The organism is Achromobacter sp. JD-1, from assembly GCF_038594925.1.
Taxonomy (GTDB): domain Bacteria; phylum Pseudomonadota; class Gammaproteobacteria; order Burkholderiales; family Burkholderiaceae_B; genus Achromobacter; species Achromobacter spanius_C.
Window position 1 is genome coordinate 1 of sequence record NZ_JBCGCS010000001.1, and the last position, 57671, is coordinate 57671.

The 57671-nt window shown below is 63.8% G+C and carries 49 protein-coding genes and 1 tRNA gene (1 of these 50 running past the window's edge); 13 read left to right on the forward strand and 37 right to left on the reverse strand.

Going from position 1 to position 57671, the window contains the following annotated elements:
* Positions 1 to 53: 53 nt before the first annotated feature.
* The 17 genes from WBR68_RS00005 to WBR68_RS00085 form a co-directional block, all read right to left on the reverse strand.
* Complete coding sequence (locus WBR68_RS00005; RefSeq protein WP_127183538.1) at positions 54 to 677, reverse strand: TrbM/KikA/MpfK family conjugal transfer protein; 624 nt, start codon at positions 675 to 677, stop codon at positions 54 to 56.
* Positions 678 to 692: 15 nt separating this feature from the next.
* Entirely contained in the window at positions 693 to 1523 is an 831-nt protein-coding gene (locus WBR68_RS00010) for a hypothetical protein (protein ID WP_230605678.1), read from the reverse strand.
* A gap of 60 nt (positions 1524 to 1583) precedes the next feature.
* On the reverse strand, positions 1584 to 2861 hold the full coding sequence (locus tag WBR68_RS00015) for a type II secretion system protein (protein ID WP_230605680.1): 1278 nt from the start codon (positions 2859 to 2861) through the stop codon (positions 1584 to 1586).
* Between the two features lie 66 nt (positions 2862 to 2927).
* Positions 2928 to 3554: a prepilin-type cleavage/methylation domain-containing protein gene (locus WBR68_RS00020; RefSeq protein ID WP_230605682.1), complete on the reverse strand. Its 627-nt coding sequence runs from the start codon at positions 3552 to 3554 to the stop codon at positions 2928 to 2930.
* Positions 3555 to 3615: 61 nt separating this feature from the next.
* The gene (locus WBR68_RS00025; RefSeq protein WP_230605684.1) at positions 3616 to 4716 is read right to left on the reverse strand and encodes a hypothetical protein; all 1101 of its coding nucleotides are present in this window, start codon (positions 4714 to 4716) and stop codon (positions 3616 to 3618) included.
* Positions 4713 to 6506: an ATPase, T2SS/T4P/T4SS family gene (locus WBR68_RS00030; RefSeq protein ID WP_230605687.1), complete on the reverse strand. Its 1794-nt coding sequence runs from the start codon at positions 6504 to 6506 to the stop codon at positions 4713 to 4715. Before WBR68_RS00030 ends, WBR68_RS00025 begins: the two co-directional genes overlap by 4 nt.
* Positions 6503 to 7024: a hypothetical protein gene (locus WBR68_RS00035; RefSeq protein ID WP_230605691.1), complete on the reverse strand. Its 522-nt coding sequence runs from the start codon at positions 7022 to 7024 to the stop codon at positions 6503 to 6505. Before WBR68_RS00035 ends, WBR68_RS00030 begins: the two co-directional genes overlap by 4 nt.
* On the reverse strand, positions 7008 to 8366 hold the full coding sequence (locus WBR68_RS00040) for a hypothetical protein (RefSeq protein ID WP_230605694.1): 1359 nt from the start codon (positions 8364 to 8366) through the stop codon (positions 7008 to 7010). Before WBR68_RS00040 ends, WBR68_RS00035 begins: the two co-directional genes overlap by 17 nt.
* Position 8367: 1 nt before the next feature.
* Positions 8368 to 10056: a hypothetical protein gene (locus WBR68_RS00045; protein ID WP_230605697.1), complete on the reverse strand. Its 1689-nt coding sequence runs from the start codon at positions 10054 to 10056 to the stop codon at positions 8368 to 8370.
* A 24-nt stretch (positions 10057 to 10080) separates the two neighbouring features.
* A complete protein-coding gene (locus tag WBR68_RS00050) occupies positions 10081 to 10821 on the reverse strand; it encodes a toxin co-regulated pilus biosynthesis Q family protein (RefSeq protein WP_230605701.1) in 741 nt (246 codons plus the stop codon).
* Positions 10822 to 11427: 606 nt separating this feature from the next.
* The gene (locus WBR68_RS00055; RefSeq protein ID WP_230605704.1) at positions 11428 to 11754 is read right to left on the reverse strand and encodes a hypothetical protein; all 327 of its coding nucleotides are present in this window, start codon (positions 11752 to 11754) and stop codon (positions 11428 to 11430) included.
* Between the two features lie 1018 nt (positions 11755 to 12772).
* Positions 12773 to 15559, reverse strand: a complete 2787-nt coding sequence (locus tag WBR68_RS00060; protein ID WP_230605707.1) for an autotransporter family protein — start codon at positions 15557 to 15559, stop codon at positions 12773 to 12775.
* A 368-nt stretch (positions 15560 to 15927) separates the two neighbouring features.
* Positions 15928 to 18894, reverse strand: a complete 2967-nt coding sequence (locus WBR68_RS00065) for an autotransporter family protein (protein ID WP_230605710.1) — start codon at positions 18892 to 18894, stop codon at positions 15928 to 15930.
* Between the two features lie 333 nt (positions 18895 to 19227).
* Positions 19228 to 19515 (reverse strand): ClpX C4-type zinc finger protein, encoded by a 288-nt coding sequence (locus WBR68_RS00070; RefSeq protein ID WP_050447560.1) that lies wholly within the window; start codon positions 19513 to 19515, stop codon positions 19228 to 19230.
* Positions 19516 to 19662: 147 nt separating this feature from the next.
* Positions 19663 to 21273, reverse strand: a complete 1611-nt coding sequence (locus tag WBR68_RS00075; RefSeq protein WP_050447592.1) for a methyl-accepting chemotaxis protein — start codon at positions 21271 to 21273, stop codon at positions 19663 to 19665.
* 187 nt (positions 21274 to 21460) lie between these two features.
* A complete protein-coding gene (locus tag WBR68_RS00080) occupies positions 21461 to 22372 on the reverse strand; it encodes a LysR family transcriptional regulator (RefSeq protein ID WP_230605712.1) in 912 nt (303 codons plus the stop codon).
* A gap of 471 nt (positions 22373 to 22843) precedes the next feature.
* Positions 22844 to 23305, reverse strand: a complete 462-nt coding sequence (locus WBR68_RS00085) for a YkgJ family cysteine cluster protein (RefSeq protein WP_050447557.1) — start codon at positions 23303 to 23305, stop codon at positions 22844 to 22846.
* Between the two features lie 207 nt (positions 23306 to 23512).
* Between WBR68_RS00085 and WBR68_RS00090 the strand changes: the two genes are divergently transcribed.
* Complete coding sequence (locus WBR68_RS00090; RefSeq protein ID WP_230605714.1) at positions 23513 to 24118, forward strand: DNA-3-methyladenine glycosylase I; 606 nt, start codon at positions 23513 to 23515, stop codon at positions 24116 to 24118.
* Between the two features lie 15 nt (positions 24119 to 24133).
* Here the strand turns inward: WBR68_RS00090 and WBR68_RS00095 are convergent, their stop codons facing one another.
* Positions 24134 to 26059: an LTA synthase family protein gene (locus WBR68_RS00095; protein WP_050447554.1), complete on the reverse strand. Its 1926-nt coding sequence runs from the start codon at positions 26057 to 26059 to the stop codon at positions 24134 to 24136.
* Between the two features lie 261 nt (positions 26060 to 26320).
* Between WBR68_RS00095 and WBR68_RS00100 the strand changes: the two genes are divergently transcribed.
* Positions 26321 to 28396, forward strand: coding sequence for an AsmA family protein (locus tag WBR68_RS00100; RefSeq protein ID WP_230605716.1), 2076 nt, complete (start codon positions 26321 to 26323; stop codon positions 28394 to 28396).
* 56 nt (positions 28397 to 28452) lie between these two features.
* Here the strand turns inward: WBR68_RS00100 and WBR68_RS00105 are convergent, their stop codons facing one another.
* Positions 28453 to 30051, reverse strand: coding sequence for a sensor domain-containing diguanylate cyclase (locus WBR68_RS00105; RefSeq protein WP_230605718.1), 1599 nt, complete (start codon positions 30049 to 30051; stop codon positions 28453 to 28455).
* 11 nt (positions 30052 to 30062) lie between these two features.
* Positions 30063 to 30710: a TetR/AcrR family transcriptional regulator gene (locus tag WBR68_RS00110; RefSeq protein WP_050447551.1), complete on the reverse strand. Its 648-nt coding sequence runs from the start codon at positions 30708 to 30710 to the stop codon at positions 30063 to 30065.
* A 114-nt stretch (positions 30711 to 30824) separates the two neighbouring features.
* On the opposite strand from WBR68_RS00110, the gene WBR68_RS00115 reads away from it, so the two are divergent.
* Positions 30825 to 31571, forward strand: a complete 747-nt coding sequence (locus tag WBR68_RS00115) for a 3-oxoacyl-ACP reductase family protein (RefSeq protein WP_230605720.1) — start codon at positions 30825 to 30827, stop codon at positions 31569 to 31571.
* A gap of 174 nt (positions 31572 to 31745) precedes the next feature.
* A tRNA-Lys gene (locus WBR68_RS00120) sits at positions 31746 to 31821 on the forward strand.
* An 87-nt stretch (positions 31822 to 31908) separates the two neighbouring features.
* Here the strand turns inward: WBR68_RS00120 and WBR68_RS00125 are convergent.
* The 3 genes from WBR68_RS00125 to WBR68_RS00135 form a co-directional block, all read right to left on the reverse strand.
* Positions 31909 to 32688, reverse strand: coding sequence for a slipin family protein (locus tag WBR68_RS00125; protein ID WP_050447530.1), 780 nt, complete (start codon positions 32686 to 32688; stop codon positions 31909 to 31911).
* Positions 32689 to 32728: 40 nt separating this feature from the next.
* On the reverse strand, positions 32729 to 34213 hold the full coding sequence (locus tag WBR68_RS00130) for an NfeD family protein (protein ID WP_446697882.1): 1485 nt from the start codon (positions 34211 to 34213) through the stop codon (positions 32729 to 32731).
* Between the two features lie 268 nt (positions 34214 to 34481).
* Entirely contained in the window at positions 34482 to 34724 is a 243-nt protein-coding gene (locus WBR68_RS00135) for an OmpA family protein (protein ID WP_230605725.1), read from the reverse strand.
* A gap of 245 nt (positions 34725 to 34969) precedes the next feature.
* On the opposite strand from WBR68_RS00135, the gene WBR68_RS00140 reads away from it, so the two are divergent.
* The 4 genes from WBR68_RS00140 (at position 34970) to WBR68_RS00155 (ending at position 37010) form a co-directional block, all read left to right on the forward strand.
* Positions 34970 to 35275, forward strand: coding sequence for a hypothetical protein (locus WBR68_RS00140; RefSeq protein ID WP_050447527.1), 306 nt, complete (start codon positions 34970 to 34972; stop codon positions 35273 to 35275).
* A 12-nt stretch (positions 35276 to 35287) separates the two neighbouring features.
* Positions 35288 to 35896: a hypothetical protein gene (locus WBR68_RS00145; RefSeq protein WP_050447526.1), complete on the forward strand. Its 609-nt coding sequence runs from the start codon at positions 35288 to 35290 to the stop codon at positions 35894 to 35896.
* Positions 35897 to 36026: 130 nt separating this feature from the next.
* Positions 36027 to 36674: an OmpA family protein gene (locus WBR68_RS00150; protein WP_127183558.1), complete on the forward strand. Its 648-nt coding sequence runs from the start codon at positions 36027 to 36029 to the stop codon at positions 36672 to 36674.
* Between the two features lie 9 nt (positions 36675 to 36683).
* Positions 36684 to 37010 (forward strand): 4a-hydroxytetrahydrobiopterin dehydratase, encoded by a 327-nt coding sequence (locus tag WBR68_RS00155; protein ID WP_050447524.1) that lies wholly within the window; start codon positions 36684 to 36686, stop codon positions 37008 to 37010.
* Here the strand turns inward: WBR68_RS00155 and WBR68_RS00160 are convergent.
* The 6 genes from WBR68_RS00160 to WBR68_RS00185 all read right to left on the reverse strand — a co-directional run bounded on the left by WBR68_RS00160 (position 37007) and on the right by WBR68_RS00185 (position 42000).
* Positions 37007 to 37456 carry a MarR family winged helix-turn-helix transcriptional regulator gene (locus WBR68_RS00160; RefSeq protein ID WP_230605727.1) on the reverse strand — a complete coding sequence of 150 codons (450 nt, stop codon included), beginning with the start codon at positions 37454 to 37456 and terminating at the stop codon, positions 37007 to 37009. The two genes, WBR68_RS00155 and WBR68_RS00160, sit on opposite strands and share 4 nt — an antisense overlap.
* Positions 37453 to 37680, reverse strand: coding sequence for a hypothetical protein (locus WBR68_RS00165; RefSeq protein ID WP_230605728.1), 228 nt, complete (start codon positions 37678 to 37680; stop codon positions 37453 to 37455). The genes WBR68_RS00160 and WBR68_RS00165 overlap by 4 nt, the downstream gene beginning before the upstream one ends.
* A complete protein-coding gene (locus WBR68_RS00170; protein ID WP_230605730.1) occupies positions 37677 to 39302 on the reverse strand; it encodes an FAD-dependent monooxygenase in 1626 nt (541 codons plus the stop codon). Before WBR68_RS00170 ends, WBR68_RS00165 begins: the two co-directional genes overlap by 4 nt.
* A gap of 120 nt (positions 39303 to 39422) precedes the next feature.
* Positions 39423 to 40121, reverse strand: a complete 699-nt coding sequence (locus WBR68_RS00175) for a DUF6776 family protein (RefSeq protein WP_127183561.1) — start codon at positions 40119 to 40121, stop codon at positions 39423 to 39425.
* A gap of 152 nt (positions 40122 to 40273) precedes the next feature.
* A complete protein-coding gene (murU, locus tag WBR68_RS00180) occupies positions 40274 to 40960 on the reverse strand; it encodes an N-acetylmuramate alpha-1-phosphate uridylyltransferase MurU (protein WP_230605732.1) in 687 nt (228 codons plus the stop codon).
* Positions 40960 to 42000, reverse strand: a complete 1041-nt coding sequence (locus WBR68_RS00185; protein ID WP_230605735.1) for an aminoglycoside phosphotransferase family protein — start codon at positions 41998 to 42000, stop codon at positions 40960 to 40962. Before WBR68_RS00185 ends, murU begins: the two co-directional genes overlap by 1 nt.
* 168 nt (positions 42001 to 42168) lie before the next feature.
* Between WBR68_RS00185 and WBR68_RS00190 the strand changes: the two genes are divergently transcribed.
* The 3 genes from WBR68_RS00190 to rsmA are packed head-to-tail and all read left to right on the forward strand — an operon-like array spanning position 42169 to position 46928.
* Positions 42169 to 44568 (forward strand): LPS-assembly protein LptD, encoded by a 2400-nt coding sequence (locus WBR68_RS00190; RefSeq protein ID WP_050447515.1) that lies wholly within the window; start codon positions 42169 to 42171, stop codon positions 44566 to 44568.
* Positions 44565 to 46124 carry a peptidylprolyl isomerase gene (locus WBR68_RS00195; RefSeq protein ID WP_127183564.1) on the forward strand — a complete coding sequence of 520 codons (1560 nt, stop codon included), beginning with the start codon at positions 44565 to 44567 and terminating at the stop codon, positions 46122 to 46124. The genes WBR68_RS00190 and WBR68_RS00195 overlap by 4 nt, the downstream gene beginning before the upstream one ends.
* Positions 46125 to 46142: 18 nt before the next feature.
* Positions 46143 to 46928 carry a 16S rRNA (adenine(1518)-N(6)/adenine(1519)-N(6))-dimethyltransferase RsmA gene (gene rsmA / locus WBR68_RS00200; RefSeq protein WP_050447512.1) on the forward strand — a complete coding sequence of 262 codons (786 nt, stop codon included), beginning with the start codon at positions 46143 to 46145 and terminating at the stop codon, positions 46926 to 46928.
* 681 nt (positions 46929 to 47609) lie between these two features.
* On the opposite strand, the gene WBR68_RS00205 is transcribed toward rsmA, so the two are convergent.
* Entirely contained in the window at positions 47610 to 48752 is a 1143-nt protein-coding gene (locus WBR68_RS00205; protein ID WP_127183566.1) for a glycerate kinase, read from the reverse strand.
* Positions 48753 to 48857: 105 nt separating this feature from the next.
* Between WBR68_RS00205 and pyk the strand changes: the two genes are divergently transcribed.
* Entirely contained in the window at positions 48858 to 50300 is a 1443-nt protein-coding gene (gene pyk, locus WBR68_RS00210; protein ID WP_050447510.1) for a pyruvate kinase, read from the forward strand.
* Positions 50301 to 50351: 51 nt separating this feature from the next.
* Here the strand turns inward: pyk and WBR68_RS00215 are convergent, their stop codons facing one another.
* Positions 50352 to 51581, reverse strand: a complete 1230-nt coding sequence (locus WBR68_RS00215) for a nucleoside recognition domain-containing protein (RefSeq protein WP_230605739.1) — start codon at positions 51579 to 51581, stop codon at positions 50352 to 50354.
* Positions 51582 to 51729: 148 nt separating this feature from the next.
* Here WBR68_RS00215 and WBR68_RS00220 point away from each other — a divergent pair, with 148 nt between their 5' ends.
* Complete coding sequence (locus WBR68_RS00220) at positions 51730 to 54048, forward strand: acyl-CoA dehydrogenase (RefSeq protein WP_050447507.1); 2319 nt, start codon at positions 51730 to 51732, stop codon at positions 54046 to 54048.
* Here WBR68_RS00220 and def read toward each other — a convergent pair.
* The 6 genes from def to glyS form a co-directional block, all read right to left on the reverse strand.
* Entirely contained in the window at positions 54045 to 54578 is a 534-nt protein-coding gene (def, locus tag WBR68_RS00225; RefSeq protein WP_050447506.1) for a peptide deformylase, read from the reverse strand. The two genes, WBR68_RS00220 and def, sit on opposite strands and share 4 nt — an antisense overlap.
* 15 nt (positions 54579 to 54593) lie before the next feature.
* The gene (gene gloA, locus WBR68_RS00230) at positions 54594 to 54989 is read right to left on the reverse strand and encodes a lactoylglutathione lyase (protein ID WP_006217551.1); all 396 of its coding nucleotides are present in this window, start codon (positions 54987 to 54989) and stop codon (positions 54594 to 54596) included.
* A gap of 74 nt (positions 54990 to 55063) precedes the next feature.
* Positions 55064 to 56086: a M48 family metallopeptidase gene (locus WBR68_RS00235; RefSeq protein ID WP_230605742.1), complete on the reverse strand. Its 1023-nt coding sequence runs from the start codon at positions 56084 to 56086 to the stop codon at positions 55064 to 55066.
* Positions 56079 to 56801, reverse strand: coding sequence for a lysophospholipid acyltransferase family protein (locus WBR68_RS00240; protein WP_050447504.1), 723 nt, complete (start codon positions 56799 to 56801; stop codon positions 56079 to 56081). Before WBR68_RS00240 ends, WBR68_RS00235 begins: the two co-directional genes overlap by 8 nt.
* 4 nt (positions 56802 to 56805) lie before the next feature.
* Positions 56806 to 57345: a D-glycero-beta-D-manno-heptose 1,7-bisphosphate 7-phosphatase gene (gene gmhB / locus WBR68_RS00245; RefSeq protein ID WP_050447502.1), complete on the reverse strand. Its 540-nt coding sequence runs from the start codon at positions 57343 to 57345 to the stop codon at positions 56806 to 56808.
* On the reverse strand, positions 57342 to 57671 hold the 3' end of the coding sequence (glyS, locus tag WBR68_RS00250; RefSeq protein ID WP_230605744.1) for a glycine--tRNA ligase subunit beta. Its footprint extends 1809 nt past the window's final position; only the last 330 of its 2139 coding nucleotides appear in the window; its start codon lies beyond the right edge, outside the window; the stop codon is at positions 57342 to 57344. Before glyS ends, gmhB begins: the two co-directional genes overlap by 4 nt.

Below are 57671 nucleotides of genomic sequence, written 5' to 3' on the forward strand. Positions count from 1 at the left end.
CTGATGTGCACGTCGGGCGCACACTGCCTGGCGAGGGTAGGGAAGTCCATCGGTCAATTCCCCACCATGCCGAAGCCAGGCCCCTTGCCGTTCTGCTCGCGCTCTTTGCGTTCTGCAAGCGCCTTTTCGTACTTGGCAAGCTCGTGTTGGTAGTCCCGTGGCTCCGCCCAGTAACCGCCGTCGGCGGGCGTCCCAACGTAAAGCGGTAGACCATCGTCAAAGGCGGTGTATTCGTGCGACTCGTAAACGCTGCAATAGCCGGGGCGTTTGTTGCCGATGATGAGGCTGCCGTCGTCGTTGCCTCCGCGCCAAGTTCGAAGCGCGACATTCAGCGCAGCGGCGTCGCATCGGCCGGCACCTTGTGAAATGGCACGCACCAAATCGCTCATTTCCTTGGAGTCTTCAGAAGCGGGGCACAACGAAAGAAAGTCTCGTCGTGCTTCCAAGGTGTCGGATAGCTTCTTCATGCTGATGCCGAAGTACCGGGAAAGCGATGGCGCGCACTCGCTTGGACGTGTGCCGCTGGACAGACAAAGAATGGCTTCGCATGCCAAGCGCTTGTCGCCGTCCAGCACGTCACCGAGGTCAACGCTAGGCGATCCGGCTGAATAGACCGGCGTTGCCACAGGCGCTAACGTCACCGTCAGCAGCAGTATGAGGTGTCGAAGGGTTCGCATATGCGTTCTCCTGGCTTAGTTGCAGATGCCATAGTTGCCGACATCGATAAGCTGGCCGCGCAAGCGCGTCTCAGTCGTGACCGTGCATCCGCTGACCGATGTGATGTTGACCACCCGTGTCGCGCTCTGGCAGTTGTCGGCATCGCCGCCACTACTGCTATCGCAGCTGCCGAATAAGGTGGCGGTCCGATTTCCGTTGGAGAGCTGGCAGTAGCCCGACACACCCTTGGTCACGGACGCGCCGGGCGGCATCAGCTGGCCCGTCCATACGCGAGTGGTGTCCCCTGATGTCGTGCCCGATGCATGTATGCAGTTCAGTTCTGCAGTCGGGCGATAGATGGTGGCGCCAAACATCGTCCCGTAGTTGACTTGCATCTGCGCGGCGATCGTGCCGCCCAAACTGTTGTCGAGCGTCTCGCCTGTCTCGTTGCCACGGGCCTTTGCGATCACGACATCGAGGACACCGCCAGCGCGAGATGCCGTGCAACCGTCTTGCCAAGGTCCCCAGCCCTCGTAGGCGACATCGTTCGCGTTGGCTTGCAGAACGTAGTAGGTCCTGTAGCGGACCTGATTGCCGGTGTACCCGGCAGGGCACTGTGAATACTCGGCCTGCGTCTGGGCGATTCGGCATCCGCCGTAGGTTGTGTGCCACGAGTAGCCACCGACGCAGCCGCCAGGCGGTAGCGGCGCGCCTTGGTCGACACGGATGACCATCGTGTTCAGATCGGTCTGCAACTGTACGTCTGCCTGTTTCGCGGTAGATGCATGGCTGACCGTCGGCACGAGCAGCGCGAACAGCAGGGCGAGCAAAGCCCGGCCCTGTCCTCGCATGGAGGGAAGGAACATGGATATCTCCGATAGATTTGCCGCTCGATATGCGGCTTGGGGGAAGACCTGCTGGAGGAGCTAGTTCTTGCAGCCTTGAATCACCGAGGCGCGGGCACCCATGTCTGGGGGTGAAATCACGACGCGGTCACCGGCGATGCTGGCGCGCTGCGCCATGCGGACGTAGCTATTTCCTGAGTTCTGAAATGTGCCACTGAAGGAACCACCGACCGAAACGGCACCCGCTGCATTGACGTAGCCTGAGCCTTGGATGCTGCCGCCGATCGCGCCACCGATGTTGATGTCGCTGCCGCGTGCCGTGGCGTCGGTCGCCTGTAGAGCGACCTGCCGCCAGGGCGACAGTCCTGCCGGGCATGTGACAGCCGGGATTGCAGCGTCGTTGGGAAGATCGCCGTACGTGCCGGTGATGACGTGGCCGGTTTGGGCGAACCACACGCCACCGGTGCAAACGGCAAGCAGCTTGTTTGCGGTAGACGCGTATAACCCTTCCGGCGTGCACGCCGCGCCAGGTGCAACGGCCGTGTTGAGCAGTAGGCCCGTGTTGGTCTGAATCGCACCGGCCACCGTCAGGGTGTTGTTGAATGTGACCGGTCTTGTTTCTCCGTGGCGCACAAACTGGCCGAACGGAGTCGAATCCAGACTCGCAGCGATGACCGCATGCCCCGGTTGTGTGCCGAAATCAAACCAGGCACGAGGAATGTCCATCAGAGGGCCGCGGACGTTTGCCGACCCGCGCGCGTCGTGGCCACCGTAGCCTTCAGCAGCCACGACCACTTTGCTCAGGAGGGTTTGGTCGTAAACGCTACGGTTCACTGTCGGCGGTGTGCATTCGGCATTCTGCCGCAGGCTGCGCACTGCGCTGATGGGATGGCAGGCGTAGACGAAGGCGCTGGTACGGCATTCATCGCCTGGGCAGGCACCTTGGCGGACCAGGATGAACCGCGCCACGTCGCCCAAGGCAGGGTATCGCGGGATGGTCGCTGGCAGCAGTCCCAACGCCGTTAGGTCGGCCATTCCGCCCCGCGCGACTTGCGCGCCGGCCACGCTTGCCCAGGTCAAAGCCGGAGGCGGGGGATACGAGCCGGCGGGCAAGCCGGCGAGGTCTTCGCCGCGCAGCCAGGCCTCGTGCTTTAGCTGCAAGTCGACTACTGCGCCACGAATTTGCATCAGATACCGACCGGTGGCTTCGGCCGCGCTCTCGTCACCCTGGCGTCTGAGGTCTCGGGCGGCAAGTACGGCCAGGAGCGTGACGATCGCCACGGCGACCATGACCTCCACCAAGGTGAAGCCCGCTTGCGAGTGCGCTCGCCGGCGCAACCGTGTTTGGGATAGTTTCATGGGTTCGTCTCCTACGGAAGCCCTTTCGGGCGTGCTGCTGACACGCCCTGACGCGTTCTCGGGCGATCAGCGGGTGGCGAACACGAACGTGTTGTTGTCACCGTTCACGCAGAGATCTTGAGCGGTCACCGCGTTGAAGGAACCCGATTCGTTGTTCGCTCCCAGCGTCTTCGCGACTGTGCCATTAACGCTGATCATCTCGGAGACGCCGTTCATGATGGAAGCGAGAACGGGGCACGCGCGGTGGTTCACGTTCGTGACGGTCAGGGATAAGGCACTTCCGGATGCGCCACCGCCCAGCGCAGCCGGGGCGATGGTGATAGTGCCATTCGAACCGACTCCCGTGCCGCCCAGCCGGTGCGCCACCGTACTGCCCGTCACCTTGAAGACAGTGGAGTCGCGCATCGAAGGCGCCAGGTTCTGCGCGTTGTTGATGGACGCATACGGCGTTGCAGTGTCGCCTTCGCCCATGATCCGGGCCGTGGACATGAAGCGCTGCAGCTCACCAGCTGCTGCAGGCACCCGGCCTTGAATGAAGTACCCCTTGATGGACGGATAGTTAACTACCACAAGGAAGATCACGATAGCGATTACCGCGCCAATCTCGATCAAGGACCAACCGCCTTGGCGGCGCAAGTTATTGGACGCAGCGCGCTGAATGGCGCGGCGATTTGCTGTGTTCAGTTGTTGCATTATGGGTTCCAAATTATCCGGTTGAATTTGTTTGAATCGCGAGGCGACTGTCTCTCGCTCTTCACGACATGGCGTCGATCATGATTGCGTTGCGCATATCCATGATTACGTTTTGGTGCCAAAAGAAGAGGCCTGCCATGACGATGACAGCGCCAAGAAGTGCCACCCATCGAAGGGCCTTGGCGCGCCCTTCCACGCGCTTGAGGATGGTGGTCTCCATGCGCGCCCGGGTCATTTGCAGCGCCGTGTCTAGGCCGAGCGTGTTACTGAGGTCTTCGAGGTACCAGTAGATCTCGCGATCCAGCAGCCCGACGTCGAAGATCTCTGCACCCTTTTTCGCTTCGTCGAGCCGATTTTGGATAGCCTGGAGTCGACGGGTAAGCCAGCGAGCCGCGCCGGGCAACTGCAGCTCTATCGCGTGTCGGATTTGCATGACCTTGCCTGCACGGGGCTTTACAGCCGTTGCCGCCGTGCTCACTACGGCGATAGCTTGAACGTCGCGGTAGAGGCGGTAGGGTCCCCACTTGTCGAGCCACCGGCGCAGTGCGTTGTCCATGTAGGGAAATGAGAAATGGACGGCAACGCCGAGGGCTATTGACACCAGCCAGAGGCGGAAACCCTTGTCCCGGATCCATTGCGCCATGTCGAAGAATGCCTGCGTGGATGGACTGAGCAGTTCAAACCGTATGTCTGGCATTGCATCCTGCAGCATTGGCGCAGTGACGTAGGGAACGGCGAGCATCACCATGGCCCACACTAAGAGCAGCATCAGTGCAGCCACTGCCAGCGTTCCGACAAGGATGCCTCGCAGCTTTGCCGTCAGACGTACGACGGCAGCCATGTCGCGAAGCCCTCCCGCGAAGACCGCCTGACCTTGAGTTTGCAGGGAAACAAATTCCGCAACCTCTCGCTCAGGAAGAGTCCGGTGCAAGGTAGTGCCCAGCTCGCCGGTTTCGACGATGCGATGCGCCCAGTATGCGGACAGGACGCCACGGGCACTCTTTCCGTAGCGCTGTGCATCGGCGTCGAGAATGCTGAGAAATGTCCGGCGCCCCTGCGTGTCCTCCGTCATGTCCGCCAAGTATTCATACCAGTCCGCGCGGGCACGCGCGAACTTCTTGGCGGCCTGGCCGACTCGCGTGAAGTAGAAGGGAATCTTCATCCCTTTTTCCTTTGGCGCAGAAGTGTCGCGTAGGCCGTGAAGTGCGGCTCAATGTCCCGCGGATCAATCATGCCTTGGCTCATCTTGTAGACGGCGCATTCCATGGTTGACTTGCCCTGCATGTCGGGCGCGTCATACCGGGCGGTGCGCTGGCTGGCGAAGATCTCTCTTAGACGAATCTCGTCGCCGCTCGTAATGGCGCGAAGTGCGTCCGGGTCGCTAGAGGGTTCGAAAAGTTCTGCTACTGCAGTCCGCCTCGCGTAGCCGAACAGTTCCGGGATGCCCTTTTTGCGGCACGTTTCGCACCCCTCCGGATTTCGGACTTTGATCGGCTCTGAGCCGAAGTCGTAAAGGGTCTCGATGTCGGCCAAATACCGCTGCCAGGTTGTCCTATCCCGTTTGACGCCCATCCGGTCCTCGGCACCTTCCAGAAGCGCCGCTGCGGGAAGGGCGCAACTGCACAGCTTGGGCATCAGGGACTGGTGAACAAGCAGCTTTAACACGCCAGGCGTGCCCAGTGTGCTGCGTGGTATCCCGATTTCGCTCGAGGAGAAGCGCTGCGGAATGGCGAGTGCACTGCCCACGTGTGTCGTGCAGTAAAGGTTGCTTCCCGATAGCACGATGTCTTGAAACGCCGCACCCGTGAGTACATCGCGAATCTCACCAAGGAAGACGTCGCTGGCCGCAGCACGCTTCAGAGCCATGAGTTTGGACTTCATGGTGTCGCGATCCGAACCATCGAGGGACCGTGAGAGGCTTGCTTGCAGCACCGCTTCCAAGATGAGTTCCACCGGGTCCTCGATGGACATGGTCTTGCGCGTTCTTGGTAGGCGCACGATAAGTTGGGCGATGCTCACTGTCTTGCCGGAGCCAGGTATGCCGCCCATTGCAATGGCGCCACCCATGCTTCGCGTCGCACGCTCAAATTGCGCGATTTGCGACGGGAGGTAGCCAAGGTCGACCATGTCAACCTTTTGCACCTTGGAGTCAACGTCGAGTAAGCGCAGTGTGATGGACGGACCCTTGTCCGCAATGAATGAACCCCAACGAAGCATGTAGCTGCGCTCATCCACCACCTCGTAGAGGCGTCCCTGTTGTTCATTGGCCATGTCAAGGAACAGGCCATTGCCGCCACTGACGTCCAGCCAAGCGACGCTGGCCATGTCGACGAGCTGCTGCGTGGGCATCGCCAGCTGCTCGGGCGTGGTGTACTGGCCGTCGATGGTGGCGCTGATGCGCGATGTCGCCGCAGTCGTGTCGATATTCAAGTGCAGATCGCTCGCGTCGTTGCGAACCGCCCAGGACACGATGTCGTAGAACCCTTGGCGGACCGCAGATCTTTCGTTCTGGCCCCGAATGCGCGTGCTTCGCTGGATCACGTCTTGGCCCTGCATCCGCTCTCTGACGAGGGTCAGCAAAATGACCGGGTTGATCGTATAGATCTGGACCGGCCCTTTTGCGGCGTCGACGGCGCGCTGCTCAACGGCACGGAAGATGTCTGAGTCGATTTCACGCGGCTTGACGAACACCACGTAGCGAGGTCCCTCGAGCTCGGCTACGCACGCGGTGACTGCCGATGTCGAACCGCACCAATCGACCTTGAGCGTTCTGAACGCCGGGTGCATTTGGGCAATGTCCGCGAATGATTCGATGTGCTGGTGGGCGTCACTGATGGACATTACCGACGTCGCTGCGTGCATGTCCAGGACCGGCATCTCCTCTTGTTCGCGCAGGCTGACATGCACCGTGCGTTTGAGCCGCCGAACCCATTGAATGATGCTTGAAATCATGGTGTTCCCCGATTGAGGCAGTAGGTGACCACATCCTGCGACTCGTCAACGAAGCTTGCGCAAGGCTGCGAAACGGCCTGCAGGCGCAGTCCGAGATCAGCGCCGGCCACCGGCTCGGCTTGGCCGGTGCGGTAATGCGCCCTGCGACCTGCCTGGTCGACCATCACCGTCAACTGTTTGCCCACGCCGGTGATGGCGAGAAGCCGAGGCGGGGCGACAACGGGTGCGGGCTCAGAGCTTGGCTTGGCGGCCTGGGCGGTAGGCGGGCCGGAAGCGGCTAGCTGCGCGCCTCCGCCATTTGCGGAATGCGCCTTGCGCTTTTCCTCATCGAGTGCGCGCTGGGCATCAAGCTCTAGGAGCTCTTGTACAGTCCGCGGAATTGGCAGGGCTATGTTGACGGCATCTACACCGAAGACGGGAATCTGCGCCGACACAGATAGGGGAATGGATAGAGTGACCGCGGTGGCGGCGGCGGCGATGAATTGGCTTCGCCACTTGCGTTCATTGCGATTCAACATAGATGGTTCCTTTGAGCGTTGTCACGAATGCGCTGGTCGTGAGGCCGGGGCTTGTGTCCGGCATAAAGCGCATCTGCAGTTGCGTGACTTCGGTGGTTCGCGGTAGAGCCAGGCCATATAGCGATCGCAGCGGCGCATTGATAACGAGCGCGCGCGTTGCCGGAAGCTTGATTTCTTTGGGCCTGACCACGGGTTGTTCCAGCCCGTTCGATAGCTTGATGTTTGGCACCGTGATTGCCACTTGTCCCGGCGGCGACAACGACAGGTCTTGCAGCGCCGGGCGCAACGCCTGCCAGGACGGCTCCCAGGCCTGCCGCATCGCCTTTGCGTCGGGCAAGTCTGCAAGCACCAGGGTCTGCGACGCCAGCGCGCCAGGGATGATCCAGGAGGCGTTTGCCGTTTCCAGATCGGGATGGTCGATCTTCCAGGTCGACGGCAAGGCCGCGTGCAAGGTGCGATTGTCCGCGAGCCGCGTGCGCTGGTACTTCGCCGAGCAGCTGCGTGCCTGCGGGCGGCAGTCCACCTCGATGAGCTTCCAGCGGCCGGGCCCGGTCGGCACGGACTCCACTTGTTGGAGCAGTGGCGTTAGCCCCGGCTCGCCAAGTGTTCGCGCATTCATTGCCCATGCGCCGATGGCCTTTGTCCACAGCGTGGTTGGGTCAATTTCCGGCTGTGCAGCCAGCATTTCCTGTGCAATTCGTGCCTGTGCATCATCCCAGAGGCCCATGCTGATGTCCCACGCCTCGTACACCAGAAATAGGCCCAGAATGGTCCACCAGAAGGGCGAGACCATCGCGAGACTGAAGCCAGCCCTGCGCAGGGACGACTGCTGGTTTGTATGAGCGGCGAGCTGTTGCAGGGAGAACGGTCTCGATTGCGTGCGGTCCCCGTGCAGCTGCGCGTCGCCGTAGCGCGCCAGCACCTCATCTAGGGCGCGTTGAGCTGCCTGGGCATCTGCAAAGACCGTGTCGCCGCCGGCCTGGACCACACCGGCGACAATGACGGCGATCCATACGGATTTGTCCGGCAGATTGAGCGCCACGATGTGCGTGCCGTGGCGGTGCATCTGTGCAAACGCGGACGCTGCCGAGAACAGACTGGCGCGCGTCTTTGCGCGGCGCTCCTTGCCTTTGGCGACGAGAAGCCCCACGGAAGGGCTTCGGGCATCGCTGTGAACAAAGTGCGTGGCCTTCACTTTGCGTGCCAGGCGCAGCGCTTCTTTTTGCAGATCCTCACCGAGGACCGTTTGCCATCGAATGCCAAGGACGAGCTGATTCGATGTGCCGGGGATGGCGATGAGCCGATAGCTCAGCCGCCGCTGGGTCTTCTCACGTCGTGCCACGTCAGAATCCTTCTTCAGGAATGGCCGTTACCAGAACGACCGTGAGCATCTGCTTCTCTTGCGAAGCATCCGACCCGCCGGCGAGCAGCGGAGCCTTGTCATCCAGGCGCCGCCGCGTGGAGTTGTCTGCGGACTGCTGGTAGCCTCCAATGACAACTTGCTCACCAGGGCGGACCATCACCTGCTGCACCCGGCCCTGACCGCCGATATCGGTCTGTTGGACGAAGGACTGATCATCGCGGGATCCAACTGGCTCTTTCTTCATTTCGATGAGCCGGCTGTCGTCGTAGGCAATAGTCAAGAGCACCTGGCCGTCGTCTTGCGCATCGGGCACGACGGTGAGGAAGGTTCCGACGGTCTTTGTGTCCTGCGTGACCGTCACGGTGGGGGACGAGGAGTCGGATGTGCTTTGCGTCTGCTGCAGATCCTTGATGTAGTCGAAGGTGCGCCGCGTGTCGTACTTGCCAGGGCGGCGATTCTGCATCAGGAGGGGAATGCTCTTGTGATCGATGATCGAGCCAAGTTGCGAGAGTGCTGACAGCGCGAGGTTGGTGCCCGCGAACGGGCCACTTCCCACTCCGGCGCCCACGCTGCCAGCGGCTTTGGCCGCATCCAACATGGGCGCGACGCCGATTGCGGAGGCAGTGTTCTCGCGGCCCAGGCTGTTGAACAGAATGGTCCAGTCCACGCTTCCTTGGTTGATGCGATCGCTCTGCACCGTGATTTCTTCGAAGACCAGGCGTACGCGGCGGGTCATTTGGCGGTTTTCAGCATCGAGAAATTCGCCGATCCGGTCCTGGGCTTCCTTTGTGTCGGTCACCACAATCGTGTTCGACGCGCCGTCCGCCGCCTTGATAACACCGGCGCGGCTCAGAAACTGGCTGACCTTGCTGACAACCGCCGTCAGCTCGCGCGCTTCATCTTTCGTGCCCGCACTGGTTCTGTCCGCCAACATCGAGTTCGACGACTTGATATCGCGCTGCAGGTTTTCTTCGGCCGCCTGGGTGGGCGTGCGGACGACGTAGCTCTTGGTTTCCGTCCGGTAAAAGCGCAGTGCGCCGATCTTGTCGTCGTAGCGCCAGTACACGCCTAGACGTAGCGCGATGGCGTCCAGCACAGAGGCGAGAGGGGCTTGACCGGCCGGCAAGGGAGCCATCTTCGTGCGTGCAACACCCTGGGGCAGCGCTGGACCCGCGATGCGATCTACCGCAGCACCGGGAATGAGCGCCGGTACGAGTGTGTCGGCGGTGCTCGCTCCCAGGCTTAGCGGGTTTACGGTGCCGAGATCGCCCGCCAGGCGCGGCAAGAAGTACTCGGCGGGGAGCAGCGCGTCGGCCGTTACCTGGGTCAGGATGCCGGTGGCAATCTGGATCCTGTCGGCCAGCGTCTTCAGATCGGCGGAGTTGTTCTCAAAGAGCAGCGTCGTATTGACGTTTGCCCTGAGCGCCGGGGGCAGGGTGACTTCGCGGGCCAGCGGTTGGGGTCGGCCGGCGACCCAGGGCAGCTCAACGACCTGGCCCTTTGCGCGGTCGATGTCTCCGGCTTTGAGCTTGAAGTGGTCCAGCGCGAGGGTGCCGTCGGCTTGACGGAGGGCTGCGCGGGATTCGACTCGGTCGGTGGCCTGCAGGGCCGAGCAGCCGGCAAGCGCTGCCAGCATGACCGCCGTCAGTACGGTGCGGTAAGCAATCATTGGATTTCCTGGTCAACGCCACGGCTAGGATTGCGTGGCGGGGGATCGGTTGCAGCTGCGGGTGAACGGCACCATGCGGAGGACGCGGTTGCCGTAGAAGCAGGGGCGGATCGGTGATTCGCTCATGGCGACCGCCTGCGATAGCGCCTGGGTAGCCTCTTGGAAGGAGTCCGCCTCAAACTCAGCCGGGGCCTGGATCGGGAGATCGAAGTTCAGTTCCCATTGGTCAGGCCCGAAAGTCCAGTTGGCATCCGACGCCCAGCGCACGAGGGCTTGGCGGACCGTCCCGTCTTGCGGGCTGATCCGCCAGATCTGTTTGGGCGGTGCCATGATTTCCGGCTCGGCGACCGGCTCCGTCGAAGCGACCTCCACGGTGATGACGGGGCCGGGCGCCGCCGGGGCGACCTGCTGCGAACTTGCGCTCGCCTCGGTGGTCTGTGCCGTCGTCTCGGCAGGCGCTGCCGGCGTCGCGGTGCTGCTGGCGCCAGGCGCAGGAGCCGTCGCATCGGTATCCACCCGCGACGTGGCGCTGGCGGGCGACGCTGGACTTTCGAGCTTCGGCGGCGCTTCGGGCACGGGAATGGGCGGAATGTCTGCCGAGGCCAGGGCTGTCGGCGATTTACCCGGTAGAACGGTGCGCGGATCCGCGTGGTTGATGAGGATTCGTCCGGAGTCCGGAGGTGTCGGAGGGGCAGGCGGAACGAATCCGCAGGCCGAAAGGAGGCAGGCCGCCGAGAACACGGCCGCCAAATGGAAAGCTTGCATTGGGAATACTCCGTAGGGAGCTTGGCGAGTTCGCCGGGAAGGGGATGGTCGCGCCTGTCAAGAAGCGATGCCGAATTGGCAGCGAACAGACGAGGCCTGGCGACAGGAGCTGCTCAGCTTGTGCTAAGGCGCGGGGCGGCTTTTGAACAAGATTGCCTCAGAGTCCTTCGCGTCCAGCCGGGGGCTCATGTACTGAGCCTTGTTGACGCCGGGGCGACACGCGGCCGTCTCCGTCGACTCTCCGTTTATATATAGAGTCCGCAATTTCAACCGCTTGCCTTCTCGCTGCCAGCGTTCACATGCCGACGACGATAGGTACATCACGACATAGTCGTCGTCATCTTCAGCAATCTTGATGCCCCAATCCAATCCGTCGGGCGAGGACCAAGTATCTCGGTCGAGGTTCTCTTGTATGAGCTGCGGAAGAGGAGGCAACGGAGGAATAGGGCGACGAACCAGTTCCGTCGGATGCGGGAGGATCGTAGGCCAGTCCCGTCCACGCTCTGCGGATACGGTCTGTGGCAGCAGGAGGATCGAAAGTAAGAACAGTCGGAAGGCAGCGTAAGCAGTTTTCATAGACCGAAGGGAGTTCAGGAATTTCAGGGTTTACGGGGCAGTCCAGGGCGTGACGCCTTGACGGTCCAGCTCTAGGTGGACGGCACGAAGGTCTCCGGGGGAGTTGTGCCTACGGGTCAGCAGCAACAATTCCAGCAGTATGGGCAGCAGTGACATATCCTGGTGTCCCACTGCGCCGCCGTCTAGCAGGGTGAGTCGCAACTGCGAAATGTGCTCGGCGACCTGGTCGTCGACTTCAAGCCGATCCCGCAGATATGCCGAAAGCGTCATTCCACGTTCCGCAGCAGCGCTTTCGTAACGTCGACGTGCGGCATCGGAAAGCCGAAACGTTATGGGGCGTTCAAGCAGGGAGCGCATGGAAGCGTGCTTCTTCTACGACGATATGCCCCATAGCTTCGGCGAACGCCTGTCTGAAGGCCGCCCGCCGGATCCTGCGCTCGAGGGCAGAGTCGGGCTTGTCTTTGCAATGGTCCCGGAATTGCTGATCACGGAATTGCGCCGGAGTAAGAGTGGGAGCGGTTTCGAACCATGTCCGGGCTGCGTGACGTGCTGCGCGAGCCGTAGACGGGAATTCAAAGGCGGCGGCCGTGGGATAGGCCGTGGGCGACTTGGCCATACGGGGCTCCTGCGTTCGATTTTGACGAGCGCGAACGCTTGCCCCCCAATGGGGGGCAAGCGATTCAGTGCACGAGGGGGGACGCCGTCCCGTTGGCCTCAATATGGTTTCGGGAGAGCGCGGCGGGATTGAAGGGTTAAACGGAGGGATTGCGGAAGCGGCCAGAGACGGGATGGCCTACGGGGGAGCGTGTGACGAACCTCATGGCGGCCTTGACCAGATCTTGTCCATAATCATTGAAAATGAACCTAAATCTCTGCAAACCCCTGGTTGAATGTCCAGTTGATGGATTGGGGCTATCGTTGCAAGTCGTTGATTAAAAAGACATTGTGACTTACAGGGATTTGCAGATCTGCGGACTTTTAATCCGTTGGTCGCGAGTTCGAGTCTCGCTCAGCCCACCACAGAACATTGCAATGCCAAGAAAACGCCGCTAAGTCACTTAGCGGCGTTTTTTTTCGCCTGCGGTACGCATCAATGTGCCCATGCCCTAGAGCGTAGACCTCCGCCCAGTATCACCCTGTACTGCAAAGACAAGACGCCCCCGTTTGCCGTGCGCCAGCGCAACCTCGGCGCTCCGAGCTGGAGCAGTTCTACCAGTCAGAGATCAAGCGTGTCGGCGATGGAATCAAGAGGCTGAATCTGTCGGCGCAGTAAGTCCCACGGCGTTGCCCCCGACAGTCGGATCCGTGTCCGGCTTTCGGGGGCGGTTCGCACGTAGTGCTTTTTATTGCTTTCGCTAAGCCCTAGCGCATGGGTTTAAAAGCGCATTGCCAACTTGAGCATGCCCGACTGTTGCCGGTTGCCGCCGCCGAACTGCGCGTCGTAGGCCACGCCTGCCGTGGTGTTGCGGGCGATGGACATGTCGACGCCAAGGCCGAGCACGGCGGCGTTGCGCGCGATGGGAACGCCCGTTACCGAGAACGTGCTGCCGCCTTCAAACGCCAGTTGCTGCTTGGGTGTCACATCGCCCATTGCGTGGCGCCAGCCCAGCGTTGCGGTCAGGCGGCCGGGAGCGCGATTGGATTCGAAATCCCAGGTGCCGCGCAGGCCCAGCGTGGTGCTTGTCACGTCGTCGGTGTTGCCCGACCCGTGCAATGCCGCCGTACCACCCGATTCCTGGAAGTCGCGCGTGCGCAATTGGTTCCAGGCCAGGCCGGCGTAGGGTTCGATGCTGGTGGCATCGTTTAGCGGCAGCTTGTAGCCCAGCTCGGTGAACAATTGCGTCGATGAGGCGTGATACGAAGACTCCAGCCGCTGGTTCAGGCTGCCTGCCGCGATGTCGCGTTTGGTGTCGATATCGTGCCAGGTATAGGCTGCGCCGGCCATGAAGCGGATGTGGCCTGGGCCGGCGGCAAAGTTTCGTCCGCCGAACATGGTGGCCGTATAGCTGTCCACGCTGCTGCGCGACGCGGCATCCGCGACCGAGCTGTGGCTGCCGGTGTAGCCTACCGCGCCACCCAAACGCCAGCCGTTGCCCACGGCGCCGTCGCCGCCCACAAAGAAGCCGCCGGCCGACTGGCTTACGCTGGCCGCGTTGCCGTCACTGCCAAACTTGCTCCAATTGCCAAACGCTTGCGCCCAGAGGGGATAAGCGCCGCTTTGCGGCAGTGCGTCGGACGACGGTGAACCCACTTGGGCCGTCGGGCGTCCTGCCTGCATCGGCGCGTCTAGGTTGCCGCGCAGGTGGGCCAGCGGCAACGTGCGCGCGGTATCGCCCTGGCTTTGCAACACGCTGGCGGTGCTTGCGTACGCTTCGCCGGAAAGCAGTGTCAACGCCGAGCGCGCTTGCGCCGGCGTCATGGAAAGAACCGCCGTCGTCACCTGCCTGGCGCCAGTGTTGTTGCCCGCGGTGCTGCCGCTGGCGATGAGCGACGAGCCGGCTTCGGGGGAGGGCGATCCGTTCCCGTTCGACGGCGATCCGCTTGCGCTGACGGGCGGGTCTTCCTGGTCCAGGGCATCGCCCACGCTGCTTTCGTTGTTGGTTTCGCCGACGCTGCCAATCGGCACGTCGTTGCGCGTCAGCGTCATGAAGGCGTTATTCGCGTCGTAGCTGAGCGTGGGCGTCAAGAATGCATACGCGCTTGATGCGCCCGTGAACCTGCCCTGTATGCCGCCGTCGGCCGTCAGAATGTTGTAGGTGGTGCGCGGCGCATAGGTGCCGTTGGGGCCCACGTGCGCCACGCTGCCATCAAGATAAGCCACGCCGGTGACGTGGATGCGGTCGCTGGCGCTGCTGGCCGGATCGGCATGCACGCGATAGATGGCGTTTTCGCCGAAGGTGAGGTTGCCGTTGATCGTCAGCGTGCCGATGGGCGACCCGTCATTGCCCGGCGACACCACGGCGGTGGGGTAAAGCGTGGTGGAGCCCAACTGGCCGACACCGGCCAGCACAACTTCGCGGCCGATATCGACGGGGCCGTTCAACTTGCCATCGATTTCCAGCGCGCCGTCGGCGATCAGGATGGGGCCGGTCAAGCCGCTGCTGTCGGCGGTCAGGATGACCGAGCCGGGTCCGGTCTTGACGAAACCTTGGGTGCCTTGCAGCGGGTTGTCGATGATGTCGACGAATTGGCCCGACGCATAGGTGCCGTCACCCACCACGATGACCGGCGGGTTGCCGCCGCTGCCGACCAGGGTGATGGGCGCGCCTTGAAGGCGGTACCGGTCGGTGGCGAACTGCAGGCCCGACACGCGCACGGGGCCCGCGCTGCCATCCACGGTGACCGTGCCGGCCGCGCCCGTGAAGATGGCGTAGCCGCCGTCGGGCAGGGCGCCGGTGGCATTGCTGGGGCTGTTCCAGTTCGTGCTGGCGGCGGTCCAGGTGCCGCTGCCGCCGCCCGCGCGCGTTGCGGACGCCACACCGTCGCCGTTCCACAAGTTGGTCGTGCTGGGACCCAGGATCAGGTTGATCTGCTTGTCGTCCGTCAGCGATTGAATGGTGGCCGCGGGCGTGGAGTCGCCGGTAACGCTGCCCAACGTCAGGCCGTTGCCGCTCAAGGTGCCACCGTAGGACAGGATCCGGTAATAGCCGGCATTCACGCCAAGGGTGTTTACCGTGACGTTCAAGGTCGTGTTGTTGATGGCGGCGTTGCCGCTGACCGTGATGTTGTCGCCGGTGCCGGGCTGCGTGATGGGCAAGCCCGCATAGCCGGTCTCGAAGGCGAATTCGGCGTTGTTCATCGACAGGTTGCCGTTGACGACCAGATTGCCATTGGAAACCCCGGTCGGCGTGCCGACTTCGTATCCGGGGGCAACTCGCGCGCCCGTCACGTTGAGGTCGCCATTGATGGAGCCGAAGCCGGCGACGATGCCGTTTGATGTTGCGTTGACGTTTCCACCCAGCGTGACACCGGCGCCACCGCCATTGCCGCCGATCACCAGCGTGCCGCCATTGACGTCAATACCGCCGGGAAAATTGGCCGAGCCATCGAATACTTGGGTATTGCCCGGGGAAACGGTCAGGTCGGCGGCCATGATGCCGCCGCAGTATGTCGTGCCGAGCGCCAGCGTCGCCGTCAGCCACTTCTTCGTGCCGTAGTTCAAAACTGCATCCTTTATCTCGATTAATAATCCGAGGCTCAAATAATGCTGAATGGCTTTAAACGTATTGCAACGTAACAAGCCAAACTGCTTGAGCCTAAGGGGCTATCGAAAAAAAGGACGCAATTTATCTCAGTTTTTTTATATAACCAAGAATTAATGAATGGATACCATCCGGATTAAAAAATATAGCGGTATTGGATACCAGCCAACATATTAATTAATCAGTTTTGGATGCCATCCTGGTTATATAAATGGTGCGACTTGAAACATTAATTATTATTGAAAGACAAATTCGCACTGAAACGTTTTGACGCAAGGATTGGATCCCGCAACCCCGCATTCAAGCTCTGAATGCGGGGTTGGGATGATCAATATCGCCAGGTCATATGCAGCGAACCCGCGTTTTCACGGTTGCCGCTGCCGAATTGGCCGCTGTAGGTCAGGCCGATGGTGGCGTTTTTGGTGATGGCGGTTTCGACGCCAAGCTCGGCCAAGGCGGCGTCGCGCGCGATGGGAGCGCCCGTCACGCTGAAGGCCTGGCCACCATCGAAAGACATGACGGTTTGGGACTGCACATCACCAAAAGCGTGACGCCAGCCCAAGGTGGCCTGCAGACGGCCTTCGGTTTGTCCGATCGTGAAGTCCGTCAATGCGCGCAAGCCCAACGTGCTGGTGGTTTGTTTGCTGCTGTTGCCTTGCCCACGCAGAGCAGCCGAACCGCCAGACTCCGAGAATCCGCGGTTGCGCGTGTCGCTCCAGGCCAGGCCGGCAAAGGGTTCAAGGCTGACGTGCTCCGAGACGGGCAGGGCGTAGCCAAGTTCTGCGAACAGTTGGGTGGTGCTGGCGCCATAGTCGGCGCTCAGCGTCTGCGACACGCCGGAGACGCTGGCATGGCGCTCGGTGGAAATGTCGTGCCAGGTGTAGGACGTGCCCGCCATCAGGTTCAATTTACCGGGGCCGACGTCGAACACTCTGCCGCCAAACAACGCCGCGCTGTAGCCGGCAACGTCCGCTTGGGACGAGCGATCGTCCACGCGGATGTTGCTGTCGGTGAAGCCCAGCGCACCGCCCAGGCGCCAGCCGCCGCCCAAGGCGTGGTCGACCCCGGCGAAGACACCGCCTGTCTTCTGGCGGACTTGTCCGGCATCGCTATTGCCCTTCAAGGTCTGCCAATTGCCAATGACCTCGGCCCAGGCGGGCTGCGCGTTAGAGGACGGCAAGGCGGAAGCGGACAGGGTGCCGCCGGCTTGCGCAGTGGGAGCGCCCGCCCGCATGCCCGCGCCCAGATTGGCGCGCAGGTAGGCCAGGGGCACGGTACGCACCGTGTTGTTAAAGCCGGTCAAGCTGGACGTGACGCTCGCGTGCGCTTCACCCGACAAGCTGTTGAAGGCCGCGGCCGTCTCGCCTTCAGGCAGCGTCAGAATGTAGTCGTGCAGCGGATTGCCCGCGGGCAGGCTGTCCAGGGCGTTGGCCACGGCACGCTGGTTGCCGCTTTGCGCCGCGTCGGCAAAGGTAATGGGGCGGCCTCCGGGCCCCTGCTTGCGGCTAAGCTGCATCACCACGTTCTGGGCGTCGTAGCGCAGGGCCGGGTCCAGGTAGGCGTAGTTGGACGATACGCTGCCGAATTGCCCATTGACCGTGCCCGCGCTAAGAATGGTGTATTCGCGTTGGGCCTGGAACCCGCCGTCCGGTCCGATATGGACCGCCGACCCCGCCAGATTCGCCGTGCCGCTGACCACGACGCGGCTGCTGGTCGATGATTGCGGATCGGCCGCCACTTGGTAAGTGGAACCCGGCGAGAACGTCAGGTCGCCTGCCACGTTCAGCGTGCCGCCGACTTTGCCCGGCGCCAGGGTGGCGCCGCTTTGCAGCGTGGTCGTGCCGACCTGGCCCACGCCGTGCAGTGACGCGCCGCTGGCCACGTTCAGCGCACCGCCGAGCTTGCCGTTTACCGTCAGGGCGCCGCCCAACACATTGGTCTGGCCGCTGAAGTCGCTTGAATCGCCCGTCAGTGTGGTCTTTCCCGCCAGCACATTGATGGTGCCCATGCCGGGAGACAGGGAGCTGATGGCCGGGGCGAAGACGTAGTCGGTGCTGGAATGGTTGAAGACCAGCGTGCCGGTGCCGTTGCCAAAGCGCACCCCCAACGTTGCCAGCACCACACCCGGGGCCGTCGCGGCATCACCCGCGGCGGCGCCGATATTCACGGTGCCGGTCGAACCCGCGACATCGGCAATTCGGAGTCGGTTCGCTGTTTCGATAGTGGCGCCATTGGACACCGTGGCGGTGCCGTCGCCGTTATAGCCAACGAGGAAGATGCTGGAGGTTCTGAGTTTGGTCTGCGGGCCGTCGGCGATGATGGTGCCTTCGGTGGATGCATTGAAACCGGCGATGATCTGAAACGCATCGACCAGGGCGCCATCGGTTGCGATCAGTTCGCCCTTTGATCCTGTGTTGAGGCCCAGCGAAATGAAATCGTTCAACGAAGAAAACTGGCTGCCGGCCCCGGAAACCGATAGCTTGCCAACGCCGCCATCGTACATGCCGACGTAGGTTCGGGCTCCGGACGTGGCCGAGGCGCCACCCTTGATCTCTACGGTGCCCATACCACGGGAGCCAATCGTCATGCCGCCGGTTGTCGTCAGCGAAGCCCCGGGACCAGTGATTTCGACGGTGCCTTGCGAGCCAGCGCTATTGGCCATCAGCAGGCCGGAGGCTTGTGCCGTGCCTTGATCAGAAATTGCAAGGAGGCTGACGCCGTTGTCGCTGACGGTGAGTTGCCCGGACTGCAAAGAACTGCCTGCGCCCGAAATATTCAGCGTGCCGTGGGATCCCACGTGGGATCCCAGCGAGACAGTGGTGGAGGCGATGGCTTTGCCGCCGCCCGTAATGTTCAACGTGCCCGTGCCGTAAAAGCCAACGTTTAACGCTTCCGCATTCCATTGGGAGCCAAGGCCGTTAACGGTGGCCGTGCCGGATTCAAGCTCAGAAACGCCAGCCGTGAAACCATTCGTGCTGTTGCTGATAATGGCGGTGCCGCTGGTTAACTGCCCGCCATTTTGCAAGGTGAGCGAGGGTCCACCGATTGCGCCAAGAAATATTGTGCCTGCCAGCGCGCTGCTGTTGTCGATAACCGGTGCGTTAGGCGTCACGCTATTGATAAATAGATAACCGGTTGAAATTGGAAGCGATGCCGACGACCAATTCAGCGGGTCCTGCCAATTACTGCTTTGCGTACCGTTCCACGTAATGTTCTGGGCCGTTGCCGGCGAAGTGGCGGTCAGGCTCAACGTGCAGGCGCCGGTCAGGCCAAGCGCTTGCAGGGCGAGGGACATCGCCCTTTTTTTCAACTGGTAAGGAGGCATTTTCGCTTTTCAATAATTTATGTGGGCGACGGCGTGGGCGCGGCCCCTGCCGTCAGTCAACAAGCACAAGATAAAAACGTGGAATGGCTCGCTGCCCTGCAGATTATTGAATTGGCGCGAACGGAATGCGGTGACTCAAGCTTGCCAATCGCGCGGGTGATACTGGGATTTGCACGCGCGCGAGGTATCTTACGAATAGCTGACAGGTTCAAAAGCCCAAAAAGCGCAGAAATAACCGTCTATATCTCGGGTTATTATCCGTCCCTTAATTTTTCCCAGTCCAGAATGGGGCGGTTTTTTATGTCAGGACGGCGTGCGCGTTGATACGCCCGACAACGCATGCAGGCTTAATCCACAACTGCGAGCGCGTTCGGAAAGCGATTCACTTTGGGCCAACGCGCGCTGGCTTTCCTCCAGCAGCACATCCAGCTGTTCTTCCAGCGTGGCGGCCATCACCCAGGCCCGTTCGGCAAAGCGTTCGGAGAATTGCTCTACGCAAGCCTTGCAGATGGCGGCGCCATTCTTTTCAAGCAGCGGCGCGCCTTGGGCCAGCGTTGAATGGCAAAAAATACAGGCGAGTGCGCGGTTCATGCGGCTGGCGGCTCATCGTCGGGGGGCGTGGCGCCGTCGGATGGCGGCGCCTTACCCTAAGACAACGGCCTGCCGAGCCAAGTCTTAAACTGGAATCTGTCCCAGGACAGATGTCCTAAGACAAAAGCATGAGTCTGGCCACACCGCTCAGCTGGCGTAAGCGCGGTGTAACGCGACGGGTTGCGGGGTGACGTCGATAATCGTTTCGGCCGGCACCTTGAAGAATGCGGCGGTCGCAGCCAGGCGTTTGGCCTGTTCTTCCAGCGAGGAGGCGGCCGCGGCGGCCTGCTCCACCAGCGCGGCGTTCTGTTGGGTCACGTCGTCCATCTGCGTAACGGCCCGGTTGATCTGGTCGATGCCCTGCGACTGCTCCGTAGAGGCTTCCGTGATTTCGGCCATGATCTGGGTCACGCGCTGCACCGACGAGACGATCTCCTGCATGGTGTCGCCCGCCTGACGCACTTGTTCGGCGCCACTATCGACATTGCCGGTGGATTGCTCAATCAGGTCCTTGACCTCGCGCGCGGCTTGCGCGCTGCGTTGCGCCAATGACCGCACCTCGCCCGCCACCACCGCAAAACCCTTGCCTTGTTCGCCGGCTCGGGCGGCTTCCACCGCCGCATTCAGGGCCAGGATGTTGGTCTGGAATGCAATGCCGTCGATGACGGAGACGATCTCGGCAATGCGGCGCGAACTGTCCGAGATGCGGGACATGGTCTGCACTACCTGATTCACCGCGTCGCCGCCGCGCATCGCCACGCCACGGCTTTCCGCGGCCAGTGCGTTGGCCTGGTGGGCGTGTGCGGTGTTCTGCTTCACGGCCGTGGCCAGTTCTTCCATGCTGGCGGCGGTTTCTTCCAGCGAAGCGGCCTGTTCTTCCGTGCGCGAAGACAGATTGGTGTTGCCCGATGCGATCTCGGCCGCGCCGGTGTTGATTTCATTCACGCTGCGGCGGACTTCGGCCACGGTGCGCGTCAAGCTCTCCTGCATCCGCTTCAAGGCCGCGAACAACACGCCGATTTCGTTGTCGGCCATGGCAGCCACGCGGTGCGTCAGGTCGCCCGAAGCGATGCGGTCAAAGTGCACGGCGGCGTCTTTCAGGGGCGACAGCACCTGGCGGCTGATGAACCGCCAGCATCCGATCGCCAGGATCAGCGCCAGGCCCAACATGACGATGGCGGCGGCTTCGGCTTGCAGGTAGCGTCGGTCCGAGTCGTCATTGATCTCGATGGCGCGGCGCTCGGTGTGGTTCAGGATGGCGCTGACCCGTTCTTCGAATTGGGCATCGGCGGTACGGGCCTGCGCCACGGCGTTCACGTAATTGTCGGCGGATTGCTTTTGCAGGGCGTCCCCTAACGCGTCGATGCTGCGCACGTAGGCGTCGAACACTCCGTCCAGGTCAGCCGTCATCTTCCGCGCGGCGTCCGACAGTTTGGGCACACGCTGAAAGACGGCATAACGCTGACGCGCGTCGGCCAGAAACTTGGTGGCCTGGTCTACGCTGGCCTGCGCCTGGGAGGCGCGGCCGGCCTGCACATCAAGATAGGCGGCCACAAGCGTGATGCGGGTGCGCAGAAGCAATACCTGGGTTTCATAAAGCGGGCGGGTCTGTTCCGTGGACACCAGGTTCAAGTCGTCGACGGCATCGTCGGCCGCCTTGGCGAAAGACCAGCCCATGGTGGTGGTACCCGCCAAGGCCAGGACAAAGAGGGTCAGGACGGCGAACAGTCCGGTTCGAATTTTCAGGTTCTTAAGCATGCGCGTGGCTCCTGCAAAGGTGGCCAGGCAAACGCTGGCCACCGTGATCTGGTGATAAACCCGCGTCAAATGTAAATATGCATTACAAATTTAACAATTGATCATTTTTCACTGGCCTGTTCTTGTTTCGGCAACGCAAAGGCGCGACCCGAGGCGCCAGCGCCCAGGGGGCGGCATCGCGTAGCGGTCAGAACAAATCCGCAGTGTGGCTGCGCATGAAGTGCAGAAAGCGGTGGGCGGCGTCGGGCAGCGGCCGGGACACATGGGTCTGGACCTGGATTTGCCCGCCGTTGAGCAGGGCGTCCTCAATCGGGCGGCAGATGAGCTTGCCGTCATTCAGTTGTGACGCCGCGGTCAATCGCGCGCACAAGGTCACGGCATCGCCCGCCAGCACATAGTGGTAGACGGCTTCGGGATGGTTGGACGTAAAAGCCGGCGACAGGGTGGTGTTGTACAGACTTGCGGCCGTGTCCAATAGCCGCCGCAATGCGCTGGCGCCGTCGGGTAGCGCCAGCGGATACGCCGAGAGTTGGGTCAGTTGCACCGTGCCGTGGGAAGCCAGCGGATGGCCGGGCCGCATCACCGCGACGATCTCAGCCTGGCGCGCGTAGACCACGGCGATGTCTTTTTCAGCGGCGTGGCTGTAGGTCACCCCGATGTCTGCCTGTGCAGAGCGCACACGTTCGGTGACCAGGCCGGCGTCCAAGACCGTCAAGTGAAAGCGCACGCACGGGTGATGAGCCTGGAAAGCGGCAAACTTCGGCGGCAGCGCACACGCCGCGACGCCATGGGCGCCAGCAATTTTCACGGTCTGCGTGTAGCGGCTGTTATGTCCGCCGATATCGGCGTAGGTGCGTGCCGCGTCGGCTTCCACGCGGCGCGCGTGGTCCGCCAGGATGCGGCCCGCCTCGGTCACGCGCATGCCCTTGGGGTGCCGTTCGAATAACTGGCTTTGCAGTCGCTGTTCCAGGCCCGCGATCTGCCGGCTGACGGCGGAGCTGACGACGTTCAGCCTTGCGGCGGCGCCATTGACGGACCCCGTGTCGACGACGGTGAGGAAATAACGAAGCGCTGTGCTGTCGAAGTGGAATCGCTTCATTGATGGGGAGCCGTAAATCTCAATGTCGAGTCCAGGTGCTTGGCAGCCGCAAAATCGGCGCGCGCGGGCGGATGGCATCGGAAACGGCCTTCGCAAGCGTGCAATTTATGCCAGCTACACCTTCTGCCACAATCGCAAAATTATCAATATTGCATTCTAATTTCGGCAACCTCGGGTATGCGGCTGCGTTGTGGGCAGACACGGCAGACGGGCAGACAGGGGGGCTGAAATGCAAAGCGCGCCCGAAGGCGCGCGCCATCTTTTAGCCGTGCTTGGCGGTCACGATGGAAAAGCGGGATCGGTCGTGAAAGAAAAAGTGGTCGGGGTTCATTCGAATTCTGCGTGGGCAAGGCCATGCTTCACATGGCTATCGCGTCCGCTCGGCTATGAAAGCTCCAGCGCCTGCATCGGCAGCTTCCGTGCCGCCTTCGGCATGGCGCCCACACGTTAACTCGCTGAGCTGCAGGCGCTTTAAGCCGCCGCCGGCTGATCCGGATGCACGGGGCCTTGCGGGTCGTTTTCCGCGTCGGGGCGGGGCGCCACCGGCGGCAGGCCCAAGCCCAATCGCAGGCGCTGGCAGTCCGGATTGGGTGATCCATCCGGCATCCAGATATCGAATTCGCGGCAAGGCGTCGGGCGATTTTCGTAGATGGCGCAGTGGATGCCGGGCTGCCCCAGTTCACCGCGCAAGGACACGCAGCGGCCGCCGCCCATTTCGGTGCCCTTCATACAGGCGCGCAAGGGACTCATCTGGGTCACCAGTTCCAAAGGCACATGGCCGCCGTTTTCGCCGGCCAGTTCGCCGACATAGAACGACACCCTGAAATGCGAGCAACAGGCTCCGCAATCCAGGCAAGGGTTGGCGTCCGGCTTGTCGCCGGCCAGGACGGCGGGCGACACGAAGGTAAGGACAGCGGTCTCTAGCAGCGACATGTTGGGGGTGGCGACATGTGGGGGGGGCAGACGCAAAACGGGCTTGCATTGGCGCAAGCCCGTAGGGGGATCCGGGCGCACCGGGACATGGCCGGCGCGGGATCAGCGCTGCAAATAGTAGCGGGATTCCGACCGCGGCCGCTACGACTTTTTTCAGGGACGTTGCTGCGGTAGCATCGGTGCCTGACCGCCGCCTGGAGCTTTACCTTGAACGCCAAAAACGATTTTCCCGATGGCCTTGCCCGTTGCGGCTGGGTGGATACGTCCGCCGAATACATGGCCTATCACGACACCGAATGGGGCCGCCCGCAAGGCGACGACCGCGCACTGTTCGAACAGCTTTGCCTGGAAGGTTTTCAGTCGGGGCTAAGTTGGCGCACCATCCTGAACAAGCGCGAAGCCTTCCGCCGTGGCTTCGCCAATTTCGACCCTGCCCAGGTTGCGGAGTTTGACGACAAGCAGGTGCAGGCCTTGCTGGCCGACGCCGGCATCGTGCGCCATCGGGGCAAGATCGAAGCCGTCATCAACAACGCGGGCCGCGCGCTGGAAATGATAGACAAAGAGGGGTCGCTTGCCGCGTTCTTCTGGCGCTTCGAGGCGCCGGCGGGGGCGTCGTCCAACTTGGGCGCCTCGACCTCGGAACAGTCCATCGCCTTGTCCAAGGCGCTGAAGAAATTGGGCTGGAAGTTCGTGGGCCCCACCACCGTCTACGCCTTCATGCAGTCGGTGGGCATGGTCAATGACCACAGCCCGGGCTGCCATTGCCATGCGCTCAGTGACAAGGCGCGCCAGGGCTTCAAAAGGCCGCTGTAATCAAGGCCGCTGCCGTTATAGCGGACCCGCCGGCGAGGGCGCGGCGGCGGTTTCGGGCCTGTGCCCCGGCAGGCAGTAGCGCCCTTCGCGGTACGCCCAACTGGGCCATAGCGCATGCGCCAGCGCCTCGGTGGCCAGCTCGGGGTTCAGGGCAACGGGCGCATAGTCTTCCGGCGCGGTGTAGCGGTACTGCACCGGCGTCTTGTTGGGCGCCAGCACCAGCAGGTCGTTTTCCTTCAGATACCCGTAGGTGTTGTCGTACTGCATGATGGCCCGGCCCGGGGTGCTGCGCGTCAGGTCGTGGCCGATCATCGGGTGCTCGGTGTCCACACCTATCAAGGACAGCAGGGTGGGGGGCAGGTCGATCTGGCTGATCAGCCGGTCGTCGCGGCGCGCGTCAATGCCCGCGCCCAGGATCACGGCGGGAATATGGAAGTGGCGCACGGGTACCAGGCTGGCGCCGAACACGCGCGAGTCATGGTCGGCCGCCACCAGGAACACGGTGTTCTCCCAATACGGCGAGGCCTTGGCGCGTTCAAAGAACTGGCCCAGCGCCCAATCCGCATAACGCACCGTGTTTTCCACGGTGGCCGGGTTGCCTTCGGTCTGGATGCGCCCGGCGGGGTATTCCCAAGGGGAGTGGTTCGATACGCTGAAGGCCAGCGTGAAGGTGGGCTTGTCGCCGTCTTCGCGCAGCAGGCGGTCAAGCTGATTGAACATGTCTTCGTCCGAGGCGCCCCAGGTGCCCACGAAGGCGGGGTTGACGAAGTCGGCGCGGTCAACGATTTGCTTGAAGCCGTTGCCCAGGAAGAAGCCCTTCATGTTGTCAAAGTGCGATTCGCCGCCGTAGATGAAGCGCGAATGGTAGCCATGGCGTCCCAGCAGGTCGGCCAGCGAGAAAAAGCCGCGTTGCGAGCGAGGCAGCTTCAAGACGGCTTGGGCCGGCGTCGGCAGAAAGCCGGTGGTCACCGCTTCCAGCCCGCGCACGGAACGGGTGCCGGTGGCGTAGGCGCGGGTAAAGGTCCAGGCCTTGGCGGCCAGCGCATCGAGTTCCGGCGTCAGGTTGGCGCCGCCCAGCGCCGCGCTGTACTGCGCGCCCAGGCTTTCTTCCAGGATGATCACCAAATTCAGCGGGCGCGCCGTCTTGCGCGTGGCAGGCTGGCGATGCAGGCTGGGGTAGTCGGGGTTGGCCGGCGGGTTGGGCAGCCCGGACTGCGCCAGCACCCGCTCATGCATCTTGGCTTCGTCCATGCCGCCGTAAACCGCCGACGCCGACTTTTCGTTCTTCATGCTGTAGACGGCGTAGAACACGTTGTATAGCGAGTTCAACGCCAGCGTGTTGAGCATGCCGTCCGAACAATAGGCCACTGACGACGGGTTGATGGGGCGGTGGCTCAGTGTGCCGCGAATGGCAAGAATGACGACGGCCAGGATAACGAAGCCGGCTATCGGCATTTGCCACCACGCAAGCTGCGCGTCGGGTTGGGCATGGCCGAACAGATTGAATGCGCCCCACCCAATGACGGCCAGCGCGCCCAAGCCGCCCAGCAGCGCCAGCTTGTAGCCGCGCCAAAGCATGCCAGAGACTTCGCGCGGATGCTTCAGATATTCAACGAACAGGCGGTTAGGGCGCGAGTCGTATTCCAGGATGAAAGGCGGCGAGGCCACTTCCAGGAACGCCAGCAGGATGAAGGCGACCAGATACCAGTAGCCGGCAATCGTCGCGGCAATGGGAAAGTGGCCAAGAAAGGGCGACAACACCGCTGGCAAGGCGGCCAGCACGGCAATCTGGTGCGCGTCGATGCGCAGCCCGCCCAGCAACAAGGGGAACAGGCCGCCAGCATTGCGCACGCGCTGCCACTGCCAGGCGGCCAGCGCCAAGCGGCTAAGCGTCAGTAGCGCAAACGCCGCCACCACAAAAATCAAGGTTGAATGCCGCATGGGGCCTCCAGGTTGTTCGAAACGGCCGAAGCCATTTCGCTTTGTAACTACGCTGCGGCCCGTCCGCCACACCAGGCACGCCGCATGCTGCGTGCAGACGCGACGGCAAGCGTATCGCCCCTTAAACCCGCGACCTTCATCTGGAAAGATCCGCACACATTATGGGGCCGGCAAGCTTAATCCTGCTGTTTGGCCGCGATACCCTTGATGGTAACGAGCGCCAGCGGCGGCAGGCTGGCCATAACGCCAAGGATGATAACCATGACGCGAACAAGAAAAATAGCGATCGGGATTGTAGGGGCTATGGCCCTCATCGTGCTGGTGTTGGTGGTGGTGATCGCTACCTTTGACTGGAACCGCGCCAAGCCCATGATCAACGAACGCGCCAGCGCCGCCATCGGGCGGCCTTTCGCCATCAATGGCGACCTGAGCGTCGAATGGGGGCGCGAGCCCACCGAGGGCGGATGGCGCGCCTGGGTGCCATGGCCGCACGTCGTTGCCAACGATATCTCCGTGGGCAATGCGCCTTGGGCAAAGGCGCCGCATTTCGCCACGCTCAAGCGCGGCGAATTCAGCTTGGCGCCATTGCCGCTGCTGCGCCAACGCGTGGTCATCCGCAAGATCCAGTTGACCGAGCCCGCCGCCGATCTGGAACGGCTGGCCGATGGCCGCGCCAACTGGGTCTTCACCCTGCCCGAGTCTGGTGAGCCGTCGCCCTGGGTGCTGGATATCAACGAGATCGGGTTCGACAAGGGCCGGGTCGGCTATGTCGACGAAGTCCTCAAGGCGGACTTGACGGTGCTGGTGGATCCCTTGGGCAAACCCGTGCCTTTCGCGGATGTGGCCGGCGCCGCCTTCGTGCCCCAGGACGGGCAGGCGCCCGCGCCCCGCGACTATGTCTTTGGCTGGAAGGTGGACGGCAAATTCAAGGGACTGGCAACGCAGGGCGTAGGCAAGGTCGGCGGCATGCTGGCCATGCAGGATCCCAAGCAACCCTTTCCCGTGCAGGCCGACGTGTCCGTGGGTGGCACCAAGGCCTCGGTCACCGGCACCCTGACCGACCCCGCCAACCTGGGCGCGCTGGACCTGCGTCTGCAACTTGCCGGTGCGTCCATGGCGCAGTTGTACCCGCTGACCGGCGTCACGCTGCCCGATACTCCGCCGTATTCCACCGATGGGCACCTGGTGGCCAGGCTGAAGAATCCCGGTGGCGCGGTGTTCGACTACAAGGACTTCAATGGCAAGGTCGGCAATAGCGACCTGCATGGCGACATCACGTTTGCCCTGGGCGCACCCCGGCCCAAGCTCACCGGCAAGCTGGTTTCCACGCAACTGCGCATGGTGGACCTGGGCCCGCTGATCGGGGTGCCGGCCGACGGCACGAAGGCAGCCCCGGCGGACCAGTCCAAGGACGCACCGGCCAAGCCCAAGGGCGGCAAGGTGCTACCCACGCAGGCGTTCCGCACCGACCGCTGGCGCGACATGGACGCCGACGTTGAATTGAATGCGGGGCGCATCGTTCACGACAGCAAGCTGCCCTTGTCCGATTTGTCGGTGCATGCGGTGCTTCAGGACGGCAAGCTGACGCTGGACCCGTTCCGCTTCGGCATCGCCGGCGGCACCATTGGCGGCACCATCAAGCTGGACGGCGCGCGCGAAGTCATGGACGGGCGCGTGGACCTGCGCGCGCGCCGCCTGCGGCTCAAGCAACTGTTCCCGGCCACCGAAGCCATGCAGAAAACACTGGGTGAACTCAATGGCGACATGGCCGTCAGCGGCACCGGCAATTCGGTGGCGGCGCTGTTGGGCACGGCTACCGGCGACGTCAAGATGCTGGTCAACGACGGCGTCATCAGCCGCAGCCTGATGGAGATTGCCGGCTTGAACGTGGCCAACTACGTGGTCTCAAAATTGTTTGGCGACGACGAAGTCAACATCAACTGCGGCGCTGCCGACCTTGCCTTGAAGAACGGCGTGATGACGCCGCGCGTGTTCGTATTCGACACCGAAAATGCCTTGGTCAGCATCAGCGGCAACGCCGACTTCAAGAACGAAAAGATGGACCTGGACATCACGCCCGACAGCAAGGGCTTCCGCATCTTTTCCCTGCGCTCTCCTTTGTACGTGCGCGGCACCTTTGGCGACCCTGATGTGGGCGTGCATGTGGGGCCACTGGCCGCGCGTGGCGCGGGCATGGTGGCGCTGGGCGTGTTGCTGACGCCCGCGGCAGGCTTGCTGGCGCTGATCGCGCCCAGCACAAACGACGAGAATACCTGCGGACCGTTGCTGGAACAGATGCGCAAGCCGCCGGCCGCATCCGCGCCCAAGGGCAAATAGCCGGCTTGCGGGTCGCCTGTCAGGCTGGGTGCAAGCCGCATCGTGCGGTCTTGGGGCTATGCGTCGGGCGTCACCCGCCGCACGCCCTCGGGCGCGGTGTCGTCGGCGGCACAGACGGCGTCGCGGCCGTGGTTCTTGGCGTGATAAAGCGCTTGGTCCGCGCGTTGGCAGACCGCTTCCAGTGTGGCGCCATGGTCGGGAAAGCGCGCCACGCCCACCGATATCGTGATGCGCGATGCAATGGCGTCGGGCATTTGCTGCGTGGCGGTGCGATGGCGCAGGCGCTCGGCCGCCGCCGCCGCTGATCGTAGCGATGCGCCCGGCATCAGCATGACGAACTCTTCGCCACCGGCGCGCGCCAGCGTGTCTCCCGCGCGCGAGCCTTCGCTCATGACGGCGGCCAACGCCTGCAACGCGCGGTCCCCAGCCGTGTGGCCAAAACGGTCATTGATGGATTTGAAGCGGTCAACGTCGACGGCGAGCACGGCCACGGGCGATCCTTCCGCTTGCAGCAGCGCCATGGCCTCATCCAGGCCTCGGCGGTTTAACAGACCCGTCAGCGTATCCGTGGTGCTTTCGCGGCGCAGGTCTCGAATCTTGTGATGAATCGGCGCCAGACCGATGAGCAACGCGCGCTTGAGCTCGGCCGCTTCAAAATACCAGGACCGCACGCCGCGCAGGCTGTCGGCGGAATCCGGGTCCTGCATGCGGCGGGCAATGCTGGCCAGCTCGCCAAGCGGACGCACAATCCAGCCCGACAACACCCAGATCGTGGCGATGGACAGCAGCAGCAAGGGCAGTGTGTTGCGGGCCGTGGCGATCAACAGGTCGGCCAAGGGCTGCAAGGTGCTGGTCACGGGCCGTTCCGCGATGATGCTCCAGCCGGTGCTGGGCACCGGGGCATAGCCGGCCAGGATGTCATTGCCCTGGGCGTCCGTATAGCGCCTTTCGCCGGTTTCTCCACGGCGCGCGGCAGCAGAGCTTTCGTTGTCGGGCGCTTTTTGGCCAAGCAGCCTGCGGTTTGGGTGATAGATCAATACGCCATTGCGATCCATCACGTAAAGATAGGAATCGTCTCGGTAAAAGTGCTTGTCCAGCAGACGATCCAGCACGTTGTCTTCATGCAGGTACAGCGAGCCGGCGATATAACCCAGGTAGCGGTAGTCGCGCGAGAAAATCGGATGCGAATACAGGATCAGCCAGCGGCCATTGTTGGCTTGGTAGGGTTCGCTGATGGCGGGCTGCTGCGTGCGGATCGCCTGCTGAGACGCCTCGCTGGCCAGTTGCAGCCCCAGCAGGTTCGGGTTGGCCGATGACACCGCGATCACCTTGCCGGTGGGTGACACCACCATGCTGGAATTGAAGTGCCCAAGTTGCGCTTGCTGCCGCTGCGTTTCCACGGCCATCAATTCCGGTTGGGATTCCATGTCGGTCAGTGCGTCGGCGCTATACGCCAGGTAGCGTCGCAGGTCCGCCAGGAACAGGTCGGTGGTGATGGCAAGCTTGGACGCGTAGGCGCGGTTGACCTCCAGCGCGTTGTGCAGCAAAAGATCGCGTTGCACCAGATAACTGGCATGCAGCCCGCCCGCCAGCACCAATACCACCGACAGCAAACAGATCCACAGGATCAGGCGCCGAAGGTCAAGGCGGAACATCGCGGTATCCGTCAGGAACGGGCGTTGCCGGCCGGCGGGACGCCGGACGGCGGGCGGCTGCCCGTCAGCGCGTCCCAAGCGCACATGGCCTGGCGCGCCACGGATTGCAGGGTCTTGCGGCTGGCGCCATCGCGCGCCTGGATCGACATGCCATGCAGCACGGTCGTGTAGAAGGCCGCCAGGCCCTTCAAGTCTGTGTCGGCAGGCAACTCGCCGCTATCGATGCCTGCCGTCAAACGGGCGTGAATGCGGCTTTGCATTTCGCGGCGGTTATCGCAGAGGAATCCGCCGACGCTGTCGTGGTGCTCGCTGCCGGACGGCGCGCCCAACACGATCATGCAGCCGGGCGGGGTGCCGGGGGCGGTATAGCGTTCGGCCGCCGACATCAGCATGGCCTGGATGCCATCGCGCGCGGTGGCGCCGTCTTGCAGTGCGCGCCGCGACGACCCGCCCGCTGTGTCGCGGTACAGCGCCACGGCTTCGCGGAATAGTCCTTCTTTTGAGCCGAATGCGCCGTATAGGCTGGGCGAGTTGATCCCCATCGCCTCCGTCAAATCCGCAAGCGATGCGCCTTCATATCCCTTCGACCAGAAAACCTCCATGGCCTTTTGCAAGGCCTGGTCCCGGTCGAAGTTCCGGGGACGCCCACGTTCTGCCATGGCGGGATTTTACCCGCGACGCCTATTTTGTGTTGATCGATAAAAAATTGTTGACGAAAGAAATCGTGTGCGGCGATGATATTTGTATCGATCACTACAAATTAAGGATTCAGCATGGGCAACTTGAACGGCAACGTGGCATTCGTAACGGGCGGCAGCCGCGGCATCGGCGCGGCCATCGTGCGGCGCCTGGCCGCTGACGGCGCCAACGTGGCCTTCACCTACGTCAGCGCGTCTTCCGCCGACACGGCGCAAGCGCTGGCCCGAGAACTGTCGGTGGACGGACGCCGGGTCGTCGCCATTCAGGCAGACGCCGAAGATGCTCTGGCAGTAAGACAAGCGGTAGAGCAGGCCATCGACGCACTGGGCCCGGTGGCTGTGCTGGTCAACAACGCAGGCATCTTTGTCACCGGCGGCATCGGCGACACCAGCCTGGACGACTACGAGCGCACCATGAACATCAACGTGCGCGCACCCTTCGTCGCCATTCGCACCGCGCAAGCATCCATGCCGGACGGCGGGCGCATCATCAACATCGGCAGTTGCCTGGCCGAGCGCGCGGGCCGCCCGGGCGTGGCGCTGTATGCGGCCAGCAAGTCCGCGCTGATCGGCCTGAGCCAAGGCCTGGCGCGCGACCTGGGCCCGCGCGGCATCACCGTCAACGTGGTCCACCCCGGCCCGATCAATACCGACATGAATCCCGCGAACGGCGAACGCGCAGGCGATCTGGTCGCCGTGCTGTCCCTGCCGCACTACGGCGAACCGCGCGACATCGCCGGCATGGTGTCGTTTCTGGCGGGCCCCGATGGGCGCTATGTGACGGGGGCAAGCCTGTCGGTGGACGGCGGATACGCCGCCTGATGTCACGGAGATGAAAGTTTTTTGCGTGTGACTTGCACAAACAAAAAAACCTACATATAATCTTGCTTCTTCGCACTGCACACACAACGAAACGCAGCCAGCGGCACCGGATACCGATCGCAAATATCGACTAACCGGCGCAGTTGAAAACGAATTGAAGTGGCGTGAATTGCAGGGCTGTTAGCTCAGTTGGTAGAGCAGCGGACTCTTAATCCGTAGGTCGAGTGTTCGAGCCACTCACAGCCCACCAGAATTTCAAAGGCCGTTAACGAGCAATCGTTAACGGCCTTTTTGTTTTCCGCGTTGAATCCAAAAAACACGGTCCCAGCCCCTGCTCCTACTCCGACGCATCCCCCTGACTCTTCCCCACCATCCCCTTCAGCACCTGGCCAAGCTCGGTGGGAAAGGGAAACACGATGGTGGAGTTGTTCTGCGCGCCGATCATGGCCAGGGTGCTCAGGTAGCGCAACTGCATGGCTTCGGGCTGCTGCGCCAGCGTGCGGGCGGCGTTCAGCAGCATCTGGGCGGCTTGTTCTTCGCCTTCGGCGTGGATGATCTTGGCGCGCCGTTCGCGTTCGGCCTCGGCCTGGCGGGCGATGACGCGGATCATGCTTTCATTCAGGTCGATGTGCTTGATCTCCACGTTCGCCATCTTGATGCCCCAGGCGTCGGTCTGCGCGTCCAGGATCTCTTGCACGTCGTTGTTCAACTTGTCGCGCTCCGACAGCATTTCGTCCAGGTCATGCTTGCCCAGGACCGAGCGCAGGGTCGTCTGCGCCAGTTCACTGGTGGCTTGCCGGAAGTTCTCTACCTGGATCACTGAACGTTCCGGATCAATCACGCGGAAGTAGATGACGGCATTCACTTTGACCGAGACGTTGTCGCGCGAGATAACGTCTTGGCTGGGCACGTCGAAGACGCTCATGCGCTGGTCCACGCGCACCATTTGCTGGATCACCGGAACCATCAGGATCAGGCCAGGGCCTTTGACGCCGGTGAAGCGGCCCAGCGTGAAGATCACGCCGCGCTCGTATTCGCGCAGGATCCGGATGGATAGGGCAAAGATGCCGATTATCAGGACAACGATGGGGCCGTAGAAGGCGAGTTGCGTAAACATGGCAGGCTCCTGAAAAAGTGTGGATGTGGGCGTCGAACCGTCATCCTCCCTGGGCAGGCTCGGATGGGCGAAGAGGGGTGTCCGCCAGCACATGCAAGGTCACGCCATGCACGGCCGCGATCACGACCGTGTCGCCTGGCGCCAGGCCTGCTGGGCCAACCGCGCGCCAGCGTTCTCCGGCCGCGGCTACATGGCCTTGTTCCCCTTCCCAGCTAAGCACTTTGATGCGCTGCCCGATCAGCGCTTCGGCGCCGCTGACGATCGGCGCGCGGCGCGAGCGCAGCGCCAGCCGGGCGATCAGGAACGTCATCCCCAGGCTTGCCACGGCTACGCCCGTCGCGAGGGGTAGCGATACCTCGTAGGCGGGGGCATCCGTGTCCACCAGCAAAAGGGAACCCAGCACGAAGGAAATCGCGCCGCCTATCCCCAGGATGCCGATTGATGGGGTGAATATTTCCGCCACCATGAGCACGGCGCCCAGCAAGACCAGGGCGAGTCCGGCATAGGTCAGCGGCAGCGCCGACAAGGCATAGAGACCGACCAGCAGGCATATCGTGCCGACGACGCCGGGATATAGCGCTCCGGGGTTCATGAACTCGAATATCAGGCCGTATACGCCCACCATCAACAGCATGAGCGCCAGGTTGGGATTGGTGATGACGCTTAGCACGCGGGTGCGCCAATCGGGTTCTCTGTGCTGCACGCGCAGCCCCTTGGTTTGCAGCACGGTATCGGTGTTGCCGACCTTGACGGTGCGTCCGTCGGCCTGGTCCAGCAGGCTCGGGATGTCGTCGGCGATCAGGTCAACCACCTTCTGCGCGTGGGCGTCTCTGGCTGATAGGCTGGCTGCTGAACGCACGGCGTCTTCCGCCCAGTCGGCATTGCGTCCGCGCAAGGCGGCCAGAGAACGGATGTAGGCGACGGCGTCGTTCACGGCCTTGGATTCACTGGCGTCCTTGGGGGGCGCTGCGCGTGGTTTGCGTTCGGCTTGCTCCGCCGCGGACTTGTCGCCAGGCTTGTCGGCGGGCTTATCAGCGGAGCCCGGATCCTTCTCGGCCGGCTTGGGAAAGCCTCCGCCCAACGCAACGGGCGTGGCGGCCCCCAGATTCGTTGCGGGGGCCATTGCCGCGATATGGCTGGCGTAAAGAATGTAGGTGCCGGCGCTGGCCGCGCGCGCGCCGTTGGGGCTGACATAGGCAAGCACCGGAACCGGCGACGCGAGTATGGCGCGGATGATCTCGCGCATCGAGACATCGAGCCCACCGGGGGTATCAATACGCAGCACCACTGCGGCGGCATTCTGTTCGTGTGCCGCCGCCAGGCCGCGAACCAGGTAATCCGCCGTGGCGGGGCCGACGATGCCGTCCAGGGACAGCACCACGGCGGATCGTGGCTGAGCGCTATCTTGCGGGGTTTCGGCCCAGGCGCTGGCGCTTGCCAACGTCCATAACAACGCGATGCCCCATAAAAGGCAGAGCATCGAAGGCGTTCGGGCCGCCGGCCGCTGAGGTCGACCAATGACCATGAGCTGGGTCCCTCCGGGGTGCATAGGGGAAATTGCTGCCTCCCATATCTATGCACGGTACTCCCATTATTGGTGCGCGGCCAATAGCGGGATATCGCAAGAGGGCGGGGCCCCGGCCCTTACCCAAACTCAAGCTGATAAAAATTTTGGCTGGCGATCAGTGTCGCGCCGCAAGACGTGCGCATGCCTTCCAGTGCGGTCATGCGATCCGAGCTGACGTTCTGCACGCCTTCCACGCTCGGCTTATGGCTTGGGCTACCGCCCGGTATTACAGATACGTGCCGTCCGGCGCGCGCCCCTCCGCCGGCGCGTTGGTCGTCACCGGCTGGTCGGGGCCTGCGTCCATGGCCTCTAAGCGCGACACCGGCATGCCCTTGTCCACCAGATAACCCCGCACCGCGTCCGAACGCGTCTGGCTCAGCGCCAGGATGGTGCTGCCGGTCTCGAATTCCACGACACGGTCGCTCAGCTGGTTGTCCAGCACATCCTGTTCGTCCTTGCTGGCCGACACACGCAGGCCGTTGACGATCTTGTGAGTGGGGTTCGGGGACGTGGCGAACCCTGTTGGTATGGCCGCGACGCGTTCACGATGAACCTGCGGCTGAATCTGCGACTGGCCACTTTCCGCACGGCGGGCGCGGGCGGCTTCGGGGGCCGCGAGATGTACGCGACGCGCGAGGACGAACTGGACGACTTCAACCGCGCGCGCCGTCGCAGGCGCAGATGGTGGCTGGCCGGCCCGACCCCAGGACGTGGATGGATAAGGCGGACGACTATGTGAACAGCCTGAGCTCGCGCCCCGGGTGGGCCGACATCTGGCGCTGGGTACGCAAGGACCGCAGCCAGCCCATCGAATTCACCAGCAAGCCGTGGGAAGATTCGGTGCAGTTCCAAGTTCATAATGGCTACGCGGTGTTGCGCACCGAGGTCCTGGTTGATGACGACATCTTCACCGAAGCGTTTCTCAAGGTGGAATTCTGGCCGGATCCGGAACGCATGCCGGAAGTCCGATCGCTGCCGGTGGGCGGCAATGGCACCAATCTTGTAAGAGCCGAAAATTGACAGGGCACAAGCATGAATAGCAACGAAGGTATCCAGGCGGCCGTCTATACGCGCTGGCATCAACTGTCGGTGCCTTTGGCCTTCGCATTGGCGGCCGGCAGCTTCATGCTGGTGGTGTTCAACCGGGGGCCGATCGTGCTGGCCATCGTGCTGGCGGTGCTGGGCCTGCTGGTGCCGCCGCTGGTGGCGTTCAAGGGCTTTCCCACCCGCAATGCCGTCAAGGTCACGCCCGATGGGCTGGAATTTTCACGGCGCGCCCCGATTGCCTTTGCCGACCTGAAAAGCTGGGGCACGGACGACTACCTGAAACTGATCCGCCCGGGCCTGCCCACGCTGCTGGTCAGCGCGGTGGACCTGCCTAGCCGTGAGCGCTTGTTGCGCGACTTCGAACAGGCGCTGAACGCCTGGCAACAGCGCCAGCCCGCCGGCACCGAACCCGCGCGCCGCACCCATTTCTATGGTTCCACCGGCGGCCGCATGGTGGGTGCGCTTATCACCGGCCTTGGCGTCGCGGCGGCGGTAATGGCGCTGAACATGCGCGAGCCGTCGATCTCGCTGGCGATCGTGGGCGGCCTGGGCGCGTTGTTCGGCTTGGCGATGCTGGTCGGCAGGCGGGGCTGAACCAGGGGGGCTGAACCAGGGGGCGTGCCGTCCGCCGCCAGTACAAAATGTTGCGGGTCGCGTGGCATGCCCTTGCTAGCATGGACGACGCCGGAATAATCCGGCGCACGTAGGAATCGTGGAGGTTGCCATGAACTCAAGAACAATGCTCAACCGGATGGCGGTGGTGGCGGCGGCGGGGGCCCTGCTGGCCGGCTGCGCCACGCAACAGCAAACCAATACCGCCGTGGGAACGGGCGCGGGGGCGGCGCTGGGCGCCGGCATCGGCGCGCTGATCGGGCACGGCAAGGGCGCGGCCATCGGCGCCGGCATCGGCGCGGTGGCGGGTGGCCTGGTGGGCTACAACTGGAAGGTCGTCAAGGAAGACGTGCAGAAGTCGGGCGCCTCGTCCTTGGGCATCGACGTCGTTGAAATGCCCGATGGCAGCCTGAAGGTCAACATCCCCAGCGGCGTGTCGTTCGACACCGACAAGACGCAGTTGAAGCCGGCCTTGCTGCCGGTGCTGGACAGCGTGGGGCGTTCGCTCAACCAGCATCCCGAATTGCGCGCCAAGGTGGTGGGCCACACCGACAGCACCGGTTCGCTGGCGCATAACCAGACGCTGTCGGTCAACCGCGCCAAGAGCGTGACGGACTACCTGGCCAAGCAGGGCGTGGCCGCCGGCCGCATGAGCACGGAAGGGCGCGGGCCAAACGATCCCATTGGCGACAATGCCACCGCCGAAGGGCGCGCGCTGAACCGCCGCGTGGAAATCTATCTGTACGCCGTCAAGCAATAAGGCCTGGTCATGAGCATGCTTCCTCCTGCCCGTATCGGCACCGATACCGCCGTGGCCGCCCTGACCGGATGGCAGGCCGTGGCCATGCGCGACGCGATTGAAAAGCGCTTCCGCTTTCCGAATTTCAATGCGGCATTCGGGTTCATGGCGCGCGTGGCCATGTTCGCGGAAAAGCTGAACCATCATCCAGAATGGACCAACGTCTACAACCGGGTGGACGTGACGCTGACCACGCATGACGCGGGCGGGGTGACCGAGCTGGATGTGCGCATGGCGCAGTTCATGGACGAAGCGGCGGCGCAGATGGGCGCCACGGCGCCGAAGTCCGACGCTTAGCCGCCGTCTTCCTGTGTTTGCAGATGCTCGATCAGGCGGTCGAGCATCTCTCCCAGCACCTGCTGTTCGCTGGCGTCCAGGCAGCCGAAGATCTCTTGATTGCGCTGCGCAATCAGATCGATGATGCGCTGGTATTGCGCCATGCCCGCCGGGGTGGGCGTCAGCACCACGCCGCGTCCGTCGGACGTGGACAGCGCCTTTTCAACCAGCCCGCGATCCACCAGCGCCTGCGCCGACCGGCTGGCCTGCCCCTTGTTCAGATTCGCCGCGCGCGCCAGGTCGTTGACGGACAGCGGCGCATAGCGCCCGATCGCCGCCAGGCAGCGCGCTTCACCCAGGGGAATGCCGCAGTCTTCCAGATAGGCGCGATTCGTATCCCGGTCCGTGATCTTGTTGAGCACGTGCAGGCGATACGTCAGGAATCGTTCCAGGGCGGGCGTTTTCACGTTGGGCGGGCAGGAGTGGCGGCGGGATAGTTTGCCACAGCGGCATCGCCCTGACAGGCGCTTTCCGCTTCGGCCAGCAGCGCCAGCGCGGTGGCGGCGTTTGGCTGCCGGCTTAGTAGCGACAAACCCAGTATCGATAGAAACAGCGGCGCCTGGGATTCCCCCACGCGCGTCAGCGTCTGCGCCATGCGGGTGTAGACCTGGTCAAGTTCGTCGTTGTTCATGCTTGGCCTTCCTGTGTGGCGGACTGGGCGATCAAGGGGTAATAGGGCGCCAGGGCGGCGCGCAGTTGCGCGGCTTGCGGTGCGGCCCAGCGGCCCAGCACGTAGCCATCGGGGCGGATCAGGATAACGGCGCCTTCGGTGGCGTTGTAACGCTCACGCAACTGGCCGTGGGCGTCGTCCAGACCGCCATCGCCCGTGCGCAGGACGCGTAACGGATGGGGGGCGTCTTGCGTATCGACGGCCAGGGCGTCCAGTTCGCGCGCCAGCGATGCCGAGGGCGACACCGCCAGCAGGACGAAACCTTGGCCGAAGCTCTCGCTGACATAGCAGGGCCTGCCGCCGTCGTGCAGGCGTGCGTCGGGCGCGGGTTGGCCGGGGGCGGCGGCGGGGCCGGCTTGCGGCGCGCCGTCGGGCAGGTTCAAGGGCGAGGCGTCGTAGGAAATGGGCGCGGACTGGCGCGGGTTGATCAGCGAGCGCACCGTTGCATCCACCAAGGCCAGGCGCAACGCGGCTTCGCGCATCAGGCGAAAGCCGAAGTCGGGCGGCGCCATGAATTCGGTGCTCTTGGCGCCATAGGCCAGGTTCTGGCGGGTGGCGTGGACGCGCTCGGTGCTGTAGCTGTCCAGCAGGCTGTCGGGCGCTTGGCCCTTCAAGACCCAGGCCAGCTTCCACGCCAGGTTGCCGGCGTCATCCAGGCCGGAGTTCAAGCCGCGCACGCCGAAGATCGGCACCAGGTGGCCGGCGTCTCCGGCAAACAGCACGCGTCCGTGGCGGTACTGGTTCAGCGTGAGGCATTTGGCGTTGTAGACGGAAATCCACAAGGGCTTCCACGGCGCGGTTTCGCCGATCATGTCCAGATGGCTTTGCACGCGCGGCAGCACGTTTTCAGGCTTGACGGCTTCTTCGGGGTCTTCGTCGTCGCGGATCTGGTAGTCCACCCGCCAGACGTTGCCGGGCTGGCGGTGCATCAGCAGGGTCGAACCCGGGTTGGATGGCGGGTCGAACCAGGCCAGGCGTTCCACGGGCCGGCTGGATGCCTGTTCGATGTCGACGATGACGTAGCGGCCTTCGTACTGCATGCCTTCCAGTTTCAGCCCCATGGCTTCGCGCACGGTGCTGCGTCCGCCATCGCAGGCAATCAACCAATCGGCGCGCACGGTCTGGCGGTGGCCGTCGGCGTCGATGTCGACGGTGACGCCGTCCGCGTCGGCGCGCAGGCCCGCCACACGGGCCGACCATTGCAGGGCCGCCAATTCCGGGTGGCGCTGCATGGCCTGATGGGCGTATTCCTCGATCGAATACTGCTGGATGTTGACCATCGGCGCATAGCGCTGCAGGGGTTCGTGCGGCATTTCGAAGTGCAGCACTTCGCGGTCGCGGTAGTAGCTGCGGCCGCCGGTCCAGGGTAGCCCGGTGGCCACCAGCGGTTTGTCCGCGCCGGCCCACGCCATGATTTCCTGCGAGCGGCGCGAAATGCAGATGGCCCGGCTGCCGCTGCAATAGTCGTCGTCGGCCTCGATGGTCAACGAGGCGATGCCGTATTCGGCCAGCAGAGCGGCCAAGGTCAGCCCGACGGGGCCTCCGCCGGCAATCAGAACGGGTACGTGTGAGGGGAGCGGCATCTTGTCTCCGTGGGATATGGTTGTTTGCGCAACTATATTCGCAAAAAGTTGCGTGCGCAACGATTTTGTTCAGACGCAAAAAAACCCGCCGAGGCGGGTTTCGGGCTAAGCGCGTCGCGCTTACTTGCGCACGTTATAGATGCGCATGGCCTGCTGTTTCTGGTTGCCATCCATCACGCGCAGCACCACCACGCGCGGGTTGAAGCCGTCGGGCAGCGTAAGCTGGCCCAACGCGTAATCGTAACGGTCGACGTTCAGGGCGGGGCCTTCCGGAGTGATCGTGGCGGCGCGCCCGTTGGGGTAGCTTCCTTCGATGGCGAAGGTGAGCGTGCCCTTGAAGGGTGCACCCGACGGCTCTTCGCGCATGACAAGCACTTGGTAATCAAGCACGCCGGTGCCGCGTTTGAAGGTGGCCGAGCGGATGCCCAGGTTGCCGCCGCGCGGGTCTGGCGGCATGGCGTCCTGGAACAGGACCAGTTCTTTGTTCAGGGTGTCGATCTTGGCGCGGGCGTCGGCCAGTTCGGCCGTCAGCTTTTCATGGCCGGCCTTGTTGGCGTCGCGCTGTTGGGTGGCTTCTTCCAATTGCGTTTGCAGGCGCTGGCGTTCCAGGTTGGACGCGCTGAGATCCGTGTGCAGGGACTCGGACTGCTCGACCGTCAGGCGTTGCGGGCCGTAATTGGTTTGCAGGAAGAGCACGCCGCCCGCACCCAGGGCAATTCCCACCAGAAGCAGGACAAGCCAGCGCGGCAGGCGCCGCGTGCGCTGGCCGGGTTGGTATACGGAGGGCTTGAACACGGCCCGTTGCGATCTTCCAAACATCCCCATTCCTAGAAAACTTCCTGTGTATGTGCTGGTCCACCGCAGGGTGCGCCCGCGGGTGCCAAAGCGTCAGAGAATACCCCGTTAGCCGGGGCGCTTGGGTGCGCGGAAAATCCTGGTTGCGCACCTTGATATTGTGAAATATGTGAGCGTCAGCGTGCCGCTGCGAGAAGCTCCGCGTCCAGGTCGGCAAGCCGTTGCGGCGTGCCGACATCGGTCCATCGGCCATTATGGTGCGCGCCGTGCACCAGGTTCCGGCCCATTGCTAGCCTGAGCAAAGGCGCCAGGGGCGCCGCCGTGCCGCGCTGGACATCCGCGAACAACGAGGGATGGTAGACGCCGATGCCTGCATAGGTCAAACGCGGGTCGCCGTTGGCATGCAGGCCGCCGTCCGACGACAGCCGGAAATCTCCGGTCGGGTGCTGGACCGGGTTGTTCACCATCAGCAGCCAGGCGCCGCCGTCGGGCACGCCGGCCGCCAAGGCCGGGGCCTGTGCGGGATTCCAGTCGCACCAGACGTCGCCGTTCATGACCAGAAAGGGCGCGTTGCCCAGCAGGGGCAGCGCCTGCGCGATGCCGCCGGCGGTTTCCAGCGCAGTGCCTTCGGCGGAATAGCGGATCCGCATGCCGAAGGCGGCGCCGTCGCCCAAGGCGCGTTCGATCTCGTGGCCCAGCCAGGCATGGTTGATGATGACATCCTGGAACCCGGCCGCGGCCAGGCGCTCCAGGTGCCAGACGATCAGGGGCTTGCCGCCCACCTCCAGCAGGGGCTTGGGCAGGTGGTCGGTCAAGGGGCGCATGCGTTCGCCGCGGCCCGCCGCAAGAATCATGGCCCGCATCAGAACGTGTACCCCACGCTGACCTGGAGGTCGTCCAGCTTGTCCAGCAGGCGCAGCAAGGGCGTGAAGACGCCGTAGCGCTGGGCCACCTGGCGCACGTAACCGTTCACGCGCGGCATGTGGGCCAGGTAATGCGTCTTGCCGTCGCGGTGGTTCAGGCGGGCGAACACGCCCAGGATGCGCAGGTTGCGCTGCAAGCCCATCCATTCATAGGCGCGGTGGAAGTCCGCGAAGTCGGCATCGACGGGCAAGCCCGCGGCGCGCGCCATTTCCCAATAGCGGATCGCCCAGTCCAATTGCTGCGGTTCTTCCCAGGTGGTGCGGGCGTCGGTCACCAATGACGCCAGGTCATAGGTGATGGGGCCGGCCAGCGCGTCCTGGAAATCGATGACGCCCGGGTTGGGGCCATATTGAGGCTGGTCACACACCATCAGGTTGGGGGAGTGGAAGTCGCGGTGCACCAGCACCTGCGCCTGGCCGCCGTTGCTGGCCGACAGCAGGGCGAAGATCTTTTCCAGGGCGTTAGCGGTTTTGTCGTCCAGCGCCACCCCATGGTGCTTGTTCACGTACCACTCGGGAAAGAGGGTGAGCTCGTCGGCCAGGCGAGGGGTGTCGTAGGTGGCCAGGCCGGTGGTGGCCGCTTGTTGCAGGCGGACCAGCGCGGCCAGCGCTTCGCGGTACATCGTTTGAAGCTGGCTGTCGGACAGGCCGGCCTGAATGCGCTGGTAGTAGGTCTGTTCGCCCAGGTCGGACAGCAGCAGCAGGCCCTGGTCAAGATTCTGTGCCAGCACCTTGGGCACGTTCAGGCCGGCGTCGGCCAGCAACTGGCCCACGTGCAGGAAGGGGCGGCAGTCTTCGTGCGCGGGGGGCGCGTCCATGACAATCAGGGTGCGGTCGCCAGCGTCCAGCCTGAAGTAGCGGCGGAAGCTGGCGTCGGCGGAGGCCGGGCGCAGCGAGTCCACGGCCAGGTTCAAGGTGGCGGGCAGGCTATCCAGCCAGTTGCGGATCTGCGCCAGGCGGGGGTCGTGATCGTTTTTCAAGGATGATCCGTGTCAGAAGGGCAAGATTGCTGAAATTTGCGTTCGGCGCACATAAGGCTGGGCGTATGGCGCGGCTTCTCTATAATACCGGCTCGATTCCACCGGCATCGGCGGTTCTTTGCCGTCGGTGCCAGGCTTTTCCATCGTTAAAAAGGGCTGTTTTCACTCGTGCGCAAGGTTCGGTGGTTGATCCTCTCTGCTGTCAGCGTCGCCGCCGGAGCCGTCCAGGCTCAAGGTAGCCAAGGTTCGACTCCCGCGGCGCCGTCAGCAACGTCGGCAACCGCGACACCCGCGGCTCCCGTGCTGCGCACGTCGCCCGGTTTGCGGATGCATCGCCTGGCGGACGACGACATTCCCGCATACCTGGAAGCGGACAGCATCCAGGGCGACCCCGAGTCGGACCTGACCCTGAGCGGCAGCGCGCAGGTGCGCCGCATCGACGGCGTCATCAAAGGCGACCGCATCAACTATCGGAAAGACACGGGCGAAGTCGATGTCCAGGGCAGCGCGCGCATGATGCGCGACGGCACCCTGGTGACCGGCCCGAACGCGAAGTTCAACGTCGACAAGTATTCAGGCGAAGTCGAACAGCCCAATTTCTGGATGGGCGCCACCGGCGGCTTTGCCGTGGCCGAACACGCCGACATCTTCAGCAAGTCGCAGATGCGGCTGCATACGGTCACGTACAGCGGTTGCTCCTGCGAAACGCCGTCCTGGTACATCAAGGCCAAGACGGTCGACATCGACTTCGACGAAAACGAAGGCGTGGCGCGCAATGGCGTGCTGTATTTCAAGGACGTGCCGATCCTGGCGTCGCCCTACATGACCTTCCCGGTCAAGAAAGAGCGCAAGTCGGGCTTTTTGATGCCGACCTACGGCACGACCAGCCAGGGCGGCTTTGACTTTTCGCTGCCGTATTACCTGAATCTGGCCCCCAATTACGACCTGACGGTCCAGCCGCGTTATTTCTCCAAGCGCGGCATGCAATTGGGTGGCGAATTCCGCTATCTGGGTTCGTCCTACGTCGGCACCATCGACGGCACTTATCTTCCCGACGACAATCTCACCAGCGAAGACCGCTGGATGTACTGGTGGCGTCATCAGCAGACGTTCTCGCACGGCTTCTATGCCGACTGGGACATCGCCAAGGTGTCGGACGACAACTACTTCCGCGACATCTCGCAGTTGGGCCTGAACCAGGCGTCCACCACCTACCTGCCGCAGCGCGGGCGCGTGGGCTGGGCATCCAACTACTGGAGTACCTACGCCCAGGTCTACAAGTACCAGACGCTGCAGGACCCCGACGCGCCGCTGGTGCCGCCGTATGACAAGGAGCCCGAGCTCTACCTGCGCGGCGCGCACTACGACTGGGGCGGGTTCGATCTGGACTGGACCTCGACCGCCGTGCGTTTCCGCCGGCCTGATTTCGGTTCCACGGTACGTTATCCCGATGGCGACCGCCTGCAGTCCTACCCGACCGTTTCCTACCCGATCGTGCGGCCGGGCTGGTTCATCATCCCCAAGGCGGGCGTCAACTACACGCAGTACCAGACCAAATGGTATGGCACGGACGCACTTGGTTTGAACGGCGGCTCGGCCGACGGCCTGCCGCGCTCGCAATCGCGCACCGTGCCCATCATGTCGCTGGACACGGGCTTGATTTTCGAACGCGACACGACCTTGTTCGGCAAGTCCTCCACGCAAACGCTCGAACCGCGCCTGTACTATCTGCGCGTGCCGTATCGCGACCAGTCCAAGATGCCGGTCTTTGATACGTCGCTGGCCAATTTCAGCTTCTCGCAGGCGTTTGAAGAAAATATCTATACCGGCGGCTGGGACCGTATTTCCAACGCCAACCAACTGACCGCCGCGCTGACCTCGCGCTGGCTGGACGCCGACACGGGCTTCGAGCGCCTGTCGCTGGCCGTGGCGCAGCGCCTGTACTTTGAAGACCAAAAGGTCACGCTGCCCGGCGAAACGCCCCGCGAAAACGTGCGTTCCGACTTCCTGGTGGGCGCCAGCGCGGCGCTGACCGACACCCTCAGCACCGACGTGGCGGCGCAGTACAACCCCTACGACAACCAGTGGTCGCGCGGCTTGGTCAGCGCTCGCTGGTCGCCGCAGCGCCTGACCACGGTGGCGCTGTCGTATCGTTATCAGCGCGACCCGCAAACGGGAGTCCAATACCAGCCCCAGGGCCAGAACCAGGTCAGCCTGGCGGTCCAGTGGCCGTTCAGCAAGCGCTGGTACGGTGTAGGCCGGGTGGACTATTCCTTGCGCTCCGGGCCGTCCAGCACGGTCGCCAATACGACGGAATCTCCTCGCGTAACGCAGGCCATCGCCGGCCTGGAGTACAAGGGGGATTGCTGCTGGGTGGGCCGCGTGGTCTACCAGCGCTATGCCGTATCGGCAACGGACGCCAACTCGGCAGTGTTCTTCCAGCTTGAGCTGACCGGACTGGGTTCCCTGGGAACCGACCCGATGAGCCTGCTGAACAGAAGTATCCCCGGCTACACCGGCATTACACCGCCCGTGCCGGCTGGGACCACATTTGAAAGGTATGAATGATGCGTAGGTTGCACTCTTTGCGCCGCCTGTCCGGCAGTGCGCTGTTGTTGGCCCTTTGCGCCGGCCTGTCCGCCGCGCCCGCGGCCGCGCAGACAGGCCGGGCCGCGAACAACGGCGCCAAGGCCGCGCCCGCCGCTCAGCAGGGCGAGCAGTTCGTGGACGGCATTGCCGCGGTGGTCGATAAGGACGTGATCACGCTGCGCGAACTGCGCGAGGCGTCGACCCGCATTTCGGCCGAACTGAAGGCGCGCGGCATCCAGGTGCCAGACGACCAGACCTTGCAACATCAAGTGCTGCAACGCCTGATCATGGAGCGCGTGCAGCGCCATGAAGCTGATCGCCTGGGTATACGCGTGGACGACGCGCAAGTCGATCAGGCCATCCAGACCATTGCCGGCCGCAACAAGATCAGCGTGGCGCAATTGCGCGCCGAAATCGAAAAGTCGGGCACGACCTGGGATAACTACCGCAAGTCGCTGCGCGACGAGATTCGTACGGACCGCCTGCGCCAACGCGCGGTGGATTCCACGATTGTCATCTCCGACAACGAAGTGGACGCCTTCCTGAGGGACCAGCGCCGCAACCCTGCGTTTGGCGCCGCGCCCCAGGCGCAGCCCCAACCGCAGGCGCAGCCCGAGCCGGCGCCCGAGCAAGCCGCGGTGCCTTCGGGCCCGATGCTTTACGCGCTGGCGCAGATCCTGGTGCGTGTGCCGGAAGGTTCGTCGCCCGAACAATTGGCGGTGCTGCGCAAGAAGGCCGAAGACATCCTGGCTCGCGCCAAGCGTGGCGACGACTTCGCCAGTCTGGCGGCCGCGGCGTCGGACGGCCCGGAAGCGCTGCAAGGCGGCGTCATGGGCGTGCGTCCTCTGGACGGCTGGCCCGACCTGTTCGTCAAGGCCATCAGCAATCTGCAGAAGGGCCAGGTCAGCAACCTGATCCAGAGCGGCAATGGTTTCCACATCATCAAGGTGATGGACCGTGGCACGGCTCAGCCGGCTCCGGGCCGCACCGCGCGCGCGCCGGCCCCGACGCCCGCGCCGCAGCCCGCTGCGCGTCCGCAGGCGGCGCAGCAAGGCCCCACCGAAGTGATGCAGACCCGCGCGCGTCACATCCTGATCAAGACGTCGACCGTCATGAGCGACGAGAGCGCGCGCCAGCGCCTGGAACAGGTGCGTCAGCGCCTGGTGTCGGGCACCGCCAAGTTTGAAGACATGGCGCGCCAGTACTCACAGGATTCGACCGCGCCGCAGGGCGGCGAGTTGGGATGGTTGAACCCGGGTGAAACCGTGCCGCCGTTCGAAGCCGCCATGAATGCCTTGAAGCCGGGCGAAATCAGCCAGCCGGTCCAGTCGCCTTTCGGTTGGCATTTGATCCAGGTTGAAGAACGCCGCCAGCATGACGCGACCGATGACATGGCCCGCATGCGGGCGCGCCAGACCTTGTTCGAGCGCCGCGCGCAACCGGCTTTTGAAGATTGGCTTGAGCAGTTGCGTGCTCAGGCTTATATCGACAACCGGCTTGAAAAGCAGCAGCAGATCCAGCAGAACAACCGCTAAACGCATTACGGGCTTTTCATGTCTCAACACCAGGCGCGCAAGCGCTTCGGCCAGAACTTCCTGACCGACGAAAGCGTCGTCGAGTCCATCGTCCGGGCGGTTGCACCCGCCCGTGATGATGCCGTGGTCGAGATCGGCCCAGGTTTGTCTGCGCTTACCCGGCCGCTGCTTGAGCGCCTGGACCACCTGACTGCGGTTGAAATCGACCGCGACCTGGCCGCGCGCCTGCGCAAGCAGTTCGAGGCGTCTCGCCTGACCGTGGTCGAGGCCGACGCGCTGACGGTGGACTTTTCGCAGTTCGGCAGCGCACTGCGTGTGGTGGGCAACCTGCCCTACAACATTTCCAGCCCGCTGCTGTTTCATCTGATGACCTGGGCCGACCATATTCGCGACCAGCATTTCATGCTGCAACGCGAAGTGATCGACCGCATGGTGGCGACACCGGGTTCGGGGGATTTCAGCCGTCTGTCGGTGATGCTGCAATCGCGCTATCGCATGCACAAGCTGTTTGATGTGCCGCCCGAAGCCTTCGACCCGCCGCCCAAGGTGGTGTCCGCGATTGTGCGCATGGTGCCTTTGCCGGCGGACCGCCTGCAACCGGTCAGCGTCCGCGCCTTTGAAACGGTGGTGGCCCGCGCGTTCTCGCAGCGCCGCAAAATGCTGCGCCGGGTGTTGGCCGACTGGGCCCCGCAAGTCCCCTGGGAAGCCTTGGACATCGCCCCCACCGCCCGCGCCGAAGATATTTCGGTCGACCGGTACATCCGCCTGTCGGACGCATTGGTAAAGGCCGGCCTGCTCTCGTAGGATGGGTGCAGCGCGAAGAACACGTCAATAAAGAACAGACGAGGATCGCGCGAAACCCATCAGACGAAGGCGGAATCCAGACGGAATAAGCCACATAGGCATCGCTGGATTTCGAACCGGGTTCAGCCACACCGCCGACGCCGCCCGATGGGTTACGCGCGTTCGACATAGTTTCCCTTCTGCCCGCCTTCGCGCGCTTCACCCATCCTACGACCAACCACGAAACGTTGCCACGTAGGATGGGTGCAGCGCGAAGATCACGTCAATATTGAGCAGACGCCAAACGCGCGGAACCCATCAGACGAAGGTGGAATTTAGGCGGAATCCGCCACATAGGCATCGCTGGATTTCGAACCGGGATCAGCCACACCGCCGACGCTGCCCGATGGGTTACGCGCGATCGGCGTCATTTCCCTTCTGCCCGCCTTCCCGCGCTTCACCCATCCTACGACCAACCAAGAAACGTTGCCATGTAGGATGGGTGCAGCGCGAAGATCACGTCAATAAAGAGCAGACGCCCAACGCGCGAAACCCATCAGACGAAGGTGAAATTAAGGCGGAATCCGCCACATAGGCATCGCTGGATTTCGAACCGGGATCAGCCACACCGCCGACGCTGCCCGATGGGTTACGCGCGACCGGCGTCATTTCCCTTCTGCCCGCCTTCCCGCGCTTCATCCCTCACAGCATCCGTTTCTGCGCTGCCATCCATAGCTGCATGACGTCTCTGGCCCGCTCCGTAAGCAGTTTCTCCGCGTCCGCCAGCGCTTGCTGCAAGGTGATGGGGCCGGGGGCCAGGCTGAAGGCGGCGGTGATGCCGCCCGCGTGCAGTGCTTCGTAGCCATCGCCTAGCGACCCCGCCAACGCCACGACGGGCACACCGGCCTGCTGCGCGATTTTGGCGACGCCGGCCGGGGTTTTTCCACGCAGGGTTTGCGCGTCCATGCGGCCTTCGCCCGTGAACACCAGCGTGGCTCCCTCGACGGCTTCGGCCAGGCGGCCCAACTCCGCCACGATCTCTACGCCGGGTCGAAAATGCGCCTGCAGGAACGCCTTGGCGGCGAACCCCAAACCACCTGCCGCGCCCGCACCGGCCTCGTTTCGATGGTCCACGCCCAGATGCCGCGCGCAGACGTCCGCGAAATTCGACAGCATCTGGTCCAGCGTCAGCACCTGTTCCGGCGTGGCGCCTTTCTGTGGCCCAAACACATGTGACGCACCCTGCGGCCCGCACAGCGGGTTGTCCACGTCCGAAGCGATGTCGATACGGATCTTGGCCAGGCGCGGATCAAGCCCGCGCGTGTCGATGCCAGCCAGCTTGCCCAGCGCGCCGCCGCCAGGCGGCAGGCTGTTGCCGTCGGCATCCATCAAGCGTACGCCCAGCGCCGTCAGCATGCCCGCGCCCGCGTCGTTCGTGGCCGATCCGCCAAGCCCGAGAATGATGCGCGTGGCGCCTGCGTTCACGGCCGCCAGCATCAGTTCACCCACGCCGTGGCTGCTGGCGCGCATCGGGTCGCGCTTGGATGGCGAGATCAGTTCCAACCCCGCCGCCGCCGCCATTTCAATGACAGCCGTGCCGTCTTCCAGCAAGCCCCAGACGGCGTCGACCTTGTAGCCCAGCGCATCGTTCACCGTCAGTTGTTGCGCCTTGCCGCCGGTTGCGGCGAGCACGGCTTCAACCGTGCCTTCGCCGCCATCGGCCATGGGAATGCAGACAGTGTGCGCGCCGGGGCAGGCGGCTTTCACGCCGCGCGCGATGGCCGCCGCCGCGTCAGGCGCGGAAACGCTTTCTTTGAAAGAGTCGGGAGCAATGACGATTTTCACGGTGTCGGAGGGGCCGGTTATGGGTCGGAGTGCTGACCATGATACCCGCGCCGACGCAGGCGGCGTACCATAGCGCTTTCGTTGTTTTTGCGAGAGTGGACCGTCATGCCTGTATTGCGCCGCACCAAAATTGTTGCCACCTTGGGGCCTTCGACGTCGACGCCCGAACGCATTGAAGCGCTGATCCGCGCGGGCCTGGATGTGGCCCGTTTGAACTTCTCGCATGGCAGCGCGGACGACCACCGCGCCCGCGCACAATTGGTGCGCGACATTGCCGCCCAGCAGGGCCGCTTCGTTGCCATCATGGGCGATCTTCAAGGCCCGAAGATCCGCATCGCGCGGTTCACCGACAAGCTGGTGCAGTTGCAAGTCGGCCAGCCGTTCACGCTGTCGCGCGTGCATCCAAAAGATGCCGGTACCGCCAGCATCGTCGGCATCGACTACCCCGAACTGGTCACCGATTGCCGCGTGGGTGACGAACTCTTGCTGGACGACGGCCGCGTCGTGCTGGTGGTGGACCGCGTGGAAGGCGACGAAGTCCACACCACCGTAACAGTGGGCGGCCCTTTGTCGAACAACAAAGGCATCAACCGCCGTGGCGGCGGCTTGTCCGCACCCAGCCTGACCGACAAGGACCGCGTCGACATCAAGCTGGCCGCCGAAATGGAACTGGACTACGTGGCGGTGTCGTTCCCGCGCTATGGCAGCGACATCGACGAAGCCCGCGCCTTGCTGGCCGAAGCCGGCAGCCAAGCCTGGATCATCGCCAAGATCGAACGCGCCGAAGCCGTGGCCGACGACGAAGCGCTGGACTCGCTGATCCGCGCCAGCGATGGTGTGATGGTGGCTCGCGGCGACCTGGGCGTGGAAGTGGGCGACGCGGAATTGGTGGGCATCCAGAAGCGCATCATCCAGCACGCGCGCACGCTGAACAAGGTGGTCATCACCGCGACGCAGATGATGGAATCCATGATTTCCAGCCCCATGCCCACGCGCGCCGAAGTGTCGGACGTGGCCAACGCGGTGCTGGACTACACCGACGCCGTGATGCTGTCGGCCGAAAGCGCATCGGGCCAGTATCCCGTTGAAACCGTGCAAGCCATGGCGCGCGTTTGCCTGGGCGCGGAAAAACATCCCACATCGACCGTGTCGCACCACCGCATGGGCGAAACCTTCACGCGCTGCGATGAAACCATCGCGCTCGCGGCCATGTATGCGGCCAACCATTTCCCCGGCGTGAAGGCCATCATTGCGTTGACCGAAAGCGGGCACACCCCGCTGATCATGTCGCGCATCCGCTCGGGCGTGCCGATCTACTGCTACAGCCCGCACAGCCTGACGCAGAATCGCGTGGCGATGTTCCGTGGCGTCTACACCATTCCGTTCGCGCCGTCGGACTACGAACCGGCCGAACTCAGCGAGGCCGCCATCGACGAACTGCGCAAACGCAACCTGGTGAAGGCGGGCGACTGGGTCATTCTGACCAAGGGCGACTTCTACCGCGACAGTGGTGGCACCAACGGCATGAAGATCCTGATGGTGGACTGACGCGAAGGCCAGGCGGGGCGCTTGCCATGCAGCAAGCCCCGCCCACAGCCCTTAGCCGAAGAACCAGTAGCACACGCCGATGGCGGCCAACACGCCGGCCGCATCGGCCACCAGCGCGCAACCCACCGCGTGGCGCGCGCGCACGATTCCCACCGACCCGAAGTACACCGCCAGCACGTAGAAGGTGGTCTCGGTGCTGCCCTGCATCACGGCGGACAGCAAGGCGGGAAAGCTGTCCACGCCGTAGTGCGTCATGGTTTCAAGCATCATCGCGCGGGCCGCGCTGCCCGAGAACGGCTTGACCAGCGCAGTGGGCAGGGCGTCGACAAAGCGCGTGTCCCAGCCAACCTGCAGCGCCACCCAGCGGATGCCGTCCAGCGCCAGATCCAGCGCGCCCGATGCGCGCAGCACGCCCACGGCGCACAGCATGGCAACCAGATAAGGCAGCAGGCTCTTGGCGATGTCGAAGCCTTCCTTGGCGCCCTCGATGAACGTTTCATAGACCGGCACTTTTTTCCACGCGCCCACGACCAGGAACGCCAGCAGGATGCCGAACAGCGCCAGGTTGCCCATCAGCGAGGACAGCGACGCAATCGCCGCCGCCGACATGCTGGCCAGCAGCGCCATGAAGCCGCCCAACACCAGCGCCGCGCCGCCCAGCCAAAGCATCACGATGGGGTCGGTCAGCCGCAGGCGCTGGCACGCGGCCACGGCCAGGAAGCCGGCCAGCGTTGACGCGCTGGTCGCCAGCAGAATGGGCAGGAACACCAGGGTGGGATCAGCCGCGCCTTGCTGCGCGCGGAACATGAACAGGGTGACGGGCAGCAGCGTCAGCGACGAGGCATTCAGCACCAGGAACAGAATCTGCGCATTGCTGGCGGTTTCCGGCGTGGGGTTCAGCGATTGCAGTTCGCGCATGGCGCGCAGGCCGATCGGCGTGGCGGCGTTGTCCAGCCCCAGGCCGTTGGCGGCGAAGTTCAGGGTGATCAGGCCGATTGCCGGATGGTTGCGCGGCACCTCGGGCATCAAGCGCGCAAACAACGGCCCCAAAAGGCGCGCCAATTTTTCCACCAGGCCGGCGCCTTCGGCAATCCGCAGGAAACCCAGCCACAGCGTCAGCGTGCCAAACAGCAGCACCATTACTTCCACCGACACACGCGCCATGTCGAACAGGCTGGCCACCATCAGGCGGAAGACGTCGGGGTCGCCAACCGCCAGCCAGCGGTAAAGCGCGGCGGCGGCGGCGGTCAGGAAGAATCCCAGCCAGAGTTTGTTCAGCATGCGTGGCGATGCCCGGATAGCGATTGATTGCGCACCAGCGCGGGGACGCTCATTGTCGCAGAGTCAGCCCTTGCGAGCTTGGCCGCGCGCCGTCAATTCTGGTACTTTGCACCGACACGCCCTAGGGCCATAACAGTGAGGGACACTCATGGACTTCAATGCCTGGCGCCGTCGCCGCATTTCGGAACCCGCGTATCGCTGGGCGCGCAACGCCTTGCCCGCCATGTCGGCAACCGAGCGCGAGGCCATCGAGGCCGGAGACACCTGGTGGGACGCCGACCTGTTCACTGGCAACCCCGATTGGCACAAGCTGCTGGACGTGCCCGCCGCCACGCTCACCCCGCAGGAACAGGCGTTCATCGACGGCCCCGTGGCGCAGCTATGCGCCATGCTGGACGAATGGGACATCACCTGGAACCGGCGTGACCTGCCTCCGCGTGTGTGGGACTTTCTGAAGGCCCAGCGCTTTTTCGGCATGATCATCCCGCGCCGCTACGGCGGGCTGGGCTTTTCTCCCTATGCGCATTCCGAAGTGGTCCGGCGCATTTCCGCCTATTCGATCACGGCGGGCGTCACGGTCATGGTGCCCAATTCACTGGGACCGGGTGAGTTGCTGATGCAGTTCGGCACGCCCGCGCAGCGCGATTATTGGCTGCCGCGCCTGGCCGATGGCCGCGAAGTACCGTGCTTTGGCCTGACCAGCCCCGAAGCGGGCTCGGACGCCGCGTCCATGGTGGATACCGGCGTGGTGTGCCGCCAGGTGGTGGATGGCCGCGAACTCATCGGCATCCGCCTGAATTGGCACAAGCGCTACATCACCCTGGGGCCGGTGGCCACGGTGCTGGGGCTGGCGTTCAAGATGTCGGACCCCGATGGCATTCTGGGCGGCCCCGAAGACATCGGTATTTCGGTGGCGCTGGTGCCCACCGAGGCTCCGGGCGTGGAGATCGGTCGGCGCCATCTGCCGGCGATGCAAGTGTTTCAGAACGGCCCCAATCAAGGCCATGATGTGTTCGTTCCCTTGGACGCGCTGATCGGCGGCGAGGCGCGTGCCGGCCAGGGCTGGCAGATGCTGATGAGCGCGCTGGCGGCGGGGCGCGGCATTTCGCTGCCGTCGCTGTCGGCCGCGGCGGCTGTCATGTGCGCGCACACCACGGGCATGTACGCCCGGGTGCGCGAGCAGTTTGGCATCCCCATCGGCAAGTTCGAAGGCGTGCAGGAACAACTGGCCCGGCTGGCGGGCAACGCCTATCTGGTTGAAGCGGCCCGACGCCTGACCTGCGCCGCGCTGAACCAGGACGTGAAGCCCGCCGTCGTGTCGGGCATCATGAAATACCACGCCACCGAACGCATGCGCGAATCCGTCAACGCCGCGATGGACGTACACGCGGGGCGCGCCGTCATGGACGGGCCCAGCAACTACCTGGGCGCGCTGTATCGCGCGGTGCCCATCGCGATTACGGTGGAAGGCGCCAACATCCTGACGCGCAACCTGATCATCTTTGGCCAGGGCGCTATCCGCGCGCATCCGTATCTGATGCCGGAAATGATGGCGCTGGCCAACCCCGACGAAGAACGCGGCATTGACGTTTTTCACGATGTGTTCTGGCGCCATCTGCGGCACGCCGGCAAGAACGCGCTGCGCGCCATCGGCCGGGCCTGGACGGGCGGCTTGCTGGGGCCGGCGCCGGTATCTGGGCCCACTGCGGGCCACTATCGGCGGCTGGGGCGCTACGCATCGGGCTTCGCGCTGCTGGCTGACGCCACCTTGGCGCAGTTGGGCGGTGGGCTGAAGCGGCGTGAAATGATCTCGGCGCGCCTGGGCGACGTGCTGTCGCAACTCTACCTGCTGTCGGCGGTGCTCAAGCGCTGGGAAGACGAAGGCCGCAAGCACGACGACCTGCCGCTGGTGCATTGGTGCATGACGCAGGGTTACGCCAGCATCGAAAAAAGCCTGGATGAAGTGCTGCGCAATCTGCCGGGCCGGGTGCTGGCGTGGGGCCTGCGTGCCGCCATCCTGCCGCTGCGCCTGGCGCGTGGCCCGGATGACGCCTTGACGCGCGCCTGCGCCGAGCTCTTGTTGAAGCCGTCGCCCACGCATGCACGGCTGGCGGCAGACTTGCAGCGAGAACCCAGTAGCGGCACCGGGCCTTCGGCCGCCGTGCTGTTGGGCGGTGGCCGCGCGGGCAGCGACCCCTTGGCGGACCTGACCCGCGCGTTTGCGCTTGTCGAAGCCGTGCAACCCATCCGCGACCGCCTGCGCCAGTCGAACGTGCGCAATTGGCGCGAGGCGCACCAGCGTGGCGCCGTCACCGACGCGCAGGCCGCGCAGTTGGAAGCGGCCGAGGCCTTGGTGCTGAAGGTCTTGCAGGTGGATGATTTTGCGCCGGAAGCGCTGTCGCCGCAGGCGACACGCACTGCCGATGCGGCAGCCGGGGCGAACCCCGACCCCGAACCGGACGCTTAATCGTCCGCGTTCGGGTCCATGCCGGGGAACAGGATTTCCGTGAAGCCGAACTGCGAGAAATCCTGGATGCGCGACGGGTACAGGCGGCCGATCAGGTGGTCGCATTCATGCTGCACCACACGGGCGTGAAAGCCTTCGGCTTCGCGCTCGATCAACTGGCCGTAGTGGTCGCGGCCGCTATAGCGGATGTGGCGATAGCGCGGCACCAGCCCGCGCAGACCGGGCACCGACAGGCAGCCTTCCCAGCCGTCCTGCATCTCATCCGACAGCGGCGTGATGACCGGGTTGCACAAGATGGTCTGCGGCACCGGCGGGGCGTCCGGGTAGCGCTCGTTGCGCTCAAAGCCGAAGATCACCACTTGCAGGTCCACGCCGATCTGCGGCGCGGCCAGCCCCACGCCCTGCGCGGCCGCCATGGTTTCAAACATGTCGTCGATCAGGGCGTGCAGTTCGGGCGTGTCGAAGCGCTCCACCGGTGGGGCCACGCGCAAGAGGCGCGGGTCGCCCATTTTCAGGATGGGGTGGATCATGGCGGGCTTTCCTGCTTAGTCCTGACGGCCTTTCTTCTGGATGAATTCGATCTTGTAGCCGTCCGGGTCTTCCACGAACGCGATCACGGTCTTGCCGTGCTTCATCGGGCCGGCTTCGCGGGTGACCTTGCCGCCGCGTTCCTTGACCTTGTCACAGGCTTCGTAGGCGTTATCGACTTCCAGCGCGATGTGGCCGTAGCCGTTGCCCAGGTCGTACTTGTCGGTGTCCCAGTTGTGGGTCAGTTCAATGACGGCGCCTTCGGACTCGTCCTGATAGCCCACGAAGGCCAGCGTGAACTTGCCGTCCGGGTAGTCGTTGCGGCGCAGGACGCGCATGCCCAGCACGTTGGTGTAGAAATCGATGGACTTGTCGAGGTTGCCGACTCGCAGCATGGTGTGGAGCATACGCATGGAAATCTTCCTTGAAGCAATAACAGGTGGGGGAAAGAACCCGGGGGCGCCGGTGCTTTCCAGAATAAAGCGTCTTAGAACTGAGGCAGCGAAGCCGGGTCGTGACGCCGCAGGATGTTCTTGGCGTCTTCGAAGTCGGGCAGGATCTGGCCCACTTCACGCCAGAAGTCCTGGCTGTGGTTCATCTCGCGCAGATGGGCGAGTTCATGCGCGATGACGTAATCAATGATGCCGGGCGCGAAATGAATCAGGCGCCAATTCAGCATGATATTGCCGTCGCTGGTGCAGGAGCCCCAGCGCGTGGCCGCCGACGACAGCCGCCAGCGGCGGATCTTCAGGCCGCTGATCTGTAAAAAATGCGCCAGCCGCGCGCCAAACCAGGCGCCGGCGCGCTGCTGCAACCAGGCTTGCGCGGCATCACGGATGCGGCTTTGATCGGCCGCGGACGGCAGCGCCAGCAACAAGGTGTCGCCATCCTGCGGCGCGTCGGCATCGCCGGACAACCGGGATTGGCGGCTGTCGCCACCCACGCCGAGCACGATGCGTTTGCCCAGGTAGGGCAGTTCGCCACCAGCCTGCCAGCGCGTGTGGGCGATGGCCAGTTGCTGCTTGCGGGCATGCCATTCGCGCAGTTTGGTGAGGATCCAGCGGGCTTTCTCGCGCACCGCGTCGTCAATCTGTGTCAGCGTGACCCAACTGGGCGCCGTCACCCGCAGGCCGTCGTCGGTAATGACAAAACCAATGCTGCGCCGGCGCGAGCGCAGCAGCACGAAACCAATCGGCTGCTGTTCGGTGGGCACTTCACGCCAGCGCGCGCCGGGCGGCAGCGGATCCGGACAGGGCGTGGGCACGCGCGACGAGGCATTGGGCGACAGCGTCAGCAGCGGCTCGCCCTTGGGCGTGTCGGCCGTGGCGGCGTCGGGAAACAAGTTGGTGGGGGTGACGGGCTGCGGGGAGGGCTCGGGCCGCGCGGCAGGCGGCTTTGGCGTGGCGATCAGCGGCGACGCGTCGTGGAGCGCGATCAGTGGCGACGCACCTTGGGGCGCGTCGTGGTCTTGTCCGTCGAACAGGAGTTCGAGCTGATCAGTGCTAGGCATACCTTTCGGGGTTGAGACGCCGCATTTCCCCTTCGATCCAGTCCTGAACCTTCTGGTTCAGTTCGTCGGGGGAGAGTCCTTTGGATTCTATCGCGGGACCGATCGACAGGGTAACCATGCCGGGATATTTGACGAAAGCATTGCGCCGCCAGCATTCGCCGGCGTTATGCGCCACGGGAATGACGACCGCGCCGGTGCGCGACGCCAGCAGCGCCCCGCCCATCTTGAAGCGCGCCGTCTTGCCCGGCGCCACGCGCGTGCCTTCGGGAAACAGCAGCGGCCAGCGGCCTTCATCCATGCGCGTCTGGCCTTGCTTGACCACCTGGTCAAAGGCGTCACGGCCCTTGGAGCGGTCAATGGCAATCATGCGCAGCAGCGCCAGGCCCCAGCCGAAGAACGGCACCATGTGCAGTTCTTTCTTGTAGACAAAGCAGACTTCGCGCGGCATGTGCGCCGGAAAGAACAGGGTTTCCCAGGCCGATTGGTGCTTGGACAGGATCACGGCCGGGCCGTCGGGCAGGTTTTCCCAGCCCTTGACCTGCCAGCGGATACCGCAGAACACCTTGGCGCCCCAGATGGCCAGGCGCGGCCAGCCCACCGTCAGCTTGTAGCGCCAGTGCAGCGGCAGCGGCGCCCACAGAATGCAGAGGAAAGCGTAGGGGATGACCGTGATGGCCAGGAACAGAAAATACAGCAGCGAACGTAGCCGGGCCATTGAATCAATTGTCCTGAAGCAGAATGTCGACCACCGCCGACAGGTCTTCGCACACGCGGGTGTTCTCGGGCAGGCCGCCCTTGGCCAGCGTCTTCTTGCCATTGCCGGTCTGCACCAGCCACGGCGCGCAACCCACCGCGGACGATGCTTGCAGATCACGCAGCGAATCGCCCACCGCCGGCACGCCGGCCAGGTTGATGTCGTAGCGGTGCCCGATCTGTTCAAACAGCCCGGGACGCGGCTTGCGGCAGGTGCAGTTGTCATCCGGCCCGTGCGGGCACAGGAACACCGCGTCGATCGCGCCACCCACGGCGGCCAGTTCGCGCCGCATCTTGGTGTGGATGGCGGTCAGCGTGTCCATGTCGAACAGGCCGCGCGCCAGGCCCGACTGGTTGCTGGCCACCACCACCTTCCAGTCGGCCTGCGTCAGCCGGGCAATGGCTTGCAGGCTGCCGGGCAGAGCGATCCATTCGTCGGGATTCTTGACGAACGCATCGCTGTCCTGATTGATGACGCCGTCGCGGTCTAGGATGATGAGTTTCACTGTGCCAGCCTGGAAATGTCGGCCACCTGGTTCATCAGGCCATGCAACTGGCTCAACAACGCCAGCCGGTTGGCGCGCACGGCCGGGTCTTCGGCCATGACCATGACGTCGGCAAAAAAGGCGTCCACCGGTTCGCGGGCTTGCGCCAGCGTGGACAGGCTGCCGGCAAAGTCGCCCGCGGCCAACTGCGCTTCGGCTTGCGGACGCAGCTTGGCGACGGTGGCGGCCAGGGCCTTTTCAGCGGGTTCGACCAGCGCGGCCTCGTTCACCGCGCCGATCTCGCCTTCGGCCTTCTTCAGCAGGTTGCCGATGCGCTTGTTGGCGGC

What these genes read in the sequence shown, in the direction of transcription:
- WBR68_RS00005 (WP_127183538.1), bottom strand. Translation starts at nt 677, where the DNA reads ATGCGAACCCTTCGACACCTCATACTGCTGCTGACGGTGACGTTAGCG.
- WBR68_RS00010 (WP_230605678.1), bottom strand. Translation starts at nt 1,523, where the DNA reads ATGTTCCTTCCCTCCATGCGAGGACAGGGCCGGGCTTTGCTCGCCCTG.
- WBR68_RS00015 (WP_230605680.1), bottom strand. Translation starts at nt 2,861, where the DNA reads ATGAAACTATCCCAAACACGGTTGCGCCGGCGAGCGCACTCGCAAGCG.
- WBR68_RS00020 (WP_230605682.1), bottom strand. Translation starts at nt 3,554, where the DNA reads ATGCAACAACTGAACACAGCAAATCGCCGCGCCATTCAGCGCGCTGCG.
- WBR68_RS00025 (WP_230605684.1), bottom strand. Translation starts at nt 4,716, where the DNA reads ATGAAGATTCCCTTCTACTTCACGCGAGTCGGCCAGGCCGCCAAGAAG.
- WBR68_RS00030 (WP_230605687.1), bottom strand. Translation starts at nt 6,506, where the DNA reads ATGATTTCAAGCATCATTCAATGGGTTCGGCGGCTCAAACGCACGGTG.
- WBR68_RS00035 (WP_230605691.1), bottom strand. Translation starts at nt 7,024, where the DNA reads ATGTTGAATCGCAATGAACGCAAGTGGCGAAGCCAATTCATCGCCGCC.
- WBR68_RS00045 (WP_230605697.1), bottom strand. Translation starts at nt 10,056, where the DNA reads ATGATTGCTTACCGCACCGTACTGACGGCGGTCATGCTGGCAGCGCTT.
- WBR68_RS00050 (WP_230605701.1), bottom strand. Translation starts at nt 10,821, where the DNA reads ATGCAAGCTTTCCATTTGGCGGCCGTGTTCTCGGCGGCCTGCCTCCTT.
- WBR68_RS00055 (WP_230605704.1), bottom strand. Translation starts at nt 11,754, where the DNA reads ATGCGCTCCCTGCTTGAACGCCCCATAACGTTTCGGCTTTCCGATGCC.
- WBR68_RS00065 (WP_230605710.1), bottom strand. Translation starts at nt 18,894, where the DNA reads ATGTCCCTCGCCCTGCAAGCGCTTGGCCTGACCGGCGCCTGCACGTTG.
- WBR68_RS00070 (WP_050447560.1), bottom strand. Translation starts at nt 19,515, where the DNA reads ATGAACCGCGCACTCGCCTGTATTTTTTGCCATTCAACGCTGGCCCAA.
- WBR68_RS00075 (WP_050447592.1), bottom strand. Translation starts at nt 21,273, where the DNA reads ATGCTTAAGAACCTGAAAATTCGAACCGGACTGTTCGCCGTCCTGACC.
- WBR68_RS00080 (WP_230605712.1), bottom strand. Translation starts at nt 22,372, where the DNA reads ATGAAGCGATTCCACTTCGACAGCACAGCGCTTCGTTATTTCCTCACC.
- WBR68_RS00085 (WP_050447557.1), bottom strand. Translation starts at nt 23,305, where the DNA reads ATGTCGCTGCTAGAGACCGCTGTCCTTACCTTCGTGTCGCCCGCCGTC.
- WBR68_RS00095 (WP_050447554.1), bottom strand. Translation starts at nt 26,059, where the DNA reads ATGCGGCATTCAACCTTGATTTTTGTGGTGGCGGCGTTTGCGCTACTG.
- WBR68_RS00100 (WP_230605716.1), top strand. Translation starts at nt 26,321, where the DNA reads ATGACGCGAACAAGAAAAATAGCGATCGGGATTGTAGGGGCTATGGCC.
- WBR68_RS00105 (WP_230605718.1), bottom strand. Translation starts at nt 30,051, where the DNA reads ATGTTCCGCCTTGACCTTCGGCGCCTGATCCTGTGGATCTGTTTGCTG.
- WBR68_RS00110 (WP_050447551.1), bottom strand. Translation starts at nt 30,710, where the DNA reads ATGGCAGAACGTGGGCGTCCCCGGAACTTCGACCGGGACCAGGCCTTG.
- WBR68_RS00115 (WP_230605720.1), top strand. Translation starts at nt 30,825, where the DNA reads ATGGGCAACTTGAACGGCAACGTGGCATTCGTAACGGGCGGCAGCCGC.
- WBR68_RS00125 (WP_050447530.1), bottom strand. Translation starts at nt 32,688, where the DNA reads ATGTTTACGCAACTCGCCTTCTACGGCCCCATCGTTGTCCTGATAATC.
- WBR68_RS00130 (WP_446697882.1), bottom strand. Translation starts at nt 34,213, where the DNA reads ATGGTCATTGGTCGACCTCAGCGGCCGGCGGCCCGAACGCCTTCGATG.
- WBR68_RS00140 (WP_050447527.1), top strand. Translation starts at nt 34,970, where the DNA reads ATGGATAAGGCGGACGACTATGTGAACAGCCTGAGCTCGCGCCCCGGG.
- WBR68_RS00145 (WP_050447526.1), top strand. Translation starts at nt 35,288, where the DNA reads ATGAATAGCAACGAAGGTATCCAGGCGGCCGTCTATACGCGCTGGCAT.
- WBR68_RS00150 (WP_127183558.1), top strand. Translation starts at nt 36,027, where the DNA reads ATGAACTCAAGAACAATGCTCAACCGGATGGCGGTGGTGGCGGCGGCG.
- WBR68_RS00155 (WP_050447524.1), top strand. Translation starts at nt 36,684, where the DNA reads ATGAGCATGCTTCCTCCTGCCCGTATCGGCACCGATACCGCCGTGGCC.
- WBR68_RS00165 (WP_230605728.1), bottom strand. Translation starts at nt 37,680, where the DNA reads ATGAACAACGACGAACTTGACCAGGTCTACACCCGCATGGCGCAGACG.
- WBR68_RS00170 (WP_230605730.1), bottom strand. Translation starts at nt 39,302, where the DNA reads ATGCCGCTCCCCTCACACGTACCCGTTCTGATTGCCGGCGGAGGCCCC.
- WBR68_RS00175 (WP_127183561.1), bottom strand. Translation starts at nt 40,121, where the DNA reads ATGTTTGGAAGATCGCAACGGGCCGTGTTCAAGCCCTCCGTATACCAA.
- murU (WP_230605732.1), bottom strand. Translation starts at nt 40,960, where the DNA reads ATGCGGGCCATGATTCTTGCGGCGGGCCGCGGCGAACGCATGCGCCCC.
- WBR68_RS00195 (WP_127183564.1), top strand. Translation starts at nt 44,565, where the DNA reads ATGATGCGTAGGTTGCACTCTTTGCGCCGCCTGTCCGGCAGTGCGCTG.
- rsmA (WP_050447512.1), top strand. Translation starts at nt 46,143, where the DNA reads ATGTCTCAACACCAGGCGCGCAAGCGCTTCGGCCAGAACTTCCTGACC.
- pyk (WP_050447510.1), top strand. Translation starts at nt 48,858, where the DNA reads ATGCCTGTATTGCGCCGCACCAAAATTGTTGCCACCTTGGGGCCTTCG.
- WBR68_RS00215 (WP_230605739.1), bottom strand. Translation starts at nt 51,581, where the DNA reads ATGCTGAACAAACTCTGGCTGGGATTCTTCCTGACCGCCGCCGCCGCC.
- WBR68_RS00220 (WP_050447507.1), top strand. Translation starts at nt 51,730, where the DNA reads ATGGACTTCAATGCCTGGCGCCGTCGCCGCATTTCGGAACCCGCGTAT.
- def (WP_050447506.1), bottom strand. Translation starts at nt 54,578, where the DNA reads ATGATCCACCCCATCCTGAAAATGGGCGACCCGCGCCTCTTGCGCGTG.
- gloA (WP_006217551.1), bottom strand. Translation starts at nt 54,989, where the DNA reads ATGCGTATGCTCCACACCATGCTGCGAGTCGGCAACCTCGACAAGTCC.
- WBR68_RS00235 (WP_230605742.1), bottom strand. Translation starts at nt 56,086, where the DNA reads ATGCCTAGCACTGATCAGCTCGAACTCCTGTTCGACGGACAAGACCAC.
- WBR68_RS00240 (WP_050447504.1), bottom strand. Translation starts at nt 56,801, where the DNA reads ATGGCCCGGCTACGTTCGCTGCTGTATTTTCTGTTCCTGGCCATCACG.